Consider the following 48643-nt stretch of genomic DNA (forward strand, 5'->3'; position numbering starts at 1 on the left):
GCCGGCGCGCGTGCGCCTGGTGTTCCGGCTGGAGCCGGACGACTGGCGCGGCGGCGATGCGGTGCAACTGGTCGTCGTCCACCGCGAACCCGCCTGAGCCGGCGCGCGGGACTCAGCCGGTCGATGCCGTGGCCGGCCGCGCTGCCGGCGCCGACCGCGCCTGCGCCGGCAGCCCGAACAGCGGCCGCAGCGGCTTCACGCGCCGGATCGCCTCGTACGCGGCGAAGCACAGGCCGAACGTGACCACCACCAGCAGCAGCCCCTCGATTCCCGGCGCGAGCGCCAGCGGCTTGAGGTTGTGCGCCAGCACCACGATCACCGTCTGGTGCAGGATGTAGACGGGATACACCGCCGGGGTCAGGTAGTTCAGCACCCGGCTCGGCCCGCGCACCCATCCGCGCGCGAAACCGAGCACGGCGACGATCGCGCTCCACTGCATCGCGCCCCACACCAGCCGCATCGCCTGCCGGAGCAGGTCCGTCGGCGGGTTCTGCTCGTCGTGGAGCCCGTAATAGACCATCAGCCCCGCATACGCGCCGACCGCCAGTCCGAGCGCGGGCCATCGCAGCCGCCGCACATTGTCCCAGACCGCATCCGCGCGCGCGATCGCGAAGCCCAGCGCGAAGACGGGCAGGTACTGCACGTGGTTGTAGACGTCGTCGACCAGCGCATGGGTCGACCCGAACCGGTCGAGCAGCAGCACCCGCGCCAGCCCCAGCCACAGGATCGGCCACAGCAGCAGGCCGATGCCGCCGAACGCGCGGTCGCGCAGGCAGGCGAGGGCGGTCCGCGCCCGCTCCGGCAGCGCGCGCGCCAGCAGCACCACCGGCAGGGTGTAGACCCACAGATAGGCCAGGAACCACAGATGGTTCCAGGTCGGCAGGGTCAGGCAGTCGCCGTCGCGGCAGAAGCCGTCGTAGCCCTGCAGATAGAGCCGGTAGAACGCGGGATAGCCGTCGTGGTAGCCGCCCGGCAGCTTCTCCACCACTTCGTAGTACGCCTGCGGCGGCACCACCACCAGCATGCCGAACGCCAGCGGCAGCAGCAGGCGCCAGGAGCGCGCGCGGAGGAAACCGTCGCGCTTGCGTCCGAACATGAACGCGGTCGCCGCGCCCGACACCAGGAACAGCAGCGACAGCCGCCAGGGCGCCGTCAGCAGCATCAGCGGTTCGAGCGCCGGCCCCGCCTGCGGACTTTTGACGTGCCAGTCCCAGCTCACGTAGTACATGCCCACGTGGTAGAGCACCAGCAGGCCGAACGCGGCCACCCGGACCGCATCGAGGTCGTAACGTCGGTCCATGCGGCACCTCCCGATCGGAAGGCGCGAGGGTGCGCGCAGCGCCGGCGGGCAGGGGGCGCCAGGTGACGGCGAGCGGCGGCGCGGTGACGAGCCGCGGGCGCGCGGGGACGAATCGCGGACGGGCCGGCGCCCGCCGGCGCCTAGAATGCGCGCGATGGATGCCCGCACGCCCCCGACCTCCGCGCCGATCTGGCGCAGCCGCACCCTGCAGATCGGCTTCTGGGTCGGCATGAGCCTGATCCACGCCGTCAGCAACAGCCTGACGGTCAACATGGACATCCGCCGGCTCGGCCTGCCGATCGCCCCCTGGGAGCCGGTGGTCTGGGAGTTCAGCAGCAACCTGGTGCTGCTGGCGCTGGTGCCGGCGGTGGTCGCCTTCACCCGCCGCTTCCCGCTTCACTGGGACACCTGGCGTCGCCAACTGCCCTGGCACCTGGTCGCCAGCGTGGTGTTCTCGGTGACCCACGTGCTGGCCATGGTCGCGCTGCGCAAGCTGGCCTACGCCACCCAGGGCGACAGCTACGGCTTCGGCGCCTGGCCGCGCGAGCTGGCCTACGAGTACCTCAAGGACGTGCGCACCTACGCCTCGATGGTGGTCATCGTCGAGACCTACCGCCTGTTCCTGCGCCGCCTGCAGGGCGAGGCCCGCCTGCTCGACCCGCCCGAGGACGGCGAGCCGGTGGAGCCGGTGGACCGGCCCGAGCGGTTCCTGGTCCGCAAGCTCGGCCGCGAGTTCCTGATCGCCGCCGCCGACATCGAATGGGTGCAGGCCGCGGGCAACTACGTCAACCTGCGCGTGCGCGGCCACGACTACCCGCTGCGCAGCACGGTGGCCGGGCTCGAGGCGCGGCTCGACCCGGGCCGGTTCGCCCGCATCCACCGCAGCTACATCGTCAATCTCGACCTGCTGGCCGCGATCGAGCCGCAGGACACCGGCGATGCCCGGGTGCACCTGAAGGACGGCACCGTGCTGCCGTGCAGCCGCCGCTACCGCGATGCCCTGCGTTCACGTCTGGCCGCGGCCGCCTGAGCCGCGCGCCTGCTAGAATTCCGCTCCTTTTGTTTGGTGCCGGACAGGTTCGATGATCGAGCTCAATCCCGTCCGCCAGCGCATCGCCGATCTGGTCGATCGGCTGGATGCGCTGAGGGGGTATCTTTGACTACGACCGCAAGGTCGAACGTCTGGAAGAAGTCAACCGCGAGCTGGAAAGCCCCGACGTCTGGAACGACGCCGAGCGGGCGCAGGCGCTCGGCCGCGAGCGCGCCTCGCTGGAAAAGGTCGTCGTCGGCATCCGCACGCTGAAGGAGGGCCTCGGCTCGGCCGGCGAGCTGCTCGAGCTTGCGGAGATGGAGAACGACGACGCCACCGCGCAGGCGGTGGTGGACGATGTCGAACGTTACGCGCGCGACGTCGAGAAACTCGAGTTCCAGCGCATGTTCTCCGGCAAGATGGACGGCGCCAACGCGTTCGTCGACATCCAGGCCGGCGCCGGCGGCACCGAGGCGCAGGACTGGGCCGAGATGCTGCTGCGCATGTACCTGCGCTGGTGCGAGTCGCGCGGCTGGAAGACCGAGCTGCTGGAAGTGAGCGGCGGCGAAGTGGCCGGCATCAAGTCGGCGACGTTCCGCGTCGAGGGCGACTACGCCTACGGCTGGCTGAAAACCGAAACCGGCGTGCACCGGCTGGTGCGCAAGTCGCCGTTCGACTCAGACAACCGCCGGCACACCAGTTTCACCTCGGTGTTCGTTTCGCCCGAAGTCGACGACGACATCGACATCGAGATCAACCCGGCCGACCTCAGGACCGACGTCTACCGCTCCTCCGGTGCGGGCGGCCAGCACGTCAACAAGACCGAATCCGCGGTGCGCATCACCCACGTGCCGAGCGGCATCGTGGTGGCCTGCCAGACCGAGCGCAGCCAGCACGCCAACCGCGACCGCGCGATGAAGATGCTCAAGGCCAAGCTGTACGAGCTGGAGCTGCAGAAGCGCAACGCCGAGAAGGCCGCGCTGGAAGCGTCCAAGTCGGACATCGGCTGGGGCAGCCAGATCCGCAACTACGTGCTGGACCAGAGCCGCATCAAGGACCTGCGCACCGGCGTCGAACGCAGCGACACGCAGAAGGTGCTCGACGGCGACCTCGACGAATTCGTCGAGGCCAGCCTGAAGATGGGCCTGGAGGCCGGCGCCAAACGCAGCGACGCGGCGTGAGGGGCGGCGGCGATCCAGCCACGGGTTGCGCGGATTCCCGCGGATGAAAAGCGCGGCGACGCGCGTGGCCGCGCCCGGCCGCATCCCGCCTTCGTTGTCGTCGTAGTCGCAGTCCATCCATGTGATCCGCGCTCATCCGTGAAGATCCGCGGCTGAACCTAACCTACCCATCCCATGACCGACTCTCCCGCTGCCGACGTTCACCTCGACGACAATCGCCTGATCGCCGAACGCCGCGCCAAGCTGGCCGCGTTGCGCGCGCAGGGCGTGGCGTTTCCGAACGATTTCCGCCGCACCCATTTCGCGGGCGACCTGCAGCGCGAATTCGCCGACGCCGGGCGCTGGAGCGCCGAGGCGCTGGAGGCCGAGGGCCGTCGCGTGGCGGTCGCGGGCCGGCTGATGGCCAAACGGGTGATGGGCAAGGCCAGCTTCGCGCAGATCCAGGACGAGTCCGGCCGCCTGCAGCTCTTCCTGCAGGCGAACGCGCTGGGCGATGCCTACGAAGCGTTCAAGGGCTGGGACGTGGGCGACATCGTGGCCGCCGAAGGCCCTCTCACCCGCACCAAAACCGGCGAACTTTCGGTCCGCGCCGAGCGCCTGCGGCTTCTGACCAAGTCGCTGCGGCCGCTGCCGGACAAATGGCATGGCCTAGCCGACGTCGAACAGCGCTACCGCCAGCGTTACGTCGATCTGATCGTCAATCCGGACGTGCGCGACGTGTTCGTCAAGCGCAGCCGGATCGTGCGGGCGATCCGCCACTGGCTCGATGCGCGCGGGTTTCTCGAAGTGGAAACCCCGATGATGCATTACATCCCGGGCGGCGCCACCGCGCGTCCGTTCGTGACGCATCACAACGCGCTCGATCTGGAGCTGTATCTGCGCGTGGCACCCGAGCTCTACCTCAAGCGCCTCGTGGTGGGCGGGCTGGAGCGCGTCTACGAGATCAACCGCAACTTCCGCAACGAGGGCGTTTCCACCCGCCACAACCCCGAGTTCACCATGCTCGAGCTGTACGAGGCCTACGCCACGTACATCGAGGTGATGGATCTGACCGAGGGCATGATCCGCGACGTCGCCCTGGACGTGCTCGGCACCACGGAAGTGGAGTGGGAAGGCGCCCGCATCGACCTCGGGCCGCGATTCCGCCGCTGGCGCCTGGACGAAGCCGTGCGCGCGCACAACCCGGAGATCTCGGTGGCCGACTGCCGCGACCGCGAGGCGCTCGCCCGCCACTGCGCGCGCCTGCGCATCCCCGTCAAGGACGGCTACGGCTGGGGCAAGCTGCTGCTGGAAATCTTCGAGAAAACGGTCGAAGCCCGGCTCGAACAGCCGACGTTCATTACCCATTACCCGGTCGAAGTGTCGCCGCTGGCGCGCGAATCGGATACCGAGCCCGGGATTACCGACCGCTTCGAACTGTTCATCGGCGGCAAGGAAATGGCCAACGGGTTCTCCGAGCTCAACGATCCGGAAGACCAGGCGGCGCGCTTCCAGGCCCAGGTCGAACAGAAAGCCGGCGGCGACGACGAGGCCATGCATTACGACGCCGATTACATCCGCGCGCTGGAGGTCGGCCTGCCGCCCACCGGCGGCCTGGGGGTGGGAATCGACCGCCTGGTCATGCTGCTGACCGGCTCGGAGTCGATCCGCGACGTGTTGCTGTTCCCGTATATGCGGCCGGAAGACGGGCGCTGACCCAATATCGGGGACATGCCCGCCATCCCTGCCGCCGCAGCCTTCCGACCCCTTCAGTCCGGCGCCGCGCGGCCGCTATCGGTGGGGCAGGGTGCGCGCTATGCTGCGTGCGACAGGACCACACGAATGGGACCCGGTAACGACGTGAATGTCGTCATCGTCGACGATCAGAGCTCGGCGCGCACGATGCTGCGCCACATCGTGGAGGACATTTCGACCGAGCTGAACGTGCACGATTTCGGCGAGGCCGAGGCCGCCCTGAAATGGTGCGAGCAGGACCAGCCGGACCTGCTGCTGCTCGACTACCGCATGCCCGGAATGGACGGCCTGGAGTTCGCGCGCCGGTTCCGCCGCATGCCTCTCCACCGGGACATCCCGATCGTCCTCATCACCGTGGTCGGCGACGAGCCCGTGCGCCAGGCGGCGCTCGAGGCCGGCGTGATCGACTTCCTCGTCAAGCCGGTGCGCCCGCGCGAGCTGCGCGCGCGCTGCCGCAACCTGCTGGCGCTGCGCCAGCAGGCCGAAAGCGTGAAGCAGCGCGCGCTGTCGCTGGAGCAGCGTCTGCTCGCCAGCATGCACGAGGTCGAGGAGCGCGAGCGCGAAACCCTGCAGCGGCTCGCGCGCGCGATCGAATACCGCGATCTGGGCACCAGCGCTTTCCTGGAGCGGATGTCGCACATCGCCGGCCTGATCGCGGAACACATCGGCCTGCCGGAGGAGACCTGCCGCCTGATCGAGGCGGCCGCGCCGCTGCACGACATCGGCAAGATCGCCATCCCGGATGCGATCCTGCTGAAGAAGGGGCCGCTCACGCCGGAGGAGACGGAAGTCATGCGCAAGCATCCGCTGATCGGCCACGAGCTGCTCAGCGGCAGCAACAACCGTTTCATCCAGCTCGGCGCCACCATCGCGCTGCGGCATCACGAGCGCTACGACGGCAGCGGCTATCCGCACGGGCTGAAGGGCGAGGCGATCCCGATCGAGGCCCGGATCGTCGCCGTGGCCGACGTCGCCGACGCGCTGCTGTCGCCGCGACCGTACAAGCGCGCGTGGACGGTGGAGGAGACCCTGGCCTACCTGTACGCCCAGCGCGGCCGGCTGTTCGATCCCGAGTGCGTCGACGCCCTGGTGCGCAACCACGGGCGTTTCGCCGAGATCTGCGAGCGCTACTCGATCGCGACCACGTTGCCGGAAGTGCACTGATGCCCGCCGTGCTGCGCCAGCTCGGAGACCGCCTGCGCCGGCGCCCGGATACGGAGCACGCGCAGAACCTGGTGCGCATCGCGATCACCGCGCTGTTCTCCGCCTACATGGCGTGGCGCTACTTCAGCAGCGGCGGGCAGACCAGCGTCGCGATCACCTGGACGGCGCTGCTCACCGAACTGCTGATCGCGCTCGGCCTGTTCGCGGCGATCCTGCGCAATCCGGGCGTCTCGCACCTGCGGCGCGGGATCGGCATGCTCACCGACTACGCCGCCATCGGCATCATCATGTGCGTGGAGGGGGAAACCGCCGCGCCGCTGTACGGCGTCTACCTGTGGGTGACGATCGGCAACGGCATGCGCTACGGCAACCATTACCTGCGCATCGCCACCACGCTGGCCTCGCTGTCGTTCCTCAGCGTGATCGTGCTTTCGCCGTACTGGCGCGCCAATCCCTACCTCTCGTGGGGCCTGCTGCTGGGGCTGGCGGCGGTGCCGCTGTACTTCGACAACCTGCTGCGGCAGTTGACGGACGCGGTCGACGAGGCGCGCCGGGCCAACGAGGCGAAGAGCCGGTTCCTGGCCAACATGAGCCACGAGTTCCGCACGCCGCTCAACGGGCTGGCGGGCATGTCCGAGTTGCTGGCGACCACCCGCCTCGACGCCGAGCAGCGCGAGTGCGTCAACACCATCCAGGCTTCGACCCGCGCGCTGCTGGCGCTGGTCGAGGACGTGCTGGACATCTCGGCGATCGAGGCCGGCAAGCTGAAGCTCGCCCATGGCGATTTCTCCCCGCGCGACCTGCTCGACTCGATCAACCTGATCCTGATGCCGCAGGCGCGCGCCAAGCAGTTGCGCTACGAGGCGGCGCTCGCGCCCGAGGTGCCCGAGCTGCTGCGCGGCGACATGGCGCACGTGCGGCAGATCCTGATCAACCTTGCCGGCAACGCGGTCAAGTTCACCGAGACCGGCACCGTGCGGCTCGACGTCGGCGTCGAGTCCCAGACCGGCGAGCGCGTGCGCCTGCGCTTCACCGTCAGCGATACCGGCATCGGCATCCCGGCCCACGTCCGTGGCCGGCTGTTCGAGGCCTTCGAGCAGGTCGACACCGGTCTGTCGCGCCGGTTCGGCGGTACCGGGCTCGGGCTCACGATCGCGAAGGGCCTGGCCGAGTCGATGGGCGGCACCATCGGCTTCGAGAGCACCGAAGGGCAGGGCAGCCGTTTCTGGGTGGTGCTGCCGTTCGAGCGCGTCGAACCGTCGCCCGCGTTGCTGCCGGTGGCCGAGGATGCGCCCGCGGCCGAGCGGCAGGACGAATCGGCGCCGGCCAACGTCATCGCCTTCACCGATCCGTTCCTGCGCCATCGCGCGCGCGTGCGGAGCCTGTCGATCCTGGTGGCCGACGACCACGAAGCGAACCGGATGGTGCTGCAGCGGATTCTGCAGAAGGCCGGGCACCGCAGCGTCTGCGTGGACGGCGGCGAGGCGGTGCTGGATGCGGTCGCCGACGCCGAGTACGACGCGGTCATCTGCGATCTGCACATGCCCGGCATGAGCGGCCTGGACATGCTCAAACAGTTGCGCGTGATCGAGGCCGCCCGTGCCCGCCGCACGCCGGTGATCGTCTACAGCGCGGACGTCACTCCGGAAGCCATGCGCGCCTGCGAGCAGGCCGGTGCCTGGGCCTTCCTGCCCAAGCCGGTGGCGACCCAGCGGCTGCTCGACGCACTGGCCGAGATCGCGGCCAGCGGCAGCGCACGCGCCGCCCAGCCGATGACCACCGCGCCGGCGCGCGCCGGCGCCCCCGGCGGCGATGCGACGTTCGATCCGACGGTGCTGGAGGAACTCGATAGCCTCGGTTTGGGCGAGGGCTTCCAGCGCGAATTCATCGCCCAGTGCCTGCGCGATGCCGACCAGTGCATGGCGAACCTGGCCGAAGCCTGCGAGCGCCGCGACTGGGAACAGGCGCGCGAGCAGGCGCATGCGCTGAAGGGCGTGGCCGGCAGCATCGGCCTGATCAAGCTCGCCGCCCTCGGCGGCGAGATGATGCGCATGCCCGATTGGCAGTTGGGGCGCGACTGGCGCAACCGGCTCGCCGAACTGCGCGAGCGCCTCGCGCACGGCCGCGAAGCGCTGGCGGCGCGCGAAACGGCGGGCCGCGCCCACGACGAGGGCGAGCGCGGCCCCTGAGGAGCGGCGCTTACGCGGTGACGCCGCGCCGCGACTGCGCCCGCACCAGGCGGTCCATGGTGCGCAGCGACTTCTCGCCGAGCTGCAGCGCGGTATCCACCCAGATCTCGGTGATGCGCATCAGCTCCTCGAGCGTGATGCCCTGCGCGAGCTGGCGCACCTGGTGCATCGCCGCGCGCGCGTGCGGAATGCGGCGGTTGGCGCGGATCACTTCCTCCACCGCCTGCGCGCCTTCGCCCTTCGGCGCGACGATATCCACCAGCCCCATCCGCTGCAGTTCCTGCGCGCTGTAGAGATTGCCTTCCAGCATGATCTTCTCGGCCAGCGCCGGCGCGATCCGCTTGCACATGAACGAGTACGCGCCCATGCCCGGGAAGAGGTCGAACAGCACCTCCGGCAGGCCCATCTGCACGTCCTCCTCGGCGACGATCGTGTGGCAGCTCAGCGCCGCCTCGAAGCCGCCGCCCAGCGCGTTGCCCTGCACGAGCGCGATGCTGTGCGCGCCGGCATCGAGCCCGGCGTAGAAGGCGTACACGCCATACACGCACTGGCGCGCGTAGGCGAGCAGCGCCGCGCGGTCCTGCTGGCGGATCAGGCGGCAGAACAGGTCCAGATCGCCGCCCAGGTTGAACACGTCCACGTCGGAGGCCAGCACCACGTGCGGCAGCGGCGAGCCCGTCTGCATCGCCTGCTCCCGGCGCAGCCGCGCGCCCAGATCGCGCTGGTAGGCGATGATCTCGTCCACCAGTCGCCTGGAGAAACACGCGCGACCGGGCGCCTCGACCAGGTCCGCATGCATGTGGATCCAGTAGACGGAACGCTCGGTTTCCTCGACGACGCGCAGCGTGCGGGGCGAGTCGGGATGCTGGAAGGGGTACACGACAGACATGGCTTGGCTCCGATGGTGGGTCCGTCCGGCCGGTCGCAGTACAGGACGGGTGTGAGGGTAGGTGTGCGCCCGACGCCTGGAATCTATGCGCCGAAAATCACGCGACTGCAAGCGGAGTTTTAAAGACCTGGTCCGTCAAAAAACCGTCGCGATGCCGGGATCAAAATCCCGCGACCGCGCGCAGCATCGCGCCCCCGATTCTCCGAGGCTGCGACGCCGCTTTTCGGAAACATAAACGCCGACGGCGCCGGCGCCTTCACGCGAAGGCGCGCCGTGCGATCCGCTCAGCCGAACAGGGTGCCGAGCATGCGCGCACCGCCGATCCAGACGCCGATCGCGGTGCCCATGCTGGTCAGAAAGAAATTCAGCAGCACGCGCGCGACGCGGTTGCGCCACCAGCCGCGCCAGTGCGTGACGTCGTCGCGCAGGGCGAGGAAATCGGCATGGGTGGGCTTGCGCAGCCAGGCTTCGGTGAGCGCGCTCAGCATCCCCGACGCCAGCGCCGGATGCAGCGGCGTCACCGGCGATGCCAGCGCCGCGACCAGGATGCTCAGCGGATGCCCGCCGGCGAGCGCGCACCCCAGCGCGCCGAGCGCCATCGTGGTCAGCGTCCATTCCAGCAGCAGATCGGAGCCGACTTCCAGTCCGCCGCGCCAGAAACCCCACGCGAAACCGCCGAGCACGAACGCCGCCAGCGCCAGGGTGAACCACGGCACCCGACTCTTCGGCGGAATCGCGTCGAGCGTCTCGCAAATGCGTTCGGGCGCGTCGGCGTCTGCGCGCAAATGGCGCGACAGTCCGGCCAGATGGCCGGCGCCGACCACCGCCAGTACCTCGCGCGCGTTGCCGGCGCTTTGCCGCAGCCGTGCGGCCATATAGCGATCGCGTTCGGCGATCACCGTTTCGTAGAGCGCGGGGCTGCCGGTGGCGAACTCGCTGAAAGTCGATTCCAGCAGGTCGCCCTGTTTGAGTTTCTCGATGTCCTCGGCATCGACTTCCTCGCGCGCCAGCAGCGCGCCCAGCAGGCCGCCGCCGAGCCGTGCGCGCGCCCAGAAACCGAGGCGGCCCCATGCGCGACGGAACGTGCGGCCGACGTCGCGATCGATCAGATGGACGGGCAGGTCGCGCTGGCGCGCTTCCAGCACCGCGCGCTTCAGTTCGGCGCCGGGCTCGATCGCGAGCTGCTCGGCGAGCCGGCGCTGGTACGCGGCCAATGCCAGGTTGGCGGCGAACATCGGCGTGCGCCCGGTGCGCAGGACTTCGATCAGATCCATGCGCGCGAGCGCATCCGGATCGGTGAGCGCCACCAGCCGATGCTCGTCCAGCTCCACCGCCACCGCATCGAAGCGGCCGCTGGCGATCGCGTCGCGCACCGCATCGACGCTGGCCTGCGAGACGTGCGCGGTGCCCAGCAGCGTGTAGCGGACGCCGTCGCGTTCGACGACCGCATGCGGCTGCGACTGCACGAGGGCGGCGGGATCGGGCGTGGCGCTCACGAAGGACTCCTGCTGGACCTGACACGACGACGGCGCCGTGAGGCGCCGTCGCGGCCGCAAGCTTAGCAGGCGCGTCCTGCCGGACGGGCTCAAGCCAGACCGTAGGGCAGATTCGGCGTCGACACCACGCGCTCGCCCGGACTGCCGCCGCGCAGGAAGCGCAGTGCGGCCTCGATCACGCCGGCGTCGTCGACGATGCGATGGTGTCCGAGCCCCGTCGTGCTGAGCAGGCGCGCCCCGGGCCAGTGGCGGGCGATGCGCTCGCCTTCCGACCACGGCACCTCGCGGTCGAGCACGTCATGCACGATCAGCGCCGGCCGCCCGATGCGGCCCGTGTTGCGGTGGACCTGCAGATCCTCGAAGCCGAGCCCCAGCGCGTCGCGGAACAGCGCCGACATCCGCGCGCACAGGTGCTGCGCCAGGCCGATCATGCGCGCGAAGCGCCGCGCCGCATCCATCGGATCGGCGGCGGGTGCGACCAGCACGACCCGCTGGGCCTGCAGGCCGCGCGCCACCGCGAGCGCGCTCGCGGTTCCGCCGAGCGAGTGGCCGACGACGCCCGCGGCCGGTCCGAAATGCGCGCCGACCGCCAGCACGGTGTCGACGAACTCCGGCAGCGAGGCCTGCTGCCCTTCGCTCAGTCCGTGCGCGGGCTGATCGAACGCCACCACCGCGTATCCGGCTTCGCGCAGGGCGCCGATCCACGCGGTGAACCGGCTGCCGTGACTGGACCAGCCATGCGCGAGCAGCACGTAAGGTTCGCGCCGCGGATCGCCCCAGGCGTAGGTCTGCACCATGCGCCCGTCCGGCAGCGCGAGCCGCTCCAGACCGGCCCCGACAGGCAGCGCGGCCGATCGCGCGCGCAGCCGCGTGCCCGGGGCAGGGGTGCAGAAGAGCCGCGCGGCGTGACGCGTGGCCGCCTGCGGGGCGAGATGGCTGGCGAGGGCGAAGCCCGCGCGTGTCATCGTCCACTTCAATGAACGAACGATCGTGCGGAAAATAGCGTGCGACGGAGGGGGCATGGCGAGGGCCTCGGGCTCAGGACGCGGGGGCGTAGGTGCGCAGCAGGCGCTCGAAGCCGCGTTCGCCCCGCGCGTGGGCGGCTTCGAATCCGAACAGCCCCGCGTCGTGGTGCACCGCCAGCGCCAGGGCGTAGATCTCGAATGCCATCTGGTCGGGGTCGGTGTCGGCGGCCAGTTCGCCGCTCTCGACGGCCAGCCGGATGGCGCGGGCGATCTCGGCACGCCAGCGGCTCTCGAGCAGGATGACGCGATCGCGCAGCGGTCCGGGCCGGTCGTCGTATTCGCTCGCGGCCGCCAGCAGCAGGCAGCCCCCGGCGTTCTGCCGGACCCACTCGAACCAGCCCTGCACGATCGCCCGCAGCCGCGGCAGCCCGCGGCGCGCCGACAGCGCGGGGCGCAGCACCCGGTCGACGAACCTCTCCCCGGCTTCGTCCAGGACGGCGAGCTGGAGATCCTCGCGGGAGCCGAAGTGGGCGAACACGCCGCTCTTGGACATGCCCACCGCCTCCGCCAGTGGTCCGATCGACAGCCCCTCGAGCCCCGCGCCGCAGGCGATCTCGTAGGCGCGCCCGAGGATCGTGTCGCGGGTGGCGGCGCCCTTACGGGTGGTGGTCGGAGGGGTCATGCGCCGACAATAGCACGATCGTTCGTTCTTGTTGCCTGCCGTTCGTCGGCCGCGAAGCGCCCGGCGCAGTGCGCCGGCGCTGCCCCTGCTCACCCGGTGGCGCGTCAGTCGCGGTAGCGCTTCAGCAGGTCGCCGTAGGCGTCGATGCGGCGGTCGCGCAGGAACGGCCAGATGCGGCGGACGTGCTCGCTGCGCCGCATGTCGACTTCGGCCACCACGATTTCCGGCGCGTCGGTGCCCGCCAGCGCCAGGAACTCGCCCTGCGGGCCGAGCACATGGCTCGATCCCCAGAACCGGATTCCGGCTGCGCCGAGCGGCGAGGGCTCGTGGCCGACACGGTTGCACGACAGCACGGGCAGGCCGTTCGCGACCGCATGCCCGCGGTGGCTCAGGATCCAGGCCTCGCGCTGACGGTCCTTCTCCGCCTGCTCGTCGGTCGGATCCCAACCGATCGCGGTGGGGTACAGCAGCAGTTCCGCGCCGGCCAGCGCCATCAGCCGCGCGCCCTCGGGATACCACTGATCCCAGCACACCATCACCCCGAGCCGTCCGACCGACGTGTCGATCGGCGTAAAGCCGGTGTCGCCCGGCGTGAAGTAGAACTTTTCGTAGAACCCGGGGTCGTCCGGAATGTGCATCTTGCGGTACTTGCCCGCGACCGAACCGTCGGCGTCGAACACCACCGCGGTGTTGTGGTAAAGCCCGGTGGCGCGCTTCTCGAACAGCGAGCTGACCAGCACCACGCGATTGGCGCGCGCGATCGCCGCCAGCCGCTCGGTGCTCGGGCCGGGGATCGGCTCCGCCAGCTCGAACTCGCAGACGTGCTCGTGCTGGCAGAAGTACGGCCCGTTGTGCAGTTCCTGCAGCAGCACCAGCTTCGCGCCGAGCCGCGCGGCTTCGCCGACGCGCGCCTCGATGATCGCGAGGTTGGCCTCGGCATTGCGCGCGCCCTGGTCGATGACGGCGCGCTCCTGGATCAGCGCGACGGGCAGGGTGGTGGTCTTCATCGGTCGCTCGGGTTCGGGTGCAGGGACAAGTCTAGGCCGCCCCGTGGAAAGGGGGCGTGCGGGATGCCGGCGCGATCGTTCGCGCCGCGAGCGTCAGGCCAGCACGCCGCGCGGCAGCTGCATGGTGACGCAGTGCAGGCTGCCGTTCTGCCAGATCAGCGGGCGGCAGGGCACCGGCACGATCTCGCGGCCCGGGAACGCCGCCGCCAGCACGGCCTGCGCCTGCGCGTCGGCGGCATCGCCGTAGGCCGGCATCAGCACCGCGCCGTCGACGATGAGGAAGTTGGCGTAGCTGGCGGCCAGCCGGCGGCCCTGGTCGATGATCGGCCGCGCCCACGGCAGCGCGAACAGCCGGTACGGGCGGCCATCGCGCGTGCGCAGCGCGGCGAGTTCGGCCGCCATCGCCTGCAGTTCGGCGAAGTGGCTGTCCTGCGGGTCGTCGCAGCCCTGGTACACGATCGCGTCCTCGAACGCGAAGCGGGCCAGCGTGTCGATGTGGGCGTCGGTGTCGTCGCCCTCGAGGTAGCCGTGGTCCAGCCACAGCACGCGCTCCTGCCGCAGCCAGCCGGCCAGGCGCGCCGACAGGCCCGCGCGGTCGAGGGTCGGATGGCGCTGCGACAGACAGCGCCAGGTGGTCAGGAGCGTGCCCGCCCCGTCCGTCTCGATCCCGCCACCTTCCAGCGCGAAATCAATCACTTCGCGCTCGAAGTTCGAGAAAAGCCCGAGGTCGGCGAGCGCCTCCACCAAGCCATCGTCCCGGCTCGCCTCGAATTTGCCGCCCCAGCCGGTGAAGCGGAAATCCAGCAGCCGGAAGCCGCGGTGGGCGTCGTCGCCGGGCACCAGCGTGATCGGGCCGGAATCGCGCAGCCAGGTGTCGTCGTAGGGCACCTCGACGAAACGCACGCGCGCCATGTCGACCCGCGCCGACGCCAGCCGCGCCCGCGCATAGGCCTCCACATCCGGGTCGGCGACGCAAATCACCGCGGGCTCGAAGCGCGTGATCGCGGCGACCAGCGCGATGTAGGTCTCCTCGACCTCGGCCAGGCGCTCGGCCCAGTCGGTGTCGGCATGCGGCCAGGCCAGCAGGATCGCGGACTGCGGCTCCCATTCGGCCGGGAAGCGGTAGGGCGTGATACGGGTCATCGTCGGTAGCGGAAAAAAGGGTCCGCGCCGTCGGCGCGAACCCTGATAAAGGGGGGGCGGCCCGTTCGGGCCGGCGCGTCAGCGGATCGGCGGCTTGGGCCCGGTCTCGCTCGGCGAGGCGCGGTTGAGGACCACGTCGATCACCCGGCCGCGCTCGAAATACACCGTGTAGTCCGGGTACACCCAGCGATGGATGGCGGGCCACTGACGCTTCTGGCCGCCGCGCGGCTCCAGCTTCTCGACCGGCGCGCCGAAGCGGGCTTCGACCTGGGCCATGCTCTGGCCGCGGGCCGGCGCGTTCGCCGGTTCGAGCTTGACGCGATCGACCAGCAGCGTCTCCGCTGCCGCGGGCGCCGCCAGCAGGGCGCCGATCAGCAATGCCGCGATGCGTGCGTTCATGGCCTGTGTCCTTGTCCGGGTCGCCGGCGATTGTAAGCACAGCCGCAGCGCGTGCGCCGAACGGGGGCGCAGAAACGCGAAGGCCGCCTCGTCGGCGGCCTCGGCGAACGGCGCGAGCCTGCGCTCAGCGCTGGCGCGCCTTGAAGCGCGGGTTGCTCTTGCAGATCACGAAGACCTTGCCGCGGCGGCGAACGACCTTGCAATCGCGGTGACGGGCCTTCGCCGACTTCAGGGACGACAGAACCTTCATGACGAACCTCGGAAACGTGGAAACCGGACGAAGCCCGCGATTCTAGCGGGCGGGCGAGGGCTGCCGCAAGCGCGGGGCGGGCAGACTCGCGCCTCCGGCATAATCGCCGGATGGACTCGACCGTTCCCGTTCTGACCATCGACGGCCCCTCCGGCTCCGGCAAGGGCACCATCAGCCGCCTGATCGCCCGCCGCCTGGGCTGGCATTACCTGGATTCCGGCGCGCTCTACCGCGCGATCGGGGTGGCCGCCGGCTGGTCCGACGTCGACCTCGCCGATCCCGCCGCACTGGTCCGCTGCGCGTTCGACACCCGGATCGAGTTCGACGAGAGCGGCGAGGAGCTGCGCATCCTGGTCAACGGGATGGACGCCACCGACGAGCTGCGCACCGAGACCGCCGGCGCCGCGGCCTCGGCGATCGCCGCCATTCCCGAGGTGCGCTCGGCGCTCAAGGAGCGCCAACGGGCGTTCCGCCAGCCGCCGGGGCTGGTCGCCGACGGTCGGGACATGGGCACGGTGATCTTTCCGGACGCCTCCTGCAAGGTGTTCCTGACCGCCAGTGCCGAAGAGCGCGCCGAAAGGCGTTATAAGCAGTTGAAGGACAAAGGGGTTTCCGTTACCTTAGAGAGTCTGCTGAGGGAGATTCTCGCCCGCGACGCACGCGACGCCCAGCGCGCGGTGGCGCCCCTGCGGCCGGCCGAAGACGCCGTCTGCATCGATACCACTGGCATGAGCATCGACGCGGTGGTCGAACGCGTGCTGGCCCTGTTGCCGGCGCGCTGAACCCGCGGTCCCGCTTTCTTGGCAGACAGGCCCGCCGCGAATGGTCGCGGCGGCGTTTCCACACGACACATGGCAGGGCGGATTTCCGCCTCGACGCCGAAAAGGGTGGGTCGGCCGCATGCGGCCTGGCCCGTGTGTTCAACCGAGTATTTCCCAATGACCGAATCTTTTGCCGAACTGTTCGAACAAAGCCAGTCCAACCTGGCCAAGCTGAAGCCGGGCGCCATCGTCACCGGCACCGTGGTGGACATCCGCGGCGACGTGGTGGTGATCAACGCCGGCCTGAAGTCCGAAGGCATCGTGCCGATCGAACAGTTCCGGAACGACGCCGGCGAGATCGAGGTGAAGGTCGGCGACGAGGTCAAGGTCGCCCTCGACTCGATCGAGAACGGCTTCGGCGAGACCGTGCTGTCGCGCGAGAAGGCCAAGCGCGCGATGGTGTGGGACGAGCTGGAGCGCGCGCTGCAGAACAACGAGACCATCACCGGCCGCATCAGCGGCAAGGTCAAGGGCGGTTTCACCGTCGACATCAAGGACGTGCGCGGCTTCCTGCCGGGCTCGCTGGTCGACGTGCGCCCGGTGCGCGACTCCGCCTACCTCGAGGGCAAGGAACTCGAGTTCAAGCTCATCAAGCTGGACCGCAAGCGCAACAACATCGTCGTCTCCCGCCGCGCGGTGGTCGAGAGCGAGTACAGCGCCGAGCGCGAGCAGCTCATGGAGAAGCTGCAGGAAGGCGCGATCCTCAAGGGCGTGGTCAAGAACCTCACCGATTACGGCGCGTTCGTCGACCTTGGCGGCATCGACGGCCTGCTGCACATCACCGACATGGCGTGGAAGCGCGTGCGCCATCCGTCCGAGGTGGTGGAAGTCGGCCAGGAGCTCGAAGTCCGCGTGCTCAAGTACGACCGCGAGCGCAACCGCGTCAGCCTCGGCCTCAAGCAGCTCGGCGAGGATCCGTGGGACAACATCGCGCGCCGCTATCCGTCCGGCACCCGCGTGTTCGGCAAGGTCAGCAACGTCACCGACTACGGCGCGTTCGTCGAGATCGAGCCGGGCGTCGAGGGCCTGGTGCACGTGTCCGAGATGGACTGGACCAACAAGAACGTCAACCCGTCGAAGATCGTGCAGGTCGGCGACGAGGTCGAGGTCATGGTCCTGGACGTCGACGAGGAGCGCCGCCGCATCTCGCTGGGCATGAAGCAGTGCACGCAGAACCCGTGGGAGACCTTCGCGGCCAACCACAAGAAGGGCGACCGCGTGTCCGGTCAGATCAAGTCGATCACCGACTTCGGCATTTTCGTCGGCCTGGAAGGCGGCATCGACGGCCTGGTGCACCTGTCCGACCTGAGCTGGAACACCTCCGGCGAGGACATGGTGCGCAACTTCAAGAAGGGCGACACCGTCGAGGCGGTGGTGCTGGCGGTCGATCCGGAGCGCGAGCGCATCTCGCTCGGCATCAAGCAGCTCGAACAGGATCCGATGGGGCACTTCGTCGCCTCCAACGCCCGCGGCTCGATCGTGCGCGGCCGGGTGAAGGAAGTCGACGCCAAGGGCGCCACCGTCGAACTCGACAACGGCATCGAGGGCTACATCGCCGCGCGCGACATCGCCCGCGAGCGCGTCGAGGACGCCTCGCAGCACCTGAAGGTCGGCGACGAGATCGAGGCCAAGATCATCGGCAACGATCGCAAGGGCCGCACCGTGCAGCTCTCCATCCGCGCCAAGGACGAGGCCGAGCAGGCCGAGGCGCTGGCGGACTACAACCGCCAGGTGTCCGAGGCGGCGAGCGGCACGACCAAGCTGGGCGCGCTGCTGCGCGAACAGCTCGGCGCCAAGTCGTCCGAGTGACACCCTCCGGCAGGCGCGGATCCGTCCGCCCTGCCGACCGTCTCACCCGCATGCGGCCCGGTTCGTCCGGGCCGCTTGCTGCCAGCGGCCTGCCATGAACGATCCCGCGCGCAAGTCCACCCCGCACGCTGCCATGACCAAGTCCGAGCTGATCGAGCTGCTGGCGCAGCGCCAGGGCCATCTGAAGGGCGAGGACGTCGATCTGGCCGTCAAGGCCCTGCTCGAGATGATGGGCGGCGCGCTGGCCTCCGGCGAGCGGATCGAGATCCGCGGTTTCGGCAGCTTCTCGCTGCACTACCGTCCCCCGCGCATGGGGCGCAATCCGAAGACCGGCGAATCGGTCGCGCTGCCGGCCAAGCACGTTCCGCACTTCAAGCCGGGCAAGGAACTGCGCGAGCGCGTGGCCGACGTCATGCCGCTGGGCGATCACGACTGATCCTCTCCAGTCCGCGCATCGGCGTGGGCTAAGCTTGCGCGGTCCGCATGACCGCACGGAGTCCGCCATGCGTCTGATCCGCCTGTTGGTGGCGATCGCGTTCCTTCTGCTGGGCGCCGTCATCGGCGCGCTCAACCGCCAGCCCGTCACGCTCGACTTCGCGCTCGGCACCGTGGTCGTGCCGCTCGGCGTCGCGGTGCTGTCGGCGTTGCTGGCCGGTCTGCTGATCGGCGGCACGATCCTGTCGGTGGGTGTGGTGCTGCCGATGCGCCGGCGTCTGGCGCGCCTGCAGCGCACCGTGCCCGCCGCGGGCGGCGAGGGCTGAGCATGGAATTCATCAATCAGTGGTTCTGGCTGTTCCTGCTGCTGCCGGTCGCCGCGGTGAGCGGCTGGATCGTCGGCCGCCGCGGCGGCGAGCAGCACAGCGACACCCAGGTCAGCAAGCTCTCCACCACCTATTTCCGCGGCCTGAACTACCTGCTCAACGAGCAGCCGGACAAGGCGATCGAACTGTTCCTGCACATCGCCGAGATGGACAAGGACACGTTCGAGACGCAGGTGGCGATCGGCCATCTGTTCCGCCGTCGCGGCGAAGTCGACCGCGCGATCCGGCTGCACCAGGCGCTGGCGCAGCGTCCGGGCCTGAGCGACCAGCAGAAGGTGCAGGCGCTGCTGGCGCTGGGCGAGGATTACATGCGCTCGGGCCTGCTCGATCGCGCCGAGACCGTCTTCAGCGACCTGGTCGCGCTCGACACCCGCGCGCCGCTGGCGTTGCGGCATCTGATCCAGATCTACCAGGCCGAGCGCGAGTGGGCGAAGGCGATCGAGAACGCGCGCCGCTACGAGGAGGCCACCGGCGAGCCGATGGGCAAACTGGTCGCGCAGTTCGAGTGCGAGCTCGCCGAGCGCCATCGCGAGGCGGGGGAGGGCGACGCCGCACGCGCCGCCATCGCGCGCGCCTACGAGGCCGATCCCAACTCCGTGCGCGCGGGCATGATCGAGGGCCGCCTCGAGATGGAAGCCGGCAACGAGGCGGCCGCGATCCGCGCCTTCGAGCGCGTGGCGCGCACCGATCCGGACTACCTGCCGGAAGTGCTGCCGCAGTTGCTGGCCTGCTACGAGCGCGTGGCCGATGGGCCGGGCGCACGCGCGTTCCTCGCCGAGATGTGCGAGCACTACCGCGGCATCGCGCCGGTGCTGGCGCTGACGCGGATGGTCGAGGCGTCCGAAGGGGCGGAAACGGCGCGGCAGTATCTGGCGCGCCAGTTGAAGGACCGGCCTTCGGTCCGCGGCGAGGCGGCGCTGATCGAGCTGACGCTCGCGGCCGGGGCCGATCCGCTCGCCACCCTGCACGATCTGAAGCACATCACCGACCAGTTGCTGGTGCGCAATCCCAGCTACCGCTGCAACCGCTGCGGCTTCGGCGCGCGCAGCCACCACTGGCAATGCCCGAGCTGCAAGGAGTGGGGCACGATCAAGCCGCTGCTCAACTACGCGGTCGTCTGACCGATGCTGGCCTGGTTGATGCTGCATGCGGCGCTCGCGGCCGGCGCGACGTGGGCGGCGCGGCTGTACGCGCTGTCGCGCCGGTTGCTCGACGCGCCGGGCGAGCGCCGCAGCCATCGCGAGGCGACGCCGCGGGGCGGCGGCGCCGGCATCGTGCTGGCGGTGCTGATCGCGGCGATCGCGCTGTCCGTCCGCTTTCCGGCGCAGGCGATGCTGCTGCGGACGTTCGCGGCCGGGTTCGTGCTGGTCGCGGCGGTGGGATGGATCGACGACCATCGCCCGACTTCGCCGTGGTGGCGGCTTGCGGCGCACGCGGTGGCGGCGGCGGTCCTCGCGCTCGGCGTCGCGCTCGCCCACGGCGACTTCCGCCTTGCGCTGGCCGCTTTCGTCGCGGCGATGGTGCTGACCAACGTCTGGAACTTCATGGACGGCATCAACGGCATCGCCGCGAGTCAGGCGATGCTGGTGGCCGCGGCGATGGCGTGGGCGACCGGAGGCGCATGGGGCTGGCTTGCCGCCGCACTCGCCGCTGCCTGCGCGGGCTTCCTGCCGTTCAACTTCCCGCGCGCGCGGATCTTCATGGGCGACGTCGGCAGCGGCGCGGTCGGGTTCGCGCTCGCCGCGGTCTGCGTGGCGCCGGTGGCGCACCGGGCGCTCGATGGCGTGCTCGTGCTGCTGCCGCTGTCGGCCTTCCTCACCGATGCCTCGCTGACCCTGCTGCGGCGGATCCTGCGCCGCGAACGCTGGTGGACGCCGCACGCCCAGCACGCCTACCAGGCCTGGGCCCGCCGGTCCGGGCATACGGTCGTCACGCTGGGCTACGCCGCCTGGACGGCGGCGGCCCTCGCGCCGATGGTGTGGCTGCGCACGCAGGCGTGGGGTCTGGGCATCATCGTGACGGCCGCATGGTATACATGCGCCGTTTCGCTCTGGGTTTACATGCAGCGGCGCCTGGCTGGGGGGCAGGCACCGCAGCCCAGCTCAAGGACAAGGGAATGATGGGCTTGAAGGACATCGCGAAAGCGTCGCTCCCCCGCGTGGCGGTCGTGCTGCACGATCTGCTGATGGTGTGGCTCGTCTGGCACGGGTTGCACCACCTCCGTTTCGGCCTGGCCCAACATCCGGCGCCTCCGCTGTTCGCGCCGGAGGTGCTGCTCGTCCTCGCGGCGCAGGGGCTCGTGTTCTGGCAGGTGGGCCTGTACCGCGGACTGTGGCGCTTCGCCAGCGTTCCGGACCTGTGGAACATCCTCAAGGCGAGCGTACTCGGCATCTTCGCGATCGCGGTGGGGCTGTTCCTCTACAACCGCCTCGAGACGGTTCCGCGCTCGGTGCTGCTGCTGTATCCGCTGGTGATGATGGGCGCGCTGGGGACGCCGCGTCTGCTGTACCGGGCATGGAAGGACAGCCGGATCGAGCTGGACCAGCGCAGTTCCGTGCGCGTGCTCATCCTCGGCGCGGGGCGCGCCGGCGAGGCCCTGGTGCGGGATCTGCACCGCTTCGGCACCTACCACCCGGTCGGCTTTCTCGACGACGCCTCGCGCCTGCGCGGCACCAAGGTGCAGGGCGTCCCGGTGCTCGGCCGGATCGACGAAGTGGACGAGATCGCCCGCGAGACGGCGGCCAGGCTGCTGGTGATCGCGATGCCCTCGCTCACCGGCAGCGCGCTGCAGCGCGTGGTGACCTGTTGCGAACGCACCGGGCTGCCGTTCCGCATGGTGCCGCGATTGCAGGACGTGCTCGAGGGACGCTCGCTGCCGGGCGAACTGAAGGAAGTGGCGATCGAGGACCTGCTCGGCCGCAAGCCGGTACTGCCGGACTGGAAGGCGATCCGCGATTGGCTCGGCGGCCGCAGCGTGCTGGTCACCGGCGCCGGCGGTTCGATCGGCGCCGAGCTGTGCCGGCAGTGCGCGCGGCACGGCGCGCGCCGCATCGCGCTGCTGGAGATCGACGAGCTGGCGCTGATGACGATCGAGCATGCCCTGCGCCGCGATTTCCCGGACGTGGAGGTGATTCCGGTGCTCGGCGATTGCGGCGATGCCGCGGTGATCCGCCATGCGCTCGAACGCGCGGCGCCGGAGGCCGTGTTCCACGCCGCCGCCTACAAGCAGGTGCCGGTGCTGGAATCGCAGTTGCGCGAGGCGGTCCGGAACAACGTGCTGGCCACCGCGACGGTGGTGCGCGCGTGTCACGAGGCCGCGATCGGCACGTTCGTGCTGATCTCCACCGACAAGGCGGTCGATCCGGTCAACGTGCTCGGCGCGACCAAGCGGTTGGCCGAGATGGTCTGCCAGGCCCAGGCCGAGCACAGCATGACGCGCTACGTGACGGTGCGCTTCGGCAACGTGCTGGACTCGGCCGGCAGCGTGGTGCCGCTGTTCCGCGAACAGATCCGCCAGGGCGGCCCGGTGACGGTGACCGACCCCGAGGTGACGCGCTACTTCATGACCATCCCCGAAGCCTGCCAGTTGATCCTGCAGGCATCGGCGATCGGCACCCACGAGGCGGTGTACACGCTCGACATGGGCGACCCGGTGCCGATCCGTCTGCTGGCGGAGCAGATGATCCGGCTGGCCGGCAAGCAGCCGGGGCGCGACATCGCGATCGTCTACACCGGCCTGCGCCCGGGCGAGAAGCTGCACGAGACGCTGTTCCATGCCGACGAGCGCTACCGGCCGACCGCGCATCCGAAGATCCTCCAGGCCGAACCGCGTACCGTCTCCCAGACGCACATCGACGCCGCGCTGACGCGCTTGCAGGATGCTAGTGCGCGCTACGACCTCGACGCGCTCGCGCAGGCCCTGCGCGAGGCGGTTCCCGAATTCCAGCCGATCGACGCCCCGATGGCGGCGGCATCGGCCACGGTCGTGGCGTTTCCCGCACGAACCGCCAGGAAAATCTGATGCCCCGAATCCGCAAGGCTGTCTTCCCCGTCGCCGGCCTCGGCACCCGTTTTCTTCCCGCCACCAAGACCGTGCCGAAGGAAATGCTGCCGATCGTCGATCGGCCGCTGATCCAGTACGCGGTCGACGAGGCCATCGAAGCCGGCTGCGACACGCTGGTGTTCGTCACCAACCGCTACAAGCACGCCGTCGCCGACTATTTCGACAAGGCCTACGAACTGGAACAGAAGCTTGAACGCGCCGGCAAGCGCGAACAGCTCGAACTGGTGCGCAAGGTGCTTCCGGAGGGCGTGCGCGCCGTGTTCGTGACCCAGGCCGAGGCGCTCGGTCTCGGCCATGCGGTGCTGTGCGCCAAGCCGGTGGTCGGCGACGAGCCGTTCGCGGTGCTGCTGCCGGACGACCTGATCTGGAACCGCGGTCCCGGCGCGCTCAAGCAGATGGCCGACGCCCACGAGGCCAGCGGCCACAGCATGATCGCGGTGCAGGACGTGCCGCCGGAGCAGACCGGCAGCTACGGCATCGTCGCCACCGACACCTTCAACGGCCGACAGGGCAGGATCGGCGCGATCGTCGAGAAGCCCAGGCCGGAGCAGGCGCCCAGCAATCTCGCCGTGGTCGGCCGCTACGTGCTGAACCCGCGGATCTTCCAGTTGCTGGAGCAGACCACGCCCGGCGCCGGTGGCGAGATCCAGCTCACCGACGCGATCGCCGCGCTGCTGCGCGAGGAAGCGGTGCACGCCTATCGCTTCCAGGGCATGCGCTTCGACTGCGGCACCCATCTGGGCCTGATCGAGGCCACGATCCGCTATGCACTGGATCACGAGAAACTCAGCGACGCGGCGCGCCAGTTGATGCAGAACGCGCTGGCGGAACTCGGTGTCGAGGAACTGGGCTGACCGCTCAGGCGAAGCGCCACAGCGACCAGACCGCAAGACCGAACAGGGCGCCGGCCAGCGCGAACGCCGCCGAGCCGGCGCGCTCGACGCGACGTCCCCAACGTCGCGCGTCAGCGCCGCGCAGGACACGGACATCGCGCAGCGTCTTCCATGCCGCCGGCGGGAAGCGGGCCTCGGCCTGGGCGGCCCGCCCCATGCGGCGCAGGCTGTGGCCGAGCAGCAGCGGCGGCCCGGCCAGCATCGCCCCGAACGCGGCGAACAGGCCGCGCAGCCAGCGGCGCACGGTGGCCGTGTCGCTCGCCTGCAACTGCCCGGCGAGCGCGGTCAGCCAGCCGTCGAGCAACCACAGCAGCGCTCCGCAGGCAAGAACGAGAACGACCAGCAGCCGCAGTGCGCGGGCGCGATAGCGCTTGTCGGCGGGGTGGATGTCCATGGGCGTTGGCGCGGGAGGCTTCCATGCTACGTCGACGGACGGCTTGCGGCGCGGCCCGCCGCGCGACACGCTTGGGCCTCCGTCAGCGATCGCTGCGCGTATGCCGTTGCCGCCTTCCACCTACTACCGCGCCACTGCGCCCGAGCGCCGCTTCGGTGCGCCGCTCGAGGGTGCGCTCGATGCGCGCGTGTGCGTGGTCGGCGGCGGTTTCGCGGGGCTCAATACCGCGCTGGGGCTCGCCGAGTGCGGGCTCGACGGGGTCGTGCTGCTGGAGGCGGACGCGATCGGCTTCGGCGCTTCCGGGCGCAACGGCGGCTTCGTGTTCGGCGGCTTCTCTCGCGGCGAGGAGGCGTTGCTGCGCGAGCTGGGGCCGCAGCGCGCACGCGCGTTGTACCGCGGCACGCTCGACGCGGTCGAGCGTATCCGCACGCGAGTGCACCGGCACGGCATCGACTGCGACATCGCCGAGGCGGGGGTGATCTGGGCCAACTGGTTCCGCGATCCGGAGGTCCTGCGCGCGCGCCAGCGTCTGCTTGCCACGCATTTCGGCGTCAAATGGGAGTGGCTGCCGCGCGAGTCGCTGCGCGAGCGCATCCGCACCACGCGCTATCACGAGGGCCTGTTCGAGCCGCAGGCGTTCCATTTCCACCCGTTGCGGTACGCGCAGGGGCTGGCGGCGGTCGCGGCGGGGCAGGGCGTGCGCATCCACGAGCGCACGCCCGCCACGGACCTGCTCCGCGACGGCGCCGGCTGGCGGGTGCGCACACCGGCGGGCGAGGTGCGGGCGCGGACGGTGGTGCTCGCCTGCGGCGGCTACCTGGCGCGGCTGCGGCGGCAGGTGGACGGCGGCGTGATGCCGATCGCGACCTACGTGATGGTGACCGAGCCGCTGGGCGCGCGACTGGGCGAACTGCTGACCACGCGCGCCGCGGTCTACGACACGCGGTTCGCATTCGATTACTACCGCCCGCTGCCGGATACGCGACTGCTGTGGGGCGGACGCATCTCCGTCCGCGACCGCTCCGCGCGCGCGGTGGAGCGGTTGCTGTACCGCGATCTGCTGCGCGTGTTCCCGGCGCTGGCGGGCGTGCGCATCGAACACGCCTGGTCGGGGCTGATGAGCTATGCGCGTCACCAGATGCCGCAGATCGGCGAGGTCGAGCCGGGGCTGTGGGTGGCGCAGGCGTTCGGCGGGCACGGAGTGGCGCCGACCACGTTCGCCGGCGAACTGCTCGCGGCGGCGATCGCGGAGGGCGACACGCGCTGGCGCGAACTTGCCGACTACGGCCTGGTGTCGGCGCTGAAGCCCGCGGGCCTGCTGGCCGCGCAACTGGGCTACTGGTGGCTGCAGTGGCGCGATGCCTGGAAGGACCGCCGCGAGCGCGCATTGGCGGGATGAGCCCCGGAACCGTTCGGCGGCTCCGGGGCGTTGGCCTCATTCCGGCACCGGACAGCCGTCGGCGGAACAGGCGGGCGCGGCCTGCGCGGGGTCCGCGCCCACATCCGGGAGGCCGGGCTCGGCCAGCAGGCGGCCGATCGCGCCGCCGAGGGCGAGATCGGAAACGCGGCCGAACTGGCTCGCGCGGATGCGTCCGGCGCGGTCGATCAGCACCAGACTCGGCGTTCCCTGCAGACGGTAGCGCCGCATCGTCGTCGGGATCGGGCCGTCATCGCCGGGACGATCGATGCCGATCGGAAAGCGCAGGCGATACTCGTGCACGAAGGCCGCCAACGCGTCCGGGCCCATCGCCCGGTGATGCTCGAACACGCTGTGCAGTCCGATCACGGCGAGGCCCTGCGGCCCGAAGTGCTCGAACGCCGCCGCGGCCTGCGGCAGGCCGTGGGCGACGCAGCCGGGGCACAGCATCTGGAACGCGTGCAGCAGCACGACGCGGCCGCGCAGGGCGCGCAGCGCGGGCGCCGGGTCCGAATTCAGCCAGCCGGCCAGGTCGAGCTCGGGCGCGACGGGTCCGACCGGCAGCGCCGGCAGCAGCGCCGCGCTCATTCGTCCACCCGCCCGGGAAGCGACAGGTCGCCGGAGACCACCTTGTACACGTCGGCCACGCACAGCAGCGGCGCATGCACGCTCGCATTGACGCGCAGCGCGGCGGTGACGCCATCGAAGCGGGTTCCGGCGACGGCGCCGATGTCGTCGAACGGCACGCGCACCTCGACGGTGTTGCCGGCGATCACCGGACTCCAGCCGGGACTGTCGATCAGCAGTGGCAGGCCGGGCCAGGTCCGGGGCAGCCGCGGCGTCGTGCCGGGCGGGATGTCCACCACCTTCAACGCGCCTTTCCCGCAGGTCTCGTCCGGGGCCAGCACGACCCAGTGCGAGTGCCAGAGATTGCCGTCGTTGCCGCGGTCGCCGTCGGCGTTCTCGTCGAACAGCGGCGTGTCGTCGAAATCGGGATGGGCCGTGACCGCGAACGCCAGCAGCCCGGCCTTCGCCTCGAAGCCGACCGTCGCCGGGTCCAGCCGGGTCGGCCAGACGTAGGAGAACACGCGGCTTCCCGCCAGTTGGCCGGTGGGCGTGGGCCGCGACTCGCCGGCGCGGCCGGAGACGGCCATGTGGAACACGGCGGTGTTGCCCTCGGTGGTGATGCGGGCGTGGACGACATCGAACGGCGCGGGCGTTCGCGGCGCCGCGTCGGCGTGGATGCCGCCGGGATGCCGCTCGGGACCGTGGGCGGCGGCGGGCCAGGGCAGGGCGAAGCAGGCGAGCAGGGTGCAGAGGCGGGATGCGGACATGGCTTCCTCGATCGTGGCGGGGTTGGAAACCCGGAGGCGACAGTCTGGCGGCCGGGAGAGGACGACAGGTAACATTCCATCCTCGTTTCTTACCCAGGCGTCCAGATGTCCGGACTCGACCGACTCTCCGCCGTGCTGGAGCAGTTCCCGGTGCAGGCCCGTCTGCACCACGCCGGGCCGCTGTGCGGCAATACCTGGTTCGACCCGGTCCCCGGGCGCGCCTTCCTGCACCTGCTGCGGCGCGGCACGCTGCGCGTCGTGCACGACGGCCGCGAGGGCGAGCCGTCGCGGCTGGAATGCGTCGAGCCTACGCTGCTGTTCTATCCGCGCGCGCTCGGGCACCGCTTCGAGACCGCGCCGCGCGACGGCGCCGACTTCACCTGCGCGGCGGTGTTCTTCGCCGGGGGCGATGGCCACCCGATCGCGCGCGCGCTGCCTCCGGTGGTCGCGGTGCCGCTGGCGGCGATCCGCGGGCTGGAGGGGACGCTCGAGCTGCTGTTCGCGGAGGCCGCGCAGACGCGCTGCGGCAGCCGGCTGCTGGTCGACCGCCTGTTCGAGGTGCTGGTGGTGCAACTGCTGCGCTGGCTGCTGGACCAGCAGCCAGCGACGGTCGGGCTGGTGGCCGGACTCGGCGATCGGCGGCTGGCGCGGGCGCTGACCGCCGTCCACGAGGCGCCGTGCGCGGAATGGACGGTGGAGCGGCTGGCCGAGGTCGCCGGCATGTCGCGCAGCGCGTTTGCGGCGCATTTCCACGCGGTGGTCGGCCTGACGCCGGCCGACTACGTGGCCGAGTGGCGGATCACGCGCGCCTGCAGGCTGCTGCGGGAAGGCAAACCGCTGGCCACGGTCGCCGATCTGGTGGGCTACTCGGGGTACGCCGCGCTATCGCGCGCATTCCGCCGGCGCCGCGGGCTGTCGCCGCGGGAATGGCGCCGGGCGCATGCCGAGGCCCCAGGCCGGGTGCCGGAGCCCGGTCCTCGATCGTGGATTGAACATAAGAGGCATTATGCGAAGTCAGGTGCCTGACCCGTGCGTCGACGCCCTTCGCTCAAGCCCCTGCCCGCCGGGCCGCTAAGACCTGTGCGGACGACCGGGCCGTCCGGGTTTGTGGAGCTGCGAACGATGGGCGTGTTGCCGTGGCGTCCTTGCTGATTTCCAGCGCGGGCACGCCAGGCTGCGCGGCGCGCCGTGGACTGGCGTCGATGCTCGACCGCCTGCTCGACGCGCCCGACATCGCCACGTTCGCGCGTCGGGCCGCCGAGCATCTCGCCGCCGAGGGCTTCGCCGCTCCCGCCGTGACCGTGTGCATCGACGGGCGTCTCACCGCCGCCCATCCCGCATCGTTGTCGGACGTCGACCGCGCGCTGGTCGAACGCGCCAGAACGCTCGCCACGGGCTGCCGCGACGAGGCGCGCGGGCGCATCGCCGCGTGCGTGTCGCTCGGCGGCGGGATCGGCGCGCTGTCTCTGGTGGCCGATGGCGACGCGCAGCGCCAGGACCGCCTCGCGGCCGAGTGCGAGGTGCTCGCCCCGCTCGCCCTGGCGGTGTCGGAGAAGACCCGCCTGACCGAGTCGCTGCATCAGCTCGAACGTTCCGAACAGCTCCAGGCCGCGCTGTTCGCGATCGCCGACATGGCCAGCTCGGACATGGACCTCAACGACATGCTGCGCGAGCTGCATGCGATCGTCGGGCGCTTCATGTACGCGGAGAACTTCTACATCGCGCTGTACGACGAGAGCGCGGACGCGTTGCGTTTCATCTACCTCGTCGACACCATCGACCCGCTGATCCGCGACGCCGACGAGTTCATTCCGATGTCGGTGATGGAGCGCGGCCTGACGTGGTACCTGGTCCGCGACAAGCACCCGCTGATGGGATCGACCGCGGATCTGCGCCAGCAGGTCTCCGGACCGCTGCGCGACATCGGCATGGACAGCTACGACTGGCTGGGCGTGCCGATCCTGTTCGGCGATCGCGTGCGCGGCGTGCTGGTGGTGCAGAGCTACGTCGAACGCCCGCGCTACACGCTGGCCGATCAGGCGTTGCTGTCCTACGTCGGCAGCCACATCCTGACCGCGGTGGACCGCAAGCTGGCGCAGGAAGAGCTGGAGCGCCGCGTCGAGGAACGCACGCATGCGCTGCAGCGCAGCGTCAGGGTGCAGGAGACGCTCTACCGGATCGCCGAGCTGTCGCACACCGCCGACAACCTCGACGCCTTCTACCGCGCGATCCACGAGATCGTCGGCGAGTTTCTCGACGCCCGCAATTTCTACATCGCCACCCTCTCCGAGGACGGCGAGTCGCTGCACTTCCCCTACTACGTCGACCAGTCCGGCCGTCGCGCGCAGAGCCGGAAGCTCAGCAACGGGATCACGGAGTACGTCATCCGCCGCGGCCGGCCGTGGCTGATCGACATGAGCGACGCCCGCACCGTCGCCGAACTGCGCCGGCTGGAGCAATGCGGCGAGGTGAGTCCGTTCGGGCCGACCTGCGTGGCCTGGCTGGGCGTGCCGCTGATGCTCGGCGAGCGCGTGCTCGGCCTGCTCGCGGTGCAAAGCTACACGCCGGGCGTGGGCTACACCGACCGCGACCGCGAACTGCTGACCTTCATCTCCTACCAGATCGCCAACGGCCTGGAACGGCAACGCGCCGCCGCCGAGCTCAAGAACGCCTATTCGGATCTGGAACGCCGCGTGTCCGAACGCACGCGCCAGCTCTCCGAACAGATCGCCGTGCGCGAGCAGATGGAGGCGCGGCTGAAGCACGAGGTGCTGCACGACTCGCTCACCGGCCTGCCCAACCGCGCCTACCTGCGGGACAAGCTCGAGCGCGCGCTCGCCAGGCGCGACCGCGAACCGGGCTACCGCTTCGCGGTGCTGTTCATGGATCTGGACCGCTTCAAGGTCATCAACGACAGCGTCGGCCACCTGGTCGGCGACGCGCTGCTGAAGGAGGTCGCGCAGCGTTTCGCCCGCTGCGTGCGCCATGGCCAGGACACGGTGGCGCGGCTCGGCGGCGACGAGTTCGCCATCCTGATGGAGCTGGACGGCAACGAAGGCGCCCTGCGCATGGCGCAGCGCGTGATCGCAGCGCTCAACGAGCCGGTCCGCGTCGCCGGCAAGGAGCTCTATACCGGCGTCAGCGTCGGCATCGCGCTCAGCGCGCCGCACTACTCCACGCCGGAGGACCTGCTGCGCGACGCCGACATCGCCATGTACCGGGCGAAGGCGGCCGGCCGCCACCGCTTCGAGCTGTTCGACGAGACGCTGCACGAGCAGGCGCTGCAGCTTCTCGATCTGGAAAGCGATCTGCGCCGGGCGGTGGCGCGTCGCGAGTTCGTGCCCTACTTCCAGCCGATCGTGCGCCTGCGCGATGCGAGCGTGGCCGGCTACGAGGCGCTGATGCGCTGGAAGCATCCCGAACGCGGAGTGCTCGCGCCCGGCGCGTTCCTGCACGTCGCCGAGGCCAGCGGCGCGATGGAGGCGATCGACTGGCAGATCTTCGAGCACGCCCTGCGGCTTGCGCGGGAACTGCTCGAACCCGGGCAGTACGTGAACCTCAACTTCTCGCCGCGGCATTTCCGTGCGCCGGAGCTGGACGCCCGCTTCCTGGAGCTGGTCGCCGCCAGCGGGCTGCGTCCCGGGCAGGTGCGGATCGAGGTGACCGAGGGCGCGCTGCTCGAGAACCCCGAACAGGCCGGCCGCATCTTCGACCGGCTCGGCGCGCACGGCGTGCTCGTGGCCCTCGACGACTTCGGCACCGGCTATTCCTCGCTCAGCTACCTGCACCGCTTCCGCCTGCACACGGTGAAGATCGACCGCTCCTTCGTCGGCGATCTGCGGCCGGAGCAGGAGGGCGGCAGCGATGCGATCGTGCGGGCGATCCTCGCGCTGTCCCAGGCCCAGGGCCTGGAGGTCGTGGCCGAGGGCATCGAAACCGAGGCGCAGCGGCGCGCCCTGCTCGCGCTCGGCTGCACGCTGGGCCAGGGCTACCTGTTCGCGCGACCGCAATCCTTCGCCGATCTCCGCCGCGCCGCCCGCGAAGCCGGCACGCCCTCCTGAATCGCCGGCCGGCACGGCGGCGTTACCATGCGGGACGCGCCCCGCCGGTCCGGGGCGCCGACCGTCACACCCACTCCGGCTGTCCGCGTTTCCGATGCTCACCCTGCTGCTCGCCGACGACGATCCCGACGACCGCCTGCTGGCCCTGGAGGCGCTGCACAGCGCCCGTATCGGCACGCGCGTGGAGTGCGTGCCCGACGGCGAGACGCTGCTGGGGTACCTGAAGCGGCAGCCTCCGTACGACGACGACGACCGCTATCCCCTGCCCAACCTCGTCCTGCTCGACCTGAACATGCCGCGCATGGGCGGGCTGGAAGCGCTGCGCGCGATCCGCGCCGATGCGGCGCTGCGCCATCTGCCGGTGCTGGTGACCTCGGTCTCGCGCGACCCGGGCGACGTCCTGCGCTGCTACCAGGCGGGCTGCAACGCCTTCATCGCCAAGCCGGCCACGTTCGACGGCCTCGTCGCCGCGATCGGCAACACCGCGCGCTACTGGCTGAACACGGTCGAATTGCCGGAGCCGCCGCGGTGACCGCCGCTTCCGACACGCTCTATCTGCTGATCGCCGAACCGGACGACGACCGCTTCGAGCGTCTGCGCGAACTGCTCGACGGCCTCGGCGAGATGCGCGTGCACGTCAAACGCGCCCGCGACTTCGACGAGGCGCTCGGTCAGGCGCGCACCGTGCAGCACGACCTGCATCTCGTCGCCGATCCGCTGCAGGGCCGCAGCGCGCTGGACTGGCTGCGCGAGGCGCAGTCGCTCGGCGTGACCGGCCCGGTCATCGTCGTCGGCGCCGAGCGCCATGACGCGATCGAGCAGGACGCCATCGCCGCCGGCGCGGCCGACTATCTCGCCCTGCCCGGTCTGCGCGCCGACGATCTGGCGCGCAGCGTGCGCGACGCCCTGCGGCGGGCGCGCTGGCGCTCGGAGATCACCCTCGGCCTGACGCAGTATCAGGCGCTGTTCGCGAGCGCGCCGATCCCGATGTGGGTGTACGACCTGGAGACGCTCCGCTTCCTCGCGGTCAACGAGGCGGCGGTGGCGCACTACGGCTACACCGAAGCGCAGTTCATGCGCATGACGCTGATGGACATCCGCACGACGGAGGACCGGCAGCGCGTGATCGAAGCCGTGCGCAGGCTGCCCTCCGGCCTCAACCGGAGCGGACCGTGGCGCCACGTGCGCCGGGACGGCAGCGTGATCGACGTGCTGATCTCCAGCGACGACATCCGCTTCAATGGGCGCCCTGCGCGCTTCACCGTGATCTACGACGTCACCCTGCAGCTCCGTGCCGAGCGTCTGATGCGCGACAGCGTGCGGCAGCTGCGCCAGGTGCTGGCGGACGTGGGCGACGCCCTGCTGGTGGTGGGCGCCGACGGCCGGGTGCGTCTGGCCAACGCGGCGGCCGGCGCGCTGTGGCAGGTTCCGCCCGATCACCTCGAAGGACATCGGCTGCCGCTGGAAATCGACTGTGATCGCGGCGAGACCGAACTCGTGCGCCGCGACGGCCGCCGCCGGCTGCTCGACGTGCGGCGCGCGCAGACCACCTGGGCCGGCGAACAGGCGCACGTGCTCACCCTGCGCGACGTCACCGAGGCGCACGAGACCGAAGAGCGCCTGCGCCTGCTGATGCGCGCCATCCAGTCCTCCCGCAACGGCGTGGTGATCAGCGACGCGCGCCTGCCGGATGCGCCGGTGATCTTCGTCAACCCGGCGTTCGAGGAGATCACCGGCTACCAGATGGTCGAGGTGATCGGCCGCAACTGCCGCTTCCTGCAGGGCGACGAGACCGACCAGCCCGAGCTGCACGAACTGCGCAAGGCGCTGCGCGAAGGCCGCGACTGCGAAGTCGTCCTGCGCAACTACCGCAAGGACGGCACGGTGTTCTGGAACCAGCTCGCGATCTCGCCGGTGCGCGATGGCGACGGCGTGGTGACGCATCTGGTCGGCATCGTCAGCGACGTCACCGAACGCCGCCGCCACGAGGCCGAACTGGCCTATCTCGCCAACCGCGACCCGGTGACCGGCCTGCCGCTGTATCTTGCGATCGAGGACCACATCCGCGGCGCGCTCGCCCGCGCTCAGGCCGACGGCAGCACCGTCGCACTGTTCTGCATCGACCTGGACCGCTTCAACAGCATCAACGACACGCTCGGCCACGGCATCGGCGACCAGGCGTTGCGCGCGGCGGCCGAACGCCTGCGCGAATGCGTCGGCGAGCACGGGCGGCTGGCGCGGCTGGCCGGCGACGAGTTCGTCGCGGTGATGCCGATGGGCGGCGACGCCTTCGACGCGCTGATGTTCGGCGAGAAGTTGCGCGCCGCGCTCGACCCGGTCGTGCGCATCGCGCCCTACACCCTGCACCTGTCCTGCACCGTCGGCTTCGCGTTGTTCCCCGAGCACGCCAGCAGCGTCGGCAGCCTGCTCAACCGCGCCGAAATGGCCATGAACCGCGGCAAGCGGCGCGGCCGCAACACCGTGGTGGCGTTCCTGCCCGAGTTCGCGGACGAACTGCGCGACCGCATCGCGCTCGGCAGCCGGCTGCGCGAGGCGATCGAGCACGAGGAGCTCACGCTCGACTACCAGCCCCAGGTCAGCGGTCTCGACGGCCGCATCGTGATGCTGGAGGCCCTGGTCCGCTGGCAGAGCCCCGACCGCGGGCTGATCATGCCGGCGCGCTTCATCCGCGTCGCCGAGGATTCGGGCCTGATCGTGCCGCTGGGGCGCTGGGTGCTGGAACGCGCCTGCCGCCAGTTGCGCGCCTGGCACGAGGGCGGCTTCGACGACGTCGGCGTTGCCATCAACGTCTCCGCGCACCAGCTGTTGCGCGAGAGCTTCGCCGACGACGTCGGCGAGATGCTGCACCGCTTCGGCCTGCGCCCCGACGCGATCGAGCTGGAGTTGACCGAGAGCGCGCTGATGGAGAACGTCGAGCGCGTGCTCGGCACGCTCAAGGCGCTCAAGACGATCGGCGTGCGCCTCACGCTGGACGACTTCGGCACCGGCTATTCCAGCCTGAACTATCTGCGTCGGCTGCCGATCGACAAGCTCAAGATCGACCGCAGCTTCCTCGCCGAGGTGAGCAGCGGCAGCCGCGATGCCGCCATCGCCCGCGCGCTGATCGCGATGGGGCATCAGCTTCAGTTGCAGGTGCTGGCCGAGGGCGTGGAGAACGAGGACCAGCTCGGCTACCTGCGCCGCAACCACTGCGACCAGTTCCAGGGCAACCTGCTCAGCGGCGCGGTGGCCGCCGACGACGTGGAGCGCCTGCTGCGCCAGCGCTATCTGCGTCCGGAATCGTTCGAGGCCACCCGGCCCGATCGCGTGCTGCTGGTGGTGGACGACGAGGAGAACGTGCTGCGCTCGCTGGTGCGGCTGTTCCGGCGCGACGGCTACCGCGTGCTCACCGCCGGCAACGCGGACGAGGCGTTCGCGCTGCTGGCGCGCAACCACGTGCAGGTGATCCTGTCCGACCAGCGCATGCCCGGCACCAGCGGAACCGAGTTCCTCGGCAAGGTGAAGGATCTCTACCCCGACACCGTGCGGCTGGTGCTGTCCGGCTACACCGACCTGGCCACCGTCACCGAGGCGATCAACCGCGGCGCGATCTACCGCTTCCTCACCAAGCCCTGGAACGAGAGCGAGCTGCGCGAGCACATCCGCGAGGCGTTCCGCAAACACGAGGAAGCCGCGCTGGCCAACGCCGGCTAGGCTAGGACGCCGCCGCTCCCGGGCGTTTGAGCAGCCATTCCAGCGCGCGTCCCACCGCGGCGAAGGCGAATGCGCCGGTGACGTGGGTCGCCGCGCCCAGCCCGCCGCCGCAGTCGAGCTTCCATCCGGCCTCGCCGTCGGCCTGCGGACGCAGGCCGCACACGCTGCCGTCCGCCTGCGGATAGCGCACGTTCTCGAGCGAGTACACCGCCGGCACGCCGAAATAGCGGTCGGGATTGCGCGGAAAACCGAATTCGCCGCGCAGCTTCTTGCGGATCAGCGACAGCATCGCGTCGTGCTCGGTGCGCGAGAGATCGCGCACGCGGATCTGGGTCGGATCGGTGCGCCCGCCCGCGGAACCGACCACCACCAGCGGCAGCTTGCGCCGCCGGCACCAGGCGATCATCTCGACCTTGCTGCGGAAGCTGTCGCAGGCGTCGATCACCAGATCGAAGCGGCGCTCCAGCAGTGCGGCGACGTTGGATGCGGTGAGGAACTGCGCCAGCGTGTTGACGTCGATGTGGGGATTGATCGCCCGGCAGCGCTCGGCGAGCGCGTCCACCTTCGGCCGCCCGTAGGCGCCCGCCAGCGCGGGCAACTGGCGGTTGGTGTTCGACACGCACACGTCGTCGGCGTCGATCAGCGTCAGATGGCCGATGCCCGTGCGCGCCAGGGCTTCGGCCGCCCACGAGCCCACGCCGCCGACACCGACGATCGCCACCCGGCTGCCGGCGAAGCGCTGCAACGCGCCGCGCCCGTAGAGACGGTCGACGCCGGCGAACCGTTCCTGCCAGTCGGAATGAAGCGGAAGCGACATCGCGACATTCTAGGGCGCGCGCCCGGCGGCTGGCGCGGACGCCGGGGCGACGGTAAGGTGCGTCGAACCCGCAAGGAGACCGCGCGATGAACGATGTCCGTCCCGCCCCGGCGACGCCGGGCAAAGGCAGCCGCTACCTGTTCATGGTCCTGCTCGGCCTGGTGATCGGCGCCGCCGGCACCGCCTACCTGATGCGCATGTGGCTGGGCAAACCGGACAGCTACGACCACGCGGTGATGCAGTTGATGGGCACCAAGAACGGCCATCTCAACGAGGCGCTGCGCGCCAACCGCTGCAGCGCGAGCGATGCCCTGCCCGCGCTGCAGACCATGCGCGCGCTCGCCAACGAGATCGAACCCGCGTTCGCCGACCTGCGCGACGACGCGCGCTTCGTGCAGCATGCCGGCCAACTGCGCGCGCGACTGGATGCGGCGATCGCGACGCCGCCGCAGGACTGCGCCGCGCTGAAGCAGACCGCCGCGCGGCTCAAGGACGCCTGCGAGGCCTGCCATCGCGACTTCGGCCACTGACGCGCGAACGTGGCCGCGCGCTGAATGCGGCGCGGGGCGGTTGATAGGCCATTCACGAGGGTCTTCCTAGGTTGGCTTCGCCGTGGCCTGCGCCACGCCCCAACCGCAGGAGAATCCTCATGAACGCACGTCATTCGTCCCGCCTGCTCGGCCTGGCCGCCGCAGCGGCGGTCGTGCTGGCCGGTTGCGCCACCTCGCCGGGCTACGACGGCAGCGCGTCCTCGTCCGGGTACTACGGCGGCAGCAGCGCCAACTGCTACGACTGCGGCACCGTCACCCACATCGAACAGGTGGGCGCCGGCGGCGCGCCGCGCGGCACCGGCGCCGTCCTCGGCGGCATCGTCGGCGCCGCCGCGGCACGCGAGATCGCCGACGACCGCACCGACAGCGAGGGACGCAAGAACACCGCCACCGTCGCCGGCGCAGTCGCAGGTGCGGTGGCCGGCAACGCGATCCAGAACCGGGTCAGTGGTCCTACTTACAACGTCCACGTGCGCATGAACGACGGCCGCACCGTGGTCATTTCGCAGCGCGACATCGGCGGTCTGCGCGAGGGCAGCTACGTGCGCGTCTACAACGGCCGCGTCTGGCCGCGCTGACGCCTCCTCCGCACGCCACGGAGTACGGGGCCCGCTATCGGCGGGCCTCGTCGTTTGCGGCCGGCGCGAGGCCGATCGGCTGCCTACCCCGTTGCCCGGGCGCAAGCCCGGGGCCCATTGGAATGGATGCGGCGTTGCCCGAATGGATCCCGGCGTTCGCCCACTGCCGTCCGGGGAAGCTGCCTACCCCGTTGCCCGGGCGCAAGCCCGGGGCCCATTGGAATGGATGCGGCGTTGCCCGAATGGATCCCGGCGTTCGCCCACTGCCGTCCGGGGAAAATGCCCCGTAGGTTGGGCTGAGCGCAGCGAAGCCCAACATCGCGGGTTGCGAGGCGGACGTTGGGCTTCGCACTGGGCTTCGTAGGTTGGGCTGAGCGCAGCGAAGCCCAACATCGCGTTGCGGGGGGCCGACGTTGGGCTTCGCCTTCGGCTCGGCCCACCCTGTGGTCGATCGCGCCGTCGCCCCACCCCCTCGGCCGGCCCGCCGGGCGCGGCCGGCGTTCGCCGGGATGACGGGCGGGAAAGTCCGTCGGGACGACTCGCGGACCGCCGGGACCGGAACCCGCGATGGTGGGATTTTTAGCAGACGCCCATCCAGGAACTACGCCCCACCCCGCTTCAGCGCCCGTTCGCTTCCTCGGCCCAAAGAAAAAGCCCGGCTCGCGCCGGGCTTTTCCGTCTTACCGCGTGCTTGGGCTCAGAGCGGCTGCACTGCGTCGGCCTGCAGGCCCTTCTGGCCCTGCACGACGGTGAAGGTGACCTTCTGGCCTTCCTTCAGCGTCTTGAAGCCCTGGGTCTGGATGGCGCGGAAGTGCACGAACACGTCCTCGCCATTGTCACGGCTGATGAAGCCGAAACCCTTGGCATCGTTGAACCACTTCACGGTACCGGTTTCGCGGTTGGACATCGTACTTGCTCCTTGGAACGTGGATGGAAACCACCGCATTGGCGGCGTGCTGGTTGCAAGGAGGAAGCGAGGTGCAACGATGTAGCGGATCGCTCGATCAACCGCATCGGGCCACGATTCACGGTGACCCCGGCAACGACAGCGCTCGCACGGTACCGGGCCGTCGGACAAAATGCAATCTGACCGGACCCCCGTCCGGACGGAGCCTGCCGTGGACTTCCAGACCGTGTGGTACGTCATCGCCGCCCTGCTGGTGCTGGTCGGCATCGCCGGCGTCATCCTGCCCGCGCTGCCCGGCCTGCCGCTGGTATTCGCGGGCATGCTGGTGGCGGCGTGGGCCGACGGTTTCGACAAGGTCGGCCCGCTGATGCTGACGGTGCTCGGGCTGCTGACGCTGCTCTCGCTCGGCATCGACGTCCTGGCCGCCTCGGTCGGCGCCAAGCGCGTCGGAGCGAGCCGGCTCGCGCTCGCCGGCGCGGTGATCGGCACCTTCGTCGGTCTGTTCGTCGGCGGCCCGGTGGGTCTGTTCGCAGGGCCGTTCGTCGGCGCCCTCGCCGGCGAGTTGATCCACGTGCGCAAGCTCGGGCCGGCCACCAAGGTGGGCCTGGCCACCTGGCTCGGCATCGTGGTCGGCACCGTGCTCAAACTGGGTCTGGCGTTCGCGATGCTGGCCCTGTTCGCGCTGGCCTGGTTCTTCTGAGGCCACGGCCGAGGTTTCACGCCGGCTTGGAGCGGGCGACGCGACAGTAGCGCGGATGCTGCCTGCCTTCGCGCGCCGCTGGAGCCGCAAACGCATGTTCTGGACGGTCGTCGTCACCGCCCTGCTGACGACCCTGCTCGTCGTCCTCGGCCTCAACTTCGCCAAGCCGGAAAAACAGCTCGAACGCAAGATCGAGCATCGCTACGGCCTGCGCGACCCGCAGTTCCTGCGCGAGATGTCGGTGATGCTGGGCCCGTCGATCCTGCCTGGCAACCGCGTCACCGCGTACCAGAACGGCGACGAGATCTTCCCGGCGATGCTGGAGGCGATCGCCGGCGCCGAACGCACGATCAACTTCGAGACCTACATCTACTGGTCGGGCCGGATCGGCGCGCGCTTCACCGAGGCGCTGTCCGAACGCGCGCGCGCGGGCGTGCAGGTGAACGTGGTGGTCGACTGGGTGGGCAGCCTGAAGATGGACCAGGCGATGCTCGCCAGCATGGAACGCGCCGGCGTGCGCATCCACCGTTACCGCCCGCTGCACTGGTACAACCTGGGCAGGTTGAACAACCGCACCCACCGCAAGCTGCTGATCGTCGACGGGCGGATCGGCTTCACCGGGGGTGTGGGCATCGCCGATCAGTGGCTCGGCGACGCGCAGGACCCGGAGCATTGGCGCGACGCGCACTTCCGCATCGAGGGCCCGGTGGTGGCGCAGATGCAGGCCGCGTTCAACGACAATTGGATCAAGACCACCGGCGAAGTGCTCAACGGCGCCGACCACTTCCCGCCGCTGGCGGCCGTCGGCGATTCGCCGGCGCATCTGTTCATCGCTTCGCCGTCGGGCGGCAGCGAAAGCATGCACCTGATGTACCTGATGACGATCGCGGCCGCCGAACGCACGATCGACATGGCGGCGTCCTACTTCGTGCCCGACGAACTGGCGGTCAAGGCGCTGATCGCCGCGCGCCGGCGCGGGGTGCGCGTCCGCATCCTGCTGCCGGGACCGCACATCGATTCCGATACGGTGCGGATCGCCTCCAGGGGCGGCTGGGGCCCGCTGCTCGCCGAGGGCGTGGAGATCTACGAGTACCAGCCGACGATGATGCACACCAAGATGCTGATCGTGGACGAAGCGATGGTGTCGGTCGGTTCGACCAATTTCGACATCCGCTCCTTCCAGCTCAACGACGAGGCCAGTCTCAACATCTACGACGAGGAGTTCGCGCGCGCGATGACGAAAGTGTTCGAGAACGATCTGAAGCCGACCATCCGCTACACCCATGCGATGTGGGAGCGCCGCCCGCTGCGCGAGAAGCTGTACGAGATGCTGGTGCTGCCGATCCGTTCGCAGCTATGAAGCACGTGTCCGGATTCCTGCTCGCGACGCTGCTGGCGTTGGCGGCGCCGCTTGCCGGCGCGGCGCCGGTGCCTGCGCCGGGCGCGGCGGCCTCCTCCGCTCCCGCGGATGCGGACGCCGCCCTCGCCCAGGCCGTGGCGCGGCGTGTGCACAAGGTGCCGGGGCTGGACGATGTGGTGGTCACCGCACGCGACGGCACGGTGCGGCTGGACGGGACCGTCGCGCAGGAGCAGCAGCGCGCGCTCGCGGCGCAGATCGCCGCGCAGCAGAAGGGCGTGGCCGCGGTCGAGAACCGGTTGCGGACCAGCGCCCGCCTGGTCGACCGGCTCGACGCGGCCTCGGAACAGGTCGTCGACAAGCTCGTGCGCGTGGTCGCCATGCTGCCGTTGCTCGGGGTGGCGCTGGTGGTGGTGCTGCTGGCGTCCTGGCTGGGAGGGCTGGCCGCGCGCCGCATCCGGCTGCAGCGGCTGCATCAGCGCAACCCGTACCTCGACGCGCTCGCCCAGCGTTTCGTGCGCTGGATCGTCACCCTGGGCGGCGTGCTGGTGGCACTCGACCTGATGGGCTGGACCGCCGCGTTCGGCGCGGTGCTCGGCTCGGCCGGCGTGGTCGGTCTTGTCGTCGGCTTCGCGTTCAAGGACATCGCCGAGAACTACGTCGCCGGCATCCTGCTCGGCCTGCGGCGGCCGTTCGCGCCTGGCGACCACGTGCTGATCGACCGCCTGCACGAAGGCAAGGTCACCGCGCTCACGTCGCGCGCCACCGTGCTGATGACGCTGGACGGCAACCGCCTCACCCTGCCGAACGCGCTGGTGTTCAAGTCGGTGGTGCTGAACTACACCCAGAACCCGCGCCGGCGTTTCGACTTCCTCGTGCCGATCGACCCCGATGCCTCGATCGGCCAGGCGCGCGAGGCCGCGCAGGCGGCGGTGTGCGAGGTCAACGGCGTGCTGCGCGATCCGGCGCCGGCGGTGCTGGTGCAGGAGTTCCAGCCCGACCGCATCGCGCTGCAGATCACCGGCTGGGTGGATCAGCACCACAACGACCTGGGGCGGGTGCGCAGCGAGGCGATGCGCGCGGTCAAGGCGGGCCTGGATCGAGCCGGCGTGCGCCGGTCGCGGTCGCTGCCGCCCGCACCGCCCGCGCCACCGCCGGCGCACGAAGCCGGCGCCCAGGCCGATACCTCGGTCAACCGGGAAATCGACGCCGAAGTCCGCGCCGAGCGCGAGCGTCAGCCCGGCAACCTGCTGTGAACGGCCGCGCCGGCGTGTGCGGCGGCGGCTGCTAGGCTTGCGCGATGGATACGGTCCGCATCGCCAGCCTCGCCGTTCTCGTCCTCGCCCCGCCGTCGTGGGCGCAGGCGCCCGCCGGCGTCGAAGCCTGCGTCGCCATCGAAGCCGACGCCGATCGCCTGGCCTGCTACGACCGCGCGGTCGGTCGCAGCGCGCCCTCGGTCGAGGCCGCCGACCAGGCCGCCGAAGCCGCCAGCGAAGCGAAGGCGACGCTGCGCGCGTACGACCGCGCCGAACGCGAACGCCTGCCACCGCTGGAGCGCACCCAGCGCGTGCTCGGCGACCTGTTCGCTTCCGAACAGCGGCTGCCGGCGGTTGAGGAGCGCATCGCCAACGCCGGCAAGGGCAGCCTGCTGGACTCGCGCTGGGAGCTCGCGCGCGACTCCAAGCTCGGCACCTTCAACTTCCGCGCCTACAAGCCGGTCTACCTGCTGCCGGTGTTCTGGAGCAGCGATCCCAACACCACGCCCGCCTCGTCCAATCCGGCCGTGCCCGCCGCGGCGCAGTCGCTGCGCGAGATGGAGGCGAAGTTCCAGCTCAGCTTCAAGACCAAGGCGCTGGAGAACCTGTTCGGCGACAACGGCGATCTGTGGATGGCCTACACCCAGAGCTCGCGCTGGCAGGTGTTCGATCAGGACGCCTCGCGTCCGTTCCGCGAGACCAACTACGAGCCCGAACTGCTGCTGGTGTTCCGCACGCATTACCGCCTCGGCGGATGGAACGGGCGGCTGCTGGGCATCGGCGTGAACCACCAGTCCAACGGTCGTGCCGATCCGCTGTCGCGAAGCTGGAACCGGGTGATGCTCAACGTCGGCTTCGACCGCGAGGACTGGGCGCTGATGCTGCGCCCGTGGTGGCGCATCCCGGACGGCAATGAGGACGAGAACCCCGGCATCGAGGACTACGTCGGCCGGGGCGACGTCACGCTGGTGCACCGGCGCGGACGCCACGAGTTCGCGCTGATGGCGCGCCACTCGCTGCGCGGCGGCGACGCCTCGCGCGGTGCGGTGCAGTTCGACTGGGGCTTTCCGCTGACGCGCAGCCTTCGCGGCCACGTGCAGTTGTTCGACGGCTACGGCGAGAGCCTGATCGACTACGACCACCGCGCGACCTACCTGGGCCTCGGCGTATCGCTGCTCGAATGGTATTGAGCGGCGACGGGCTCACTGCATCCGCAGCGAGCCCGTGCCCGCATCGCGTGCGGCCGATGCCGCGCTGCCCGCCGGCCATTCGGCGAGCGCGCAGCCGTGCGACCGCAGCACCTCGCGCACGTCCTGCAGGAACCAGACGTAGCGCGTGGGATGCAGGGTCGCGATGCGCGCGACGCGGAAGGTCAGCGGCGCCGGCAGCGGCTCGCCCCACACCCGCAGCTCGAACCCCTCGCCCTGCGGATCCGGTATCGCCTCGCACTGCAGCGGCCGCACGGCCTCGCACGCCATGCCATACACGTCCGGCGGAATCCGGCTGCTGCCCATGACACCCCCTGCGGATCCCAGGCTGGGCCCACGCTAGCGCGTCGCGCGAGAAATGCAGGTACAGAGCGCGGCGCCGCGTCCCGACGTGCGTCACGTTTCGGAGCGCGCGTGCGCTCGAGTTCAGCGCGCGCTTCGCGGCAGCAGTCGGGTGACCTGCTGGAGCAACGCGCCCCATTCGAAAGGCCGCGGCAGATAGGCCTCGGCGGGCGGCAGCGGAGCGTCGTCGGCGTCGGCGATCAGCACCACCGAGGGCGGCTCCGCGGGCGCCAGCCGGCGCGCCTCGCGCAGGAACGATTCGCCGTCCATGCCGCAACGCGCCAGATCGACGATCAGCAGCGAACACGGCGTGCTGCGCAACTGCGCGAGCGCGGTCGGACCGTCGCTCGCGCCGAGCGCGCGATAGCCGTTGAGCACGAGCATCATTTCCAGCGCGTCGCGTACTGCGGGCTCGTGCTCGACGATCATCACGCGCGCGTCCGGGTGAGGCACAGGGTCGGGCCGATACATGTGGCCTCCTCGCGTTGCCGCGTGGCCTGCATCCGGCAGGCCGCGGACCCAGCGTGCGCGCGGCCGCCTGAACGGCATGTGGCGACGCCGGCGATTCGGCGTGAAGAAGCCGTGAAGGATTACCCGCCCGCGCAGAACGCCGCGTAGTCGAGGTACCCGGGGAAAGGCCGGCCCGGCGCGCAGAGCGCGCAGTCGGGATCCGGCCGCAGACGCGTCTCGCGGAAGCGCATCGCCAGCGCGTCGAAATGCAGCACGCGTCCGGCCAGCGGCTCGCCGATGCCGAGGATCAGCTTGATCGTCTCGGTGGCCTGCAACAGGCCGATGACGCCGGGCAGCACGCCCAGCACGCCCGCCTCGGCGCAGTTCGGCGCCGCCTCGGGCGGCGGCGGTTCGGGAAACAGACAGCGGTAGCAGGGGCACGAGCCGCGGTGGCGTCCGGCATCGAACACGCTCGTCTGGCCCTCGAAACGATGCACCGCGCCGTACACCAGCGGCTTGCCGAGCTTCACGCAGGCGTCGTTGAGCAGATAGCGCACCGGGAAATTGTCGGCGCCGTCGACCACGACGTCGGCGTCGGCGATCAGGGCCTCGACGTTCGCGGACGTGATGCGCTCGCGAACGGTCTCGACCGCGACCTGCGGATTGAGCGCGCGCAGCGTCGCTTCCGCGGACGCGACCTTCGCCATGCCCACGCGCGCGTCGGTGTGCAGGATCTGACGCTGCAGATTGCTGCGCTCGACCGTGTCGTCGTCGGCCAGGCGCAGCACGCCGACACCGGCGGCCGCGAGATAGAACGCGGCCGGCGAACCGAGCCCGCCCGCGCCGACGATCGCGACGCACGCGCGCTGCAGCCGCCGCTGGCCGGCCTCGCCCACCTCGGGCAGACGCAGATGGCGCGAATAGCGCTCGTGGAAGTCCGCATCCGGCGCGCGCGTGACCGGCAAACCGTCTGCGATCCAGCGCGCCGTGCCGCCGGCGACCGAGGCCACGCGCCGATAGCCGGCCTCGCGCAGGGCCTGCGCCGCAAGCTGCGAGCGGCGGCCGCTCTGGCAGATCAGCAGCACTTCGGCGTCCGGATCGGGAACCGCCTCGGCGGGCGCGGCTTCGAGGGCGCCGCGCGGCACGCCGAGCGCGCCCTCGGCCTGCCCCGTCGCCCATTCGAACGGCTCGCGCACGTCGATCAGCCGCGCGCCGGCGGATTGCCGCGCGCGCGCCTCGGCGGGGGTGATTTCCGGGACGGGGCTGGGCTCAGTCATGGCCTGGGACTGCGATGCCGGCACGGTCGAGGTCGGCCGGCGTGTTGAGGTTGCCGAAGCGTAGTCCGGCGAATCGCACCACGGCCAGCCCGGCGCGTTCCACCAGCGCGTGCGCCGCGCGCGCGTCGCGCTGCAGCGCATCCGCGACGAACTCGCGCAGCAGGCTCGTGCGCCACAGCGCGACCAGCGGCTGCAGGCCGTCGTCGTCGCAGGCGCAGGCGCCGCGCGCGCCGGCCGCCTCGTACAGCCGCGGCAACAGCTCCTGCGGCAGCTCCAGCGTGTCGACCGGAAGCGTCAGCAGCCACGGCGTGGCGCAGGCGTGCGCCAGCGCGTCCAGCCCGCCGAGCGGGCCGCGGCCGGCGACGCGGTCGGCGACGCTTTCGATGCCGTGCAGCGCATAACGCGCGTGTCCGTGGTTCGCGCCGACGCGCACCTGCCCCGCGGCAGCGCGGAAACGTTCGATCCAGCGCAGCACCTGCGGCTGCCCGTCGCGCTGCAGCCAGGCTTTGTCGATTCCGCCCAGGCGCGTGGCGCGACCGCCGGCAAGCACGCCGAGCGTGAGTTCCGAAGGCGGCGGCGCAGGGCTCATCGGCGCGTGCGCGCGGCCCGCGCCCACAGGGGTGGAAGTCCGCTCACTTCTTGCGTTTGACGAAACGCATCAACCGGCGGCGGCGCGCAAGCTGGCGCTCGCTCAGCTCGTTCTTGCGGCCTTCGAACGGGTTCTCGCCTTCCTTGAACACGAACCGCACCGGCGTGCCGACCAGCCTGAAGCGCTTGCGGAAGAAGTTCTCGAGATAGCGCTTGTAGCTGTCCGGCAACGTGCGCAGGCGCGTGCCGTGGATCGCGAACGTCGGCGGGTTGTGCCCGGCGGGGTGCGCGAAGCGCAGCTTGGCCACGTGGCCGCGCACGGTGGGCGGCGGATTGGCGGCGTAGGCCGCCTCGATCGCGCGCGTGACCTCGCTGGTGGAGAACTCGCGCGTCGCCGACGCGTGCGCGCGCTCGATCGCCTTGAACAGCTCGCGCAGGCCCGAACCGTGCTTGGCGCTGATGCGCACCCGTTCGGCCCAGTCGACGAAACCGAGCTTGCGTTCGAGCAGCGCCTCGGCCTGCTCGCGCTGATACGCGGTGAGGCCGTCCCACTTGTTGACCGCGATGACCAGAGCGCGGCCAGCGTCGAGCGCATGGCCCAGCACCGTCGCGTCCTGGTCGGTGACGCCCTCGCTGGCGTCGAGCAGCACCACCGCGACCTGGCAGCGTTCGATCGCCTCGAGCGTCTTGATCACCGAGAACTTCTCGACCGCCTCCTCGACCTTGCCACGCCGGCGCAGGCCGGCGGTGTCGATCAGGCGGTACGGCCTGCCGTCGCGCTCCATGTCCACCGCGACCGCATCGCGCGTGGTGCCGGGCACTTCGGAGGCGATCATCCGCTCCTCGCCCAGCAGCCGGTTGACGAGCGTGGACTTGCCGACGTTGGGCCGGCCGATGAAGGCCACGCGGATGCGCGCCGGGTCCTCCTCGTCGGGCGCCGCGGCCTGGCCGGCCTCGGGCAGCCGCTCGCGCACCTCGTCGAGCAGCTCGTCGATGCCGCGCCGGTGAGTGGAGGAGATCGGGATCATGCCGGCGATCCCGTAGCGCGCGAACTCGGCGAGCGCCTCCTCGAGATCGAGCCCGTCGGTCTTGTTGACCACCAGCAGCGTCGGCTTGGCCAGCCTTCGCAGCCAGCCGAGGATGTCGTCGTCGAGCGCCGACGGCCCTTCGCGGCCGTCGACCACGAACAGCACCACGTCGGCTTCCTCGGCCGCCGCCCGCGCCTGGCGCGCGGTCGCGCCGGCCAGACCCTCGTCCTCGCCGGCGATGCCGCCGGTGTCGACCACCACGAACGGCCGCTGCCCCTCGATGCGGCACATGCCGTAGTGGCGGTCGCGCGTCACGCCCGGCTGGTCGTGCACCAGCGCATCGCGGCTGCGCGTAAGCACGTTGAACAACGTCGACTTGCCGACGTTGGGGCGGCCGACGAGGGCGACGAGGGGAAGCATGGCGTATCGACCGGGTCCGGAAAGGGGAAATGGAAGCTCGCGAAGGCCGTGGCGACGAGCGCGCCGGCCGGCGGCCGATCAGGACCGGGACGCGGCCCTCGATTCCCCGAATGCCGAATCCCTGCCCGCGACGGCCTACTGCAGCCGGTAGGCCGCGACCTTGCCGTCGACGGTCTGCGCCACCAGCACGTCGCCCACCACGGCCGGGGTGGCGCGGATCGGGTCGCGGCCCACGCGCACCCGGGCGGCGAACTCGCCGCTGTCCAGGCGCAGCCAGTGCAGGTAGCCCTCGGCATCGCCGACCACCGCGTAGTCGCCGTGGATGGCCACGCCGGTGAGTCCGCGCCGTGCCAGCCCCGGCTGCATCCACAGCGTACTGCCGCCGTTCTTGTCGAGCGCGTAGACGTTGCCGTTGCGGTCGGTGACCACGATGCGGTCGGCGGCCACGCCGGCGCGCCCCGCCCCGCCCTGCTGCGCCGCCCACAGCGGGCGGCCGGTGGGGCCGTCGATCGCCAGCGTCTGGCCCTTGTAGCTGGTCGCGAACAGCACCGTACCGTCCAGCACCGGCGTGCCGTCGACGTCGGCCATGCGTTCCAGTTCGCTGCGGCCCTCCGCCTGGCCCACCGTCTGCTCCCACAGCGGACGCCCGTCGGTGGCCGACAGCGCGGCGACGGTGCCGTCGTCGTTGCCGACGAAGACGAAGCCCGGCCCGATCAGCGGGGCATCGTTGCCGCGCACCGACAGCAGCGGGACGTCGCGGTTCCAGAACCAGCGGCGCTCGCCGCTGGCGGCGTCGAACGCGGTCACCCGGCCGTCGTTGGAGCGCACGAAGACCAGTCCGCCGCCGATCGCGGGCGCGGCGATCACCTCGTTGGGCACCTTGGCCTGCCACTTCTCCGCGCCGGTGGCCGCGTCCAGCGCGATCACCTCGCCGTCGAGGCCGCCGACCACCACCAACCCATCGCCCGCGCCGGGACCGCCCGCCAGACGGCGCTCGCTCTCGTAGCGCCAGACGGTCGCGCCGGTGGTCAGATCCAGCGCGTGTACGCCGCCTTCGATCGCGGCCGCGTAGACGCGGTTGTCGGCGATCGCCGGGCCCTGGCGCGCGCCCGTGCGGCCCTCGCCCTTGCCCACGCCCTGCGCCCACAGACGGGCGACGTTGGCGGTCGGCGTGAAGTCGGCCAGTTCGGCCGGCTCGTTCGGCTTGGCGGCCGCATCGTCCTTGCCGAACCACCCGCGCACCGTGGAACAGCCGGCCAGCGCGGCCATGCAGGCCAGCAGCGCGAACGTACGCATCCCGGCGCGGCCGGGCTTGGTCGGGGCATTCATCAGGACTGGGTCTCCGGCTTGGCCGGCGTCCCGCCGGCCTGGGTCAGCTTGATCTCGAGCAGGCGGCGCAGCGGCGCGGCCACGTCGGTGCGCGTGAGCGCCTGCTGGTAGGCCTCGCGCGCGGCCTCGCGCTGGCCGCGCGCCAGCTCGGCGTCGCCGCGGGCCTCGAGCGCGGCCGGGGTGTCGATCCCCTTCAGCAACGCCAGCGCCTCGGCATGCTTGCCGGCGTCGATCAGCAGACGCGCCAGGCGCACGTCGACCAGTTGCGCCAGCGCCGGATCCTCCGGTTTCACGCCGCGCAGGGTGGCGATCGCCTCGTCGCGCCTGCCGGCATCGACCTGCTGCTTGGCGAGCGCGAGCGACGCCAGCGTGCGGTAGCCGCCCTCGAGCGCGGCGACCTTCGACGCGGCGGCCTTGTCGCCTGAGCGGATCGCATCGAGCGTGGTTTCGTAGCGCTCCGCCTGCGCGAGCTGTTCGGCCTGACGCTGGCCCTTCCACCAGTTCCAGCCGTAGATGGCGGCCAGGCCCAGGGCGATGCCGCCGATCAGTGCGGCGCCGTTCCTGCGGAGCCAGTTGAGGACGCGTTCGCTTTGTTCGTGTTCGTCGAGGAGATCGTCGATCGCCATGCTGTCTCGCCCCGCCGGTGGCGGGGACCCGAAGGGTGGAGAAGACCCGCGTGGCGGGCCGATGTCGGTAACGCCCGCAACGCGGGTCAGTTGCCGACCGGCGCGAGGGAACCGTCAGAGGATAGCGTAAAGCGCGCCACGTTCGCGCGACTGAACGGCGCGAGGTCGACCGCGCGGCCCTGATGGCGCACGTCCACCGCCGACACGTTGCCGATGACGAGGTCGCCCACTTCGCCGGCGCGGTAGCGGCGCGTCTGGCCGGCGGCGACGAGGCCGCGCTCGAGGGTGCGGCCATCGGCGCCCTGCGCTTCGAACCAGCTCTCGCCGTTGAAGGTCACCACGATCTCGCGGGACGACTCGACCGGCGGCAGCGCGGTGAGCGAGGCGACGACCGGCGCGCGCTCGGCCGGCGCGGGCGCGGGCGCCGCGGGACGCGCCGCGCCCGCGGCGGGC

47 protein-coding genes (1 of these 47 cut by a window edge) are annotated in these 48643 nt (G+C 70.8%); 25 read left to right on the top strand and 22 right to left on the bottom strand.

All coding sequences use genetic code 11. The annotated features are described in order from the left end of the window. Positions 1 to 97, top strand: partial view of a single-stranded-DNA-specific exonuclease RecJ gene (gene recJ, locus FQY64_RS03130; RefSeq protein ID WP_146472250.1) — the final stretch only. 1616 nt of this gene lie to the left of the window's left edge; 97 of the gene's 1713 nt are visible here — the last part of the coding sequence; the start codon falls outside the window, past its left edge; it ends in the stop codon at positions 95 to 97. A 15-nt stretch (positions 98 to 112) separates the two neighbouring features. Here recJ and FQY64_RS03135 read toward each other — a convergent pair whose 3' ends face one another. Then, on the bottom strand, positions 113 to 1300 hold the full coding sequence (locus FQY64_RS03135) for an acyltransferase family protein (RefSeq protein WP_146472251.1): 1188 nt from the start codon (positions 1298 to 1300) through the stop codon (positions 113 to 115). Between the two features lie 154 nt (positions 1301 to 1454). Between FQY64_RS03135 and FQY64_RS03140 the strand changes: the two genes are divergently transcribed. The 5 genes from FQY64_RS03140 to FQY64_RS03160 all read left to right on the top strand — a co-directional run bounded on the left by FQY64_RS03140 (position 1455) and on the right by FQY64_RS03160 (position 8598). After that, positions 1455 to 2330, top strand: a complete 876-nt coding sequence (locus tag FQY64_RS03140; RefSeq protein WP_146472252.1) for a LytTR family DNA-binding domain-containing protein — start codon at positions 1455 to 1457, stop codon at positions 2328 to 2330. A 52-nt stretch (positions 2331 to 2382) separates the two neighbouring features. Then, positions 2383 to 3511 (top strand): peptide chain release factor 2 gene (gene prfB / locus FQY64_RS03145; protein WP_146472253.1). Its coding sequence is split into 2 segments (ribosomal slippage): positions 2383 to 2457 and positions 2459 to 3511, totalling 1128 coding nucleotides; the frame shifts between segments, so codons are not numbered across the junction. A gap of 174 nt (positions 3512 to 3685) precedes the next feature. Beyond that, entirely contained in the window at positions 3686 to 5206 is a 1521-nt protein-coding gene (lysS, locus tag FQY64_RS03150) for a lysine--tRNA ligase (RefSeq protein ID WP_146472254.1), read from the top strand. Positions 5207 to 5332: 126 nt separating this feature from the next. Next, positions 5333 to 6409, top strand: coding sequence for an HD-GYP domain-containing protein (locus tag FQY64_RS03155; protein WP_146472255.1), 1077 nt, complete (start codon positions 5333 to 5335; stop codon positions 6407 to 6409). Next, entirely contained in the window at positions 6409 to 8598 is a 2190-nt protein-coding gene (locus FQY64_RS03160; RefSeq protein WP_146472256.1) for an ATP-binding protein, read from the top strand. The genes FQY64_RS03155 and FQY64_RS03160 overlap by 1 nt, the downstream gene beginning before the upstream one ends. 10 nt (positions 8599 to 8608) lie before the next feature. Here FQY64_RS03160 and FQY64_RS03165 read toward each other — a convergent pair whose 3' ends face one another. The 8 genes from FQY64_RS03165 to ykgO form a co-directional block, all read right to left on the bottom strand. Next, the gene (locus FQY64_RS03165; RefSeq protein ID WP_146472257.1) at positions 8609 to 9487 is read right to left on the bottom strand and encodes a crotonase/enoyl-CoA hydratase family protein; all 879 of its coding nucleotides are present in this window, start codon (positions 9485 to 9487) and stop codon (positions 8609 to 8611) included. A gap of 284 nt (positions 9488 to 9771) precedes the next feature. Then, positions 9772 to 10983 (bottom strand): TraB/GumN family protein, encoded by a 1212-nt coding sequence (locus tag FQY64_RS03170; protein ID WP_146472258.1) that lies wholly within the window; start codon positions 10981 to 10983, stop codon positions 9772 to 9774. Positions 10984 to 11072: 89 nt separating this feature from the next. After that, on the bottom strand, positions 11073 to 11948 hold the full coding sequence (locus tag FQY64_RS03175; RefSeq protein ID WP_229814902.1) for an alpha/beta hydrolase: 876 nt from the start codon (positions 11946 to 11948) through the stop codon (positions 11073 to 11075). A 73-nt stretch (positions 11949 to 12021) separates the two neighbouring features. Continuing rightward, the gene (locus FQY64_RS03180) at positions 12022 to 12630 is read right to left on the bottom strand and encodes a TetR/AcrR family transcriptional regulator (protein WP_146472260.1); all 609 of its coding nucleotides are present in this window, start codon (positions 12628 to 12630) and stop codon (positions 12022 to 12024) included. Between the two features lie 104 nt (positions 12631 to 12734). Beyond that, the gene (locus tag FQY64_RS03185; RefSeq protein WP_146472261.1) at positions 12735 to 13637 is read right to left on the bottom strand and encodes a carbon-nitrogen hydrolase; all 903 of its coding nucleotides are present in this window, start codon (positions 13635 to 13637) and stop codon (positions 12735 to 12737) included. 93 nt (positions 13638 to 13730) lie between these two features. Continuing rightward, positions 13731 to 14780: an agmatine deiminase family protein gene (locus FQY64_RS03190; protein ID WP_146472262.1), complete on the bottom strand. Its 1050-nt coding sequence runs from the start codon at positions 14778 to 14780 to the stop codon at positions 13731 to 13733. Positions 14781 to 14858: 78 nt separating this feature from the next. Continuing rightward, positions 14859 to 15179 (bottom strand): hypothetical protein, encoded by a 321-nt coding sequence (locus FQY64_RS03195; RefSeq protein WP_146472263.1) that lies wholly within the window; start codon positions 15177 to 15179, stop codon positions 14859 to 14861. Positions 15180 to 15303: 124 nt separating this feature from the next. Next, complete coding sequence (ykgO, locus tag FQY64_RS03200) at positions 15304 to 15429, bottom strand: type B 50S ribosomal protein L36 (RefSeq protein ID WP_010342887.1); 126 nt, start codon at positions 15427 to 15429, stop codon at positions 15304 to 15306. A gap of 110 nt (positions 15430 to 15539) precedes the next feature. On the opposite strand from ykgO, the gene cmk reads away from it, so the two are divergent. From cmk to galU, 8 genes are all read left to right on the top strand, one after another. Further along, positions 15540 to 16211, top strand: coding sequence for a (d)CMP kinase (gene cmk, locus FQY64_RS03205; RefSeq protein ID WP_146472264.1), 672 nt, complete (start codon positions 15540 to 15542; stop codon positions 16209 to 16211). 156 nt (positions 16212 to 16367) lie between these two features. Then, positions 16368 to 18059, top strand: coding sequence for a 30S ribosomal protein S1 (rpsA, locus tag FQY64_RS03210; protein WP_146472265.1), 1692 nt, complete (start codon positions 16368 to 16370; stop codon positions 18057 to 18059). A gap of 133 nt (positions 18060 to 18192) precedes the next feature. Continuing rightward, complete coding sequence (locus tag FQY64_RS03215; protein WP_146472266.1) at positions 18193 to 18495, top strand: integration host factor subunit beta; 303 nt, start codon at positions 18193 to 18195, stop codon at positions 18493 to 18495. Positions 18496 to 18562: 67 nt separating this feature from the next. Further along, positions 18563 to 18820 (top strand): lipopolysaccharide assembly protein LapA domain-containing protein, encoded by a 258-nt coding sequence (locus FQY64_RS03220; protein ID WP_146472267.1) that lies wholly within the window; start codon positions 18563 to 18565, stop codon positions 18818 to 18820. Positions 18821 to 18822: 2 nt separating this feature from the next. Next, positions 18823 to 20001: a lipopolysaccharide assembly protein LapB gene (gene lapB / locus FQY64_RS03225; RefSeq protein ID WP_146472268.1), complete on the top strand. Its 1179-nt coding sequence runs from the start codon at positions 18823 to 18825 to the stop codon at positions 19999 to 20001. Positions 20002 to 20004: 3 nt separating this feature from the next. Then, positions 20005 to 21000, top strand: a complete 996-nt coding sequence (locus FQY64_RS03230; protein WP_146472269.1) for an MraY family glycosyltransferase — start codon at positions 20005 to 20007, stop codon at positions 20998 to 21000. Next, the gene (locus tag FQY64_RS03235; protein WP_186760835.1) at positions 20997 to 22901 is read left to right on the top strand and encodes a polysaccharide biosynthesis protein; all 1905 of its coding nucleotides are present in this window, start codon (positions 20997 to 20999) and stop codon (positions 22899 to 22901) included. The genes FQY64_RS03230 and FQY64_RS03235 overlap by 4 nt, the downstream gene beginning before the upstream one ends. Continuing rightward, positions 22901 to 23797, top strand: coding sequence for a UTP--glucose-1-phosphate uridylyltransferase GalU (gene galU, locus FQY64_RS03240; protein ID WP_386112607.1), 897 nt, complete (start codon positions 22901 to 22903; stop codon positions 23795 to 23797). The genes FQY64_RS03235 and galU overlap by 1 nt, the downstream gene beginning before the upstream one ends. Positions 23798 to 23801: 4 nt before the next feature. Here galU and FQY64_RS03245 read toward each other — a convergent pair whose 3' ends face one another. Further along, positions 23802 to 24230: a hypothetical protein gene (locus FQY64_RS03245; RefSeq protein ID WP_146472271.1), complete on the bottom strand. Its 429-nt coding sequence runs from the start codon at positions 24228 to 24230 to the stop codon at positions 23802 to 23804. Between the two features lie 100 nt (positions 24231 to 24330). Between FQY64_RS03245 and FQY64_RS03250 the strand changes: the two genes are divergently transcribed. Further along, on the top strand, positions 24331 to 25629 hold the full coding sequence (locus tag FQY64_RS03250) for an NAD(P)/FAD-dependent oxidoreductase (RefSeq protein WP_146472272.1): 1299 nt from the start codon (positions 24331 to 24333) through the stop codon (positions 25627 to 25629). 36 nt (positions 25630 to 25665) lie between these two features. On the opposite strand, the gene FQY64_RS03255 is transcribed toward FQY64_RS03250, so the two are convergent. Both FQY64_RS03255 and FQY64_RS03260 read right to left on the bottom strand, forming a co-directional pair. Next, positions 25666 to 26235 (bottom strand): redoxin domain-containing protein, encoded by a 570-nt coding sequence (locus FQY64_RS03255; protein ID WP_146472273.1) that lies wholly within the window; start codon positions 26233 to 26235, stop codon positions 25666 to 25668. Further along, positions 26232 to 26981 (bottom strand): hypothetical protein, encoded by a 750-nt coding sequence (locus FQY64_RS03260; protein WP_146472274.1) that lies wholly within the window; start codon positions 26979 to 26981, stop codon positions 26232 to 26234. Before FQY64_RS03260 ends, FQY64_RS03255 begins: the two co-directional genes overlap by 4 nt. Before the next feature lie 105 nt (positions 26982 to 27086). Between FQY64_RS03260 and FQY64_RS03265 the strand changes: the two genes are divergently transcribed. The 4 genes from FQY64_RS03265 to FQY64_RS03280 all read left to right on the top strand — a co-directional run bounded on the left by FQY64_RS03265 (position 27087) and on the right by FQY64_RS03280 (position 34756). Then, positions 27087 to 28007: an AraC family transcriptional regulator gene (locus FQY64_RS03265; protein WP_146472275.1), complete on the top strand. Its 921-nt coding sequence runs from the start codon at positions 27087 to 27089 to the stop codon at positions 28005 to 28007. 110 nt (positions 28008 to 28117) lie between these two features. Continuing rightward, complete coding sequence (locus FQY64_RS03270; RefSeq protein ID WP_146472276.1) at positions 28118 to 31042, top strand: bifunctional diguanylate cyclase/phosphodiesterase; 2925 nt, start codon at positions 28118 to 28120, stop codon at positions 31040 to 31042. Between the two features lie 94 nt (positions 31043 to 31136). Beyond that, positions 31137 to 31574: a response regulator gene (locus tag FQY64_RS03275; RefSeq protein ID WP_146472277.1), complete on the top strand. Its 438-nt coding sequence runs from the start codon at positions 31137 to 31139 to the stop codon at positions 31572 to 31574. After that, entirely contained in the window at positions 31571 to 34756 is a 3186-nt protein-coding gene (locus FQY64_RS03280) for an EAL domain-containing protein (RefSeq protein ID WP_146472278.1), read from the top strand. The genes FQY64_RS03275 and FQY64_RS03280 overlap by 4 nt, the downstream gene beginning before the upstream one ends. 1 nt (position 34757) lies before the next feature. Here the strand turns inward: FQY64_RS03280 and tcdA are convergent, their stop codons facing one another. After that, positions 34758 to 35573: a tRNA cyclic N6-threonylcarbamoyladenosine(37) synthase TcdA gene (tcdA, locus tag FQY64_RS03285; RefSeq protein ID WP_146472279.1), complete on the bottom strand. Its 816-nt coding sequence runs from the start codon at positions 35571 to 35573 to the stop codon at positions 34758 to 34760. An 86-nt stretch (positions 35574 to 35659) separates the two neighbouring features. On the opposite strand from tcdA, the gene FQY64_RS03290 reads away from it, so the two are divergent. Both FQY64_RS03290 and FQY64_RS03295 read left to right on the top strand, forming a co-directional pair. After that, a complete protein-coding gene (locus FQY64_RS03290; protein ID WP_146472280.1) occupies positions 35660 to 36103 on the top strand; it encodes a cytochrome c in 444 nt (147 codons plus the stop codon). A gap of 119 nt (positions 36104 to 36222) precedes the next feature. After that, positions 36223 to 36702 carry a glycine zipper 2TM domain-containing protein gene (locus FQY64_RS03295; RefSeq protein WP_146472281.1) on the top strand — a complete coding sequence of 160 codons (480 nt, stop codon included), beginning with the start codon at positions 36223 to 36225 and terminating at the stop codon, positions 36700 to 36702. A gap of 697 nt (positions 36703 to 37399) precedes the next feature. Here FQY64_RS03295 and FQY64_RS03300 read toward each other — a convergent pair. Beyond that, positions 37400 to 37609, bottom strand: coding sequence for a cold-shock protein (locus tag FQY64_RS03300; protein WP_146472282.1), 210 nt, complete (start codon positions 37607 to 37609; stop codon positions 37400 to 37402). Positions 37610 to 37820: 211 nt separating this feature from the next. Between FQY64_RS03300 and FQY64_RS03305 the strand changes: the two genes are divergently transcribed. From FQY64_RS03305 to FQY64_RS03320, 4 genes are all read left to right on the top strand, one after another. Then, entirely contained in the window at positions 37821 to 38309 is a 489-nt protein-coding gene (locus FQY64_RS03305) for a DUF456 domain-containing protein (protein ID WP_146472283.1), read from the top strand. 94 nt (positions 38310 to 38403) lie between these two features. Continuing rightward, positions 38404 to 39669, top strand: a complete 1266-nt coding sequence (locus FQY64_RS03310) for a phospholipase D-like domain-containing protein (RefSeq protein WP_146472299.1) — start codon at positions 38404 to 38406, stop codon at positions 39667 to 39669. After that, a complete protein-coding gene (locus tag FQY64_RS03315) occupies positions 39666 to 40922 on the top strand; it encodes a mechanosensitive ion channel family protein (RefSeq protein WP_146472284.1) in 1257 nt (418 codons plus the stop codon). The genes FQY64_RS03310 and FQY64_RS03315 overlap by 4 nt, the downstream gene beginning before the upstream one ends. Positions 40923 to 40966: 44 nt before the next feature. Continuing rightward, positions 40967 to 42112, top strand: a complete 1146-nt coding sequence (locus FQY64_RS03320; RefSeq protein WP_146472285.1) for a phospholipase A — start codon at positions 40967 to 40969, stop codon at positions 42110 to 42112. Positions 42113 to 42124: 12 nt separating this feature from the next. Here FQY64_RS03320 and FQY64_RS03325 read toward each other — a convergent pair whose 3' ends face one another. The 8 genes from FQY64_RS03325 to FQY64_RS03360 form a co-directional block, all read right to left on the bottom strand. Next, positions 42125 to 42436 carry a hypothetical protein gene (locus FQY64_RS03325; RefSeq protein WP_146472286.1) on the bottom strand — a complete coding sequence of 104 codons (312 nt, stop codon included), beginning with the start codon at positions 42434 to 42436 and terminating at the stop codon, positions 42125 to 42127. A gap of 120 nt (positions 42437 to 42556) precedes the next feature. Next, positions 42557 to 42943: a response regulator gene (locus tag FQY64_RS03330; RefSeq protein ID WP_186760836.1), complete on the bottom strand. Its 387-nt coding sequence runs from the start codon at positions 42941 to 42943 to the stop codon at positions 42557 to 42559. Positions 42944 to 43062: 119 nt separating this feature from the next. Further along, positions 43063 to 44199 carry a molybdopterin-synthase adenylyltransferase MoeB gene (gene moeB / locus FQY64_RS03335; RefSeq protein ID WP_146472288.1) on the bottom strand — a complete coding sequence of 379 codons (1137 nt, stop codon included), beginning with the start codon at positions 44197 to 44199 and terminating at the stop codon, positions 43063 to 43065. Next, on the bottom strand, positions 44192 to 44788 hold the full coding sequence (mobA, locus tag FQY64_RS03340; protein WP_146472289.1) for a molybdenum cofactor guanylyltransferase: 597 nt from the start codon (positions 44786 to 44788) through the stop codon (positions 44192 to 44194). The genes moeB and mobA overlap by 8 nt, the downstream gene beginning before the upstream one ends. A 43-nt stretch (positions 44789 to 44831) precedes the next feature. Then, entirely contained in the window at positions 44832 to 46235 is a 1404-nt protein-coding gene (gene der / locus FQY64_RS03345) for a ribosome biogenesis GTPase Der (RefSeq protein WP_146472290.1), read from the bottom strand. A gap of 135 nt (positions 46236 to 46370) precedes the next feature. After that, complete coding sequence (gene bamB / locus FQY64_RS03350; RefSeq protein ID WP_146472300.1) at positions 46371 to 47531, bottom strand: outer membrane protein assembly factor BamB; 1161 nt, start codon at positions 47529 to 47531, stop codon at positions 46371 to 46373. A gap of 32 nt (positions 47532 to 47563) precedes the next feature. Then, positions 47564 to 48190: a YfgM family protein gene (locus FQY64_RS03355; protein WP_146472291.1), complete on the bottom strand. Its 627-nt coding sequence runs from the start codon at positions 48188 to 48190 to the stop codon at positions 47564 to 47566. Positions 48191 to 48276: 86 nt separating this feature from the next. After that, on the bottom strand, positions 48277 to 48643 hold a 367-nt coding region (locus FQY64_RS03360), incomplete at its 5' end, for a DUF4115 domain-containing protein (protein WP_146472292.1).

It is taken from the genome of Vulcaniibacterium thermophilum (genome assembly GCF_007923255.1).
GTDB classification, from domain to species: domain Bacteria; phylum Pseudomonadota; class Gammaproteobacteria; order Xanthomonadales; family Xanthomonadaceae; genus Lysobacter_F; species Lysobacter_F thermophilum.

What these genes read in the sequence shown, in the direction of transcription:
- FQY64_RS03235 (WP_186760835.1), top strand. Translation starts at nt 20,997, where the DNA reads ATGATGGGCTTGAAGGACATCGCGAAAGCGTCGCTCCCCCGCGTGGCG.
- FQY64_RS03155 (WP_146472255.1), top strand. Translation starts at nt 5,333, where the DNA reads ATGGGACCCGGTAACGACGTGAATGTCGTCATCGTCGACGATCAGAGC.
- bamB (WP_146472300.1), bottom strand. Translation starts at nt 47,531, where the DNA reads ATGCGTACGTTCGCGCTGCTGGCCTGCATGGCCGCGCTGGCCGGCTGT.
- mobA (WP_146472289.1), bottom strand. Translation starts at nt 44,788, where the DNA reads ATGAGCCCTGCGCCGCCGCCTTCGGAACTCACGCTCGGCGTGCTTGCC.
- FQY64_RS03220 (WP_146472267.1), top strand. Translation starts at nt 18,563, where the DNA reads ATGCGTCTGATCCGCCTGTTGGTGGCGATCGCGTTCCTTCTGCTGGGC.
- tcdA (WP_146472279.1), bottom strand. Translation starts at nt 35,573, where the DNA reads ATGTCGCTTCCGCTTCATTCCGACTGGCAGGAACGGTTCGCCGGCGTC.
- FQY64_RS03265 (WP_146472275.1), top strand. Translation starts at nt 27,087, where the DNA reads ATGTCCGGACTCGACCGACTCTCCGCCGTGCTGGAGCAGTTCCCGGTG.
- FQY64_RS03255 (WP_146472273.1), bottom strand. Translation starts at nt 26,235, where the DNA reads ATGAGCGCGGCGCTGCTGCCGGCGCTGCCGGTCGGACCCGTCGCGCCC.
- FQY64_RS03180 (WP_146472260.1), bottom strand. Translation starts at nt 12,630, where the DNA reads ATGACCCCTCCGACCACCACCCGTAAGGGCGCCGCCACCCGCGACACG.
- FQY64_RS03185 (WP_146472261.1), bottom strand. Translation starts at nt 13,637, where the DNA reads ATGAAGACCACCACCCTGCCCGTCGCGCTGATCCAGGAGCGCGCCGTC.
- FQY64_RS03325 (WP_146472286.1), bottom strand. Translation starts at nt 42,436, where the DNA reads ATGGGCAGCAGCCGGATTCCGCCGGACGTGTATGGCATGGCGTGCGAG.
- moeB (WP_146472288.1), bottom strand. Translation starts at nt 44,199, where the DNA reads ATGACTGAGCCCAGCCCCGTCCCGGAAATCACCCCCGCCGAGGCGCGC.
- FQY64_RS03135 (WP_146472251.1), bottom strand. Translation starts at nt 1,300, where the DNA reads ATGGACCGACGTTACGACCTCGATGCGGTCCGGGTGGCCGCGTTCGGC.
- ykgO (WP_010342887.1), bottom strand. Translation starts at nt 15,429, where the DNA reads ATGAAGGTTCTGTCGTCCCTGAAGTCGGCGAAGGCCCGTCACCGCGAT.
- FQY64_RS03140 (WP_146472252.1), top strand. Translation starts at nt 1,455, where the DNA reads ATGGATGCCCGCACGCCCCCGACCTCCGCGCCGATCTGGCGCAGCCGC.
- FQY64_RS03320 (WP_146472285.1), top strand. Translation starts at nt 40,967, where the DNA reads ATGGATACGGTCCGCATCGCCAGCCTCGCCGTTCTCGTCCTCGCCCCG.
- FQY64_RS03190 (WP_146472262.1), bottom strand. Translation starts at nt 14,780, where the DNA reads ATGACCCGTATCACGCCCTACCGCTTCCCGGCCGAATGGGAGCCGCAG.
- FQY64_RS03175 (WP_229814902.1), bottom strand. Translation starts at nt 11,948, where the DNA reads ATGACACGCGCGGGCTTCGCCCTCGCCAGCCATCTCGCCCCGCAGGCG.
- FQY64_RS03245 (WP_146472271.1), bottom strand. Translation starts at nt 24,230, where the DNA reads ATGGACATCCACCCCGCCGACAAGCGCTATCGCGCCCGCGCACTGCGG.
- FQY64_RS03295 (WP_146472281.1), top strand. Translation starts at nt 36,223, where the DNA reads ATGAACGCACGTCATTCGTCCCGCCTGCTCGGCCTGGCCGCCGCAGCG.
- FQY64_RS03250 (WP_146472272.1), top strand. Translation starts at nt 24,331, where the DNA reads ATGCCGTTGCCGCCTTCCACCTACTACCGCGCCACTGCGCCCGAGCGC.
- rpsA (WP_146472265.1), top strand. Translation starts at nt 16,368, where the DNA reads ATGACCGAATCTTTTGCCGAACTGTTCGAACAAAGCCAGTCCAACCTG.
- FQY64_RS03315 (WP_146472284.1), top strand. Translation starts at nt 39,666, where the DNA reads ATGAAGCACGTGTCCGGATTCCTGCTCGCGACGCTGCTGGCGTTGGCG.
- FQY64_RS03310 (WP_146472299.1), top strand. Translation starts at nt 38,404, where the DNA reads ATGTTCTGGACGGTCGTCGTCACCGCCCTGCTGACGACCCTGCTCGTC.
- galU (WP_386112607.1), top strand. Translation starts at nt 22,901, where the DNA reads ATGCCCCGAATCCGCAAGGCTGTCTTCCCCGTCGCCGGCCTCGGCACC.
- FQY64_RS03275 (WP_146472277.1), top strand. Translation starts at nt 31,137, where the DNA reads ATGCTCACCCTGCTGCTCGCCGACGACGATCCCGACGACCGCCTGCTG.
- cmk (WP_146472264.1), top strand. Translation starts at nt 15,540, where the DNA reads ATGGACTCGACCGTTCCCGTTCTGACCATCGACGGCCCCTCCGGCTCC.
- lysS (WP_146472254.1), top strand. Translation starts at nt 3,686, where the DNA reads ATGACCGACTCTCCCGCTGCCGACGTTCACCTCGACGACAATCGCCTG.
- FQY64_RS03230 (WP_146472269.1), top strand. Translation starts at nt 20,005, where the DNA reads ATGCTGGCCTGGTTGATGCTGCATGCGGCGCTCGCGGCCGGCGCGACG.
- lapB (WP_146472268.1), top strand. Translation starts at nt 18,823, where the DNA reads ATGGAATTCATCAATCAGTGGTTCTGGCTGTTCCTGCTGCTGCCGGTC.
- FQY64_RS03290 (WP_146472280.1), top strand. Translation starts at nt 35,660, where the DNA reads ATGAACGATGTCCGTCCCGCCCCGGCGACGCCGGGCAAAGGCAGCCGC.
- FQY64_RS03330 (WP_186760836.1), bottom strand. Translation starts at nt 42,943, where the DNA reads ATGTATCGGCCCGACCCTGTGCCTCACCCGGACGCGCGCGTGATGATC.
- FQY64_RS03165 (WP_146472257.1), bottom strand. Translation starts at nt 9,487, where the DNA reads ATGTCTGTCGTGTACCCCTTCCAGCATCCCGACTCGCCCCGCACGCTG.
- FQY64_RS03260 (WP_146472274.1), bottom strand. Translation starts at nt 26,981, where the DNA reads ATGTCCGCATCCCGCCTCTGCACCCTGCTCGCCTGCTTCGCCCTGCCC.
- FQY64_RS03160 (WP_146472256.1), top strand. Translation starts at nt 6,409, where the DNA reads ATGCCCGCCGTGCTGCGCCAGCTCGGAGACCGCCTGCGCCGGCGCCCG.
- FQY64_RS03355 (WP_146472291.1), bottom strand. Translation starts at nt 48,190, where the DNA reads ATGGCGATCGACGATCTCCTCGACGAACACGAACAAAGCGAACGCGTC.
- FQY64_RS03215 (WP_146472266.1), top strand. Translation starts at nt 18,193, where the DNA reads ATGACCAAGTCCGAGCTGATCGAGCTGCTGGCGCAGCGCCAGGGCCAT.
- FQY64_RS03195 (WP_146472263.1), bottom strand. Translation starts at nt 15,179, where the DNA reads ATGAACGCACGCATCGCGGCATTGCTGATCGGCGCCCTGCTGGCGGCG.
- der (WP_146472290.1), bottom strand. Translation starts at nt 46,235, where the DNA reads ATGCTTCCCCTCGTCGCCCTCGTCGGCCGCCCCAACGTCGGCAAGTCG.
- FQY64_RS03300 (WP_146472282.1), bottom strand. Translation starts at nt 37,609, where the DNA reads ATGTCCAACCGCGAAACCGGTACCGTGAAGTGGTTCAACGATGCCAAG.